Source organism: Micromonospora sp. NPDC051300 (assembly GCF_044455315.1).
Classification (GTDB): Bacteria; Actinomycetota; Actinomycetes; order Mycobacteriales; family Micromonosporaceae; genus Micromonospora; species Micromonospora robiginosa.
The window spans coordinates 127,894-185,234 of record NZ_JBITEP010000004.1; the positions used below are offsets into that span (position 1 = coordinate 127,894).

At 73.9% G+C, this 57,341-nt stretch carries 50 protein-coding genes, 1 pseudogene and 1 riboswitch (1 of these 52 running past the window's edge); of the genes and pseudogenes, 36 read left to right on the forward strand and 15 right to left on the reverse strand.

The window, feature by feature from the left end:
- Nucleotides 1-143: 143 nt before the first annotated feature.
- From ACIA5A_RS07025 to ACIA5A_RS07060, 8 genes are all read right to left on the reverse strand, one after another.
- A complete protein-coding gene (locus tag ACIA5A_RS07025; RefSeq protein WP_396757302.1) occupies nt 144-734 on the reverse strand; it encodes a PepSY domain-containing protein in 591 nt (196 codons plus the stop codon).
- A gap of 23 nt (nt 735-757) precedes the next feature.
- Nucleotides 758-2,920 (reverse strand): cytochrome c oxidase assembly protein, encoded by a 2,163-nt coding sequence (locus ACIA5A_RS07030; RefSeq protein ID WP_396757304.1) that lies wholly within the window; start codon nt 2,918-2,920, stop codon nt 758-760.
- Nucleotides 2,921-2,973: 53 nt separating this feature from the next.
- The gene (locus ACIA5A_RS07035) at nt 2,974-3,534 is read right to left on the reverse strand and encodes a copper resistance protein CopC (protein WP_396757307.1); all 561 of its coding nucleotides are present in this window, start codon (nt 3,532-3,534) and stop codon (nt 2,974-2,976) included.
- Nucleotides 3,535-3,561: 27 nt separating this feature from the next.
- Nucleotides 3,562-4,791, reverse strand: a complete 1,230-nt coding sequence (locus tag ACIA5A_RS07040; protein WP_396757310.1) for a Dyp-type peroxidase — start codon at nt 4,789-4,791, stop codon at nt 3,562-3,564.
- A complete protein-coding gene (locus tag ACIA5A_RS07045; protein WP_396757313.1) occupies nt 4,788-5,372 on the reverse strand; it encodes a copper chaperone PCu(A)C in 585 nt (194 codons plus the stop codon). The genes ACIA5A_RS07040 and ACIA5A_RS07045 overlap by 4 nt, the downstream gene beginning before the upstream one ends.
- Before the next feature lie 163 nt (nt 5,373-5,535).
- Entirely contained in the window at nt 5,536-5,928 is a 393-nt protein-coding gene (locus tag ACIA5A_RS07050) for an SCO5389 family protein (RefSeq protein ID WP_396757316.1), read from the reverse strand.
- A 149-nt stretch (nt 5,929-6,077) separates the two neighbouring features.
- Nucleotides 6,078-11,540: a carboxyl transferase domain-containing protein gene (locus ACIA5A_RS07055; RefSeq protein ID WP_396757319.1), complete on the reverse strand. Its 5,463-nt coding sequence runs from the start codon at nt 11,538-11,540 to the stop codon at nt 6,078-6,080.
- A gap of 222 nt (nt 11,541-11,762) precedes the next feature.
- Entirely contained in the window at nt 11,763-11,993 is a 231-nt protein-coding gene (locus ACIA5A_RS07060) for a DUF2188 domain-containing protein (RefSeq protein WP_269691311.1), read from the reverse strand.
- 423 nt (nt 11,994-12,416) lie between these two features.
- On the opposite strand from ACIA5A_RS07060, the gene ACIA5A_RS07065 reads away from it, so the two are divergent.
- Nucleotides 12,417-13,469: a S1 family peptidase gene (locus tag ACIA5A_RS07065; RefSeq protein WP_396757322.1), complete on the forward strand. Its 1,053-nt coding sequence runs from the start codon at nt 12,417-12,419 to the stop codon at nt 13,467-13,469.
- Between the two features lie 148 nt (nt 13,470-13,617).
- Nucleotides 13,618-14,277, forward strand: a complete 660-nt coding sequence (locus ACIA5A_RS07070) for a class I SAM-dependent methyltransferase (RefSeq protein WP_396757325.1) — start codon at nt 13,618-13,620, stop codon at nt 14,275-14,277.
- A gap of 8 nt (nt 14,278-14,285) precedes the next feature.
- On the opposite strand, the gene ACIA5A_RS07075 is transcribed toward ACIA5A_RS07070, so the two are convergent.
- Nucleotides 14,286-15,485, reverse strand: a complete 1,200-nt coding sequence (locus tag ACIA5A_RS07075) for a sugar efflux transporter (RefSeq protein ID WP_396757328.1) — start codon at nt 15,483-15,485, stop codon at nt 14,286-14,288.
- A gap of 113 nt (nt 15,486-15,598) precedes the next feature.
- Nucleotides 15,599-17,173 carry a glutamate synthase-related protein gene (locus ACIA5A_RS07080; RefSeq protein WP_396757331.1) on the reverse strand — a complete coding sequence of 525 codons (1,575 nt, stop codon included), beginning with the start codon at nt 17,171-17,173 and terminating at the stop codon, nt 15,599-15,601.
- A 200-nt stretch (nt 17,174-17,373) separates the two neighbouring features.
- Between ACIA5A_RS07080 and ACIA5A_RS07085 the strand changes: the two genes are divergently transcribed.
- From ACIA5A_RS07085 to ACIA5A_RS07100, 4 genes and pseudogenes are all read left to right on the forward strand, one after another.
- Entirely contained in the window at nt 17,374-17,823 is a 450-nt protein-coding gene (locus ACIA5A_RS07085) for an RNA polymerase sigma factor (protein ID WP_396757744.1), read from the forward strand.
- Nucleotides 17,816-18,529, forward strand: coding sequence for a hypothetical protein (locus tag ACIA5A_RS07090; RefSeq protein ID WP_396757334.1), 714 nt, complete (start codon nt 17,816-17,818; stop codon nt 18,527-18,529). The genes ACIA5A_RS07085 and ACIA5A_RS07090 overlap by 8 nt, the downstream gene beginning before the upstream one ends.
- Nucleotides 18,530-18,623: 94 nt before the next feature.
- Complete coding sequence (locus ACIA5A_RS07095; protein ID WP_396757337.1) at nt 18,624-19,136, forward strand: hypothetical protein; 513 nt, start codon at nt 18,624-18,626, stop codon at nt 19,134-19,136.
- A 39-nt stretch (nt 19,137-19,175) separates the two neighbouring features.
- A pseudogene (locus ACIA5A_RS07100) lies at nt 19,176-19,737 on the forward strand (DUF5872 domain-containing protein).
- Nucleotides 19,738-19,744: 7 nt separating this feature from the next.
- Here ACIA5A_RS07100 and ACIA5A_RS07105 read toward each other — a convergent pair.
- Nucleotides 19,745-20,938: an endo-1,4-beta-xylanase gene (locus tag ACIA5A_RS07105; protein ID WP_396757340.1), complete on the reverse strand. Its 1,194-nt coding sequence runs from the start codon at nt 20,936-20,938 to the stop codon at nt 19,745-19,747.
- A 174-nt stretch (nt 20,939-21,112) separates the two neighbouring features.
- On the opposite strand from ACIA5A_RS07105, the gene ACIA5A_RS07110 reads away from it, so the two are divergent.
- A complete protein-coding gene (locus ACIA5A_RS07110; protein WP_396757343.1) occupies nt 21,113-22,591 on the forward strand; it encodes an RICIN domain-containing protein in 1,479 nt (492 codons plus the stop codon).
- On the opposite strand, the gene ACIA5A_RS07115 is transcribed toward ACIA5A_RS07110, so the two are convergent.
- Complete coding sequence (locus tag ACIA5A_RS07115) at nt 22,588-23,592, reverse strand: LacI family DNA-binding transcriptional regulator (protein WP_396757346.1); 1,005 nt, start codon at nt 23,590-23,592, stop codon at nt 22,588-22,590. The two genes, ACIA5A_RS07110 and ACIA5A_RS07115, sit on opposite strands and share 4 nt — an antisense overlap.
- Before the next feature lie 135 nt (nt 23,593-23,727).
- Here ACIA5A_RS07115 and ACIA5A_RS07120 point away from each other — a divergent pair, with 135 nt between their 5' ends.
- The 24 genes from ACIA5A_RS07120 (at nt 23,728) to ACIA5A_RS07235 (ending at nt 50,808) form a co-directional block, all read left to right on the forward strand.
- Nucleotides 23,728-25,041, forward strand: a complete 1,314-nt coding sequence (locus tag ACIA5A_RS07120; RefSeq protein WP_396757349.1) for an ABC transporter substrate-binding protein — start codon at nt 23,728-23,730, stop codon at nt 25,039-25,041.
- Nucleotides 25,038-26,036: a carbohydrate ABC transporter permease gene (locus ACIA5A_RS07125; RefSeq protein ID WP_396757352.1), complete on the forward strand. Its 999-nt coding sequence runs from the start codon at nt 25,038-25,040 to the stop codon at nt 26,034-26,036. The genes ACIA5A_RS07120 and ACIA5A_RS07125 overlap by 4 nt, the downstream gene beginning before the upstream one ends.
- 2 nt (nt 26,037-26,038) lie before the next feature.
- Nucleotides 26,039-26,899 (forward strand): carbohydrate ABC transporter permease, encoded by an 861-nt coding sequence (locus ACIA5A_RS07130; RefSeq protein WP_396757355.1) that lies wholly within the window; start codon nt 26,039-26,041, stop codon nt 26,897-26,899.
- 39 nt (nt 26,900-26,938) lie between these two features.
- Nucleotides 26,939-29,263 carry a glycoside hydrolase family 3 N-terminal domain-containing protein gene (locus ACIA5A_RS07135; protein WP_396757358.1) on the forward strand — a complete coding sequence of 775 codons (2,325 nt, stop codon included), beginning with the start codon at nt 26,939-26,941 and terminating at the stop codon, nt 29,261-29,263.
- Nucleotides 29,264-29,424: 161 nt separating this feature from the next.
- A complete protein-coding gene (locus tag ACIA5A_RS07140; RefSeq protein WP_396757360.1) occupies nt 29,425-30,585 on the forward strand; it encodes a glycosyltransferase family 39 protein in 1,161 nt (386 codons plus the stop codon).
- A gap of 55 nt (nt 30,586-30,640) precedes the next feature.
- Nucleotides 30,641-32,500, forward strand: coding sequence for a glycosyltransferase family 2 protein (locus tag ACIA5A_RS07145; RefSeq protein ID WP_396757363.1), 1,860 nt, complete (start codon nt 30,641-30,643; stop codon nt 32,498-32,500).
- Nucleotides 32,494-33,630, forward strand: a complete 1,137-nt coding sequence (locus ACIA5A_RS07150; RefSeq protein ID WP_396757365.1) for a glycoside hydrolase family 26 protein — start codon at nt 32,494-32,496, stop codon at nt 33,628-33,630. The genes ACIA5A_RS07145 and ACIA5A_RS07150 overlap by 7 nt, the downstream gene beginning before the upstream one ends.
- A 166-nt stretch (nt 33,631-33,796) precedes the next feature.
- The gene (locus ACIA5A_RS07155; RefSeq protein WP_396757368.1) at nt 33,797-36,076 is read left to right on the forward strand and encodes an FAD-dependent oxidoreductase; all 2,280 of its coding nucleotides are present in this window, start codon (nt 33,797-33,799) and stop codon (nt 36,074-36,076) included.
- A 23-nt stretch (nt 36,077-36,099) separates the two neighbouring features.
- On the forward strand, nt 36,100-36,393 hold the full coding sequence (locus ACIA5A_RS07160) for a putative quinol monooxygenase (protein ID WP_246411568.1): 294 nt from the start codon (nt 36,100-36,102) through the stop codon (nt 36,391-36,393).
- The gene (locus ACIA5A_RS07165; RefSeq protein WP_396757372.1) at nt 36,390-37,616 is read left to right on the forward strand and encodes a cytochrome P450; all 1,227 of its coding nucleotides are present in this window, start codon (nt 36,390-36,392) and stop codon (nt 37,614-37,616) included. The genes ACIA5A_RS07160 and ACIA5A_RS07165 overlap by 4 nt, the downstream gene beginning before the upstream one ends.
- A gap of 26 nt (nt 37,617-37,642) precedes the next feature.
- The gene (locus ACIA5A_RS07170; RefSeq protein ID WP_396757375.1) at nt 37,643-38,308 is read left to right on the forward strand and encodes a TcmI family type II polyketide cyclase; all 666 of its coding nucleotides are present in this window, start codon (nt 37,643-37,645) and stop codon (nt 38,306-38,308) included.
- Between the two features lie 72 nt (nt 38,309-38,380).
- Nucleotides 38,381-38,746, forward strand: coding sequence for a DUF1622 domain-containing protein (locus ACIA5A_RS07175; RefSeq protein WP_396757377.1), 366 nt, complete (start codon nt 38,381-38,383; stop codon nt 38,744-38,746).
- A 53-nt stretch (nt 38,747-38,799) separates the two neighbouring features.
- A complete protein-coding gene (locus tag ACIA5A_RS07180; RefSeq protein WP_396757379.1) occupies nt 38,800-40,929 on the forward strand; it encodes a heavy metal translocating P-type ATPase in 2,130 nt (709 codons plus the stop codon).
- Between the two features lie 110 nt (nt 40,930-41,039).
- On the forward strand, nt 41,040-41,318 hold the full coding sequence (locus tag ACIA5A_RS07185; protein ID WP_396757382.1) for a hypothetical protein: 279 nt from the start codon (nt 41,040-41,042) through the stop codon (nt 41,316-41,318).
- A 93-nt stretch (nt 41,319-41,411) separates the two neighbouring features.
- A complete protein-coding gene (locus ACIA5A_RS07190; protein WP_396757385.1) occupies nt 41,412-42,389 on the forward strand; it encodes a dehydrogenase in 978 nt (325 codons plus the stop codon).
- 2 nt (nt 42,390-42,391) lie between these two features.
- Complete coding sequence (locus tag ACIA5A_RS07195) at nt 42,392-42,790, forward strand: 6-pyruvoyl trahydropterin synthase family protein (RefSeq protein WP_396757388.1); 399 nt, start codon at nt 42,392-42,394, stop codon at nt 42,788-42,790.
- Between the two features lie 4 nt (nt 42,791-42,794).
- Nucleotides 42,795-43,832 (forward strand): glycosyltransferase family 4 protein, encoded by a 1,038-nt coding sequence (locus ACIA5A_RS07200; protein WP_396757391.1) that lies wholly within the window; start codon nt 42,795-42,797, stop codon nt 43,830-43,832.
- Nucleotides 43,829-44,635 (forward strand): SAM-dependent methyltransferase, encoded by an 807-nt coding sequence (locus ACIA5A_RS07205; protein WP_396757393.1) that lies wholly within the window; start codon nt 43,829-43,831, stop codon nt 44,633-44,635. The genes ACIA5A_RS07200 and ACIA5A_RS07205 overlap by 4 nt, the downstream gene beginning before the upstream one ends.
- A gap of 165 nt (nt 44,636-44,800) precedes the next feature.
- Nucleotides 44,801-45,715 (forward strand): lysylphosphatidylglycerol synthase domain-containing protein, encoded by a 915-nt coding sequence (locus ACIA5A_RS07210; RefSeq protein ID WP_396757747.1) that lies wholly within the window; start codon nt 44,801-44,803, stop codon nt 45,713-45,715.
- A 68-nt stretch (nt 45,716-45,783) separates the two neighbouring features.
- Entirely contained in the window at nt 45,784-46,413 is a 630-nt protein-coding gene (ribA, locus tag ACIA5A_RS07215; protein ID WP_396757396.1) for a GTP cyclohydrolase II, read from the forward strand.
- Nucleotides 46,410-47,099: a RibD family protein gene (locus ACIA5A_RS07220; RefSeq protein WP_396757399.1), complete on the forward strand. Its 690-nt coding sequence runs from the start codon at nt 46,410-46,412 to the stop codon at nt 47,097-47,099. The genes ribA and ACIA5A_RS07220 overlap by 4 nt, the downstream gene beginning before the upstream one ends.
- Before the next feature lie 102 nt (nt 47,100-47,201).
- Nucleotides 47,202-48,881, forward strand: a complete 1,680-nt coding sequence (locus ACIA5A_RS07225; protein ID WP_396757402.1) for an extracellular solute-binding protein — start codon at nt 47,202-47,204, stop codon at nt 48,879-48,881.
- Entirely contained in the window at nt 48,878-49,891 is a 1,014-nt protein-coding gene (locus ACIA5A_RS07230) for an ABC transporter permease (RefSeq protein WP_396757405.1), read from the forward strand. The genes ACIA5A_RS07225 and ACIA5A_RS07230 overlap by 4 nt, the downstream gene beginning before the upstream one ends.
- A complete protein-coding gene (locus ACIA5A_RS07235) occupies nt 49,888-50,808 on the forward strand; it encodes a carbohydrate ABC transporter permease (protein WP_396757408.1) in 921 nt (306 codons plus the stop codon). Before ACIA5A_RS07230 ends, ACIA5A_RS07235 begins: the two co-directional genes overlap by 4 nt.
- 2 nt (nt 50,809-50,810) lie before the next feature.
- Here the strand turns inward: ACIA5A_RS07235 and ACIA5A_RS07240 are convergent, their stop codons facing one another.
- The 3 genes from ACIA5A_RS07240 to ACIA5A_RS07250 are packed head-to-tail and all read right to left on the reverse strand — an operon-like array spanning nt 50,811 to nt 53,215.
- A complete protein-coding gene (locus ACIA5A_RS07240; RefSeq protein ID WP_396757411.1) occupies nt 50,811-51,554 on the reverse strand; it encodes an amino acid ABC transporter ATP-binding protein in 744 nt (247 codons plus the stop codon).
- Complete coding sequence (locus ACIA5A_RS07245) at nt 51,551-52,327, reverse strand: amino acid ABC transporter permease (protein ID WP_396757414.1); 777 nt, start codon at nt 52,325-52,327, stop codon at nt 51,551-51,553. Before ACIA5A_RS07245 ends, ACIA5A_RS07240 begins: the two co-directional genes overlap by 4 nt.
- Nucleotides 52,328-52,360: 33 nt before the next feature.
- Nucleotides 52,361-53,215 carry an ABC transporter substrate-binding protein gene (locus ACIA5A_RS07250; RefSeq protein WP_396757417.1) on the reverse strand — a complete coding sequence of 285 codons (855 nt, stop codon included), beginning with the start codon at nt 53,213-53,215 and terminating at the stop codon, nt 52,361-52,363.
- A gap of 244 nt (nt 53,216-53,459) precedes the next feature.
- Nucleotides 53,460-53,570, reverse strand: a riboswitch (SAM riboswitch).
- A gap of 109 nt (nt 53,571-53,679) precedes the next feature.
- Between ACIA5A_RS07250 and ACIA5A_RS07255 the strand changes: the two genes are divergently transcribed.
- The 5 genes in view from ACIA5A_RS07255 to ACIA5A_RS07275 are tightly spaced (at most 50 nt apart) and all read left to right on the forward strand, a layout consistent with a single transcriptional unit that may run on beyond the window.
- On the forward strand, nt 53,680-54,120 hold the full coding sequence (locus tag ACIA5A_RS07255) for a hypothetical protein (protein ID WP_396757419.1): 441 nt from the start codon (nt 53,680-53,682) through the stop codon (nt 54,118-54,120).
- A 39-nt stretch (nt 54,121-54,159) separates the two neighbouring features.
- Nucleotides 54,160-54,729: a PadR family transcriptional regulator gene (locus tag ACIA5A_RS07260; protein WP_396757422.1), complete on the forward strand. Its 570-nt coding sequence runs from the start codon at nt 54,160-54,162 to the stop codon at nt 54,727-54,729.
- Nucleotides 54,726-56,447 carry an acyl-CoA dehydrogenase family protein gene (locus ACIA5A_RS07265; protein ID WP_396757425.1) on the forward strand — a complete coding sequence of 574 codons (1,722 nt, stop codon included), beginning with the start codon at nt 54,726-54,728 and terminating at the stop codon, nt 56,445-56,447. The genes ACIA5A_RS07260 and ACIA5A_RS07265 overlap by 4 nt, the downstream gene beginning before the upstream one ends.
- A gap of 50 nt (nt 56,448-56,497) precedes the next feature.
- Nucleotides 56,498-57,040 carry a GNAT family N-acetyltransferase gene (locus tag ACIA5A_RS07270; RefSeq protein ID WP_396757428.1) on the forward strand — a complete coding sequence of 181 codons (543 nt, stop codon included), beginning with the start codon at nt 56,498-56,500 and terminating at the stop codon, nt 57,038-57,040.
- A gap of 38 nt (nt 57,041-57,078) precedes the next feature.
- On the forward strand, nt 57,079-57,341 hold the 5' portion of the coding sequence (locus ACIA5A_RS07275) for a type II toxin-antitoxin system Phd/YefM family antitoxin (protein ID WP_396757431.1). It continues 148 nt past the right edge of the window; 263 of the gene's 411 nt are visible here — the first part of the coding sequence; the start codon lies at nt 57,079-57,081; its stop codon lies beyond the right edge, outside the window.

A 57,341-nucleotide genomic window follows, 5' to 3' on the forward strand; every position in this document is an offset into this window, starting at 1 on the left:
GGCGGGGCCTGGGGGGGGGGGGGGCGGGGGCGGCGGGCGGGGGGGGGGGGGGGCCCGGGGGGGGGGGGGGGCCCCCCCGGGGCCCCCCCCCCCCCCCCGGGGGGGGGGGGGGGGCCGGGGCGGGGCCCCCCCCCCCTGCCCGGTCAGCCGCCGGCCGGGGCGGATGCGACCGGGGTGGGCCCGCGCCGGCGCCGGTGCCGCAGCCCGACCAGGGCGTCGACCACCAGGAAGCCGAGCAGCGTGCCGCCGAACCAGGGCAGCGCCCAGCCGAACGCCACCACCACCGGCACCCCGACCAGCAGCGCCCACCAGCGCAGCCCGCGTGCCGCCCCACGGGCCGGCGGCGTGCCCAGCGGGGTTCGGCGGTCGGCGCGGGTGGGCCGGCGCTGCCACCACATGCGGTATCCCCAGACGACGACGCAGAGCAGGCCGAGCGCGAGCGCGGCGAGCAGGACCTGGTTGACCGGCCCGAAGAGCCGGCCCATGTGGGCCTGGATGCCGAGCTTGCTGAGTTTCGCCAGCACCGGCCAGTCGGCGAAGTCGCTACGCGCGGTCACCGTGCCGGCGGCCGGGTCGACGGCGACCCGGTCGTACCGGACCGGCCACCGGTCGTCGGCCTGCGCGACCGTCCACGCGGAGCCGTCCTCCGCCGGGGTGATCGTTACCGGTCCGGACAGGCCGGCGGCGCGGGCGCCGCCCAGCACCCGGTCGTAGGTCGCCGGGCCGGGCCGCACGGAAGTTCCCGTCGAAGTGCCGATCAGTTCCGGTCGCGCGAGGCGGCGGCCAGGAACGCGTTGTAGCGGGCCAGGTCGTCGTCCTCGCCGGTGGCCTCGGACCGGTCGGCGGCTCGGTCCAGACGGCGTTGCTCGCGCTGGTCGGCCCGGATCCACTGCCGGACCAGCAGGACCATCACGACGGCGGCGGGGATCTCGCCGAACGCCCAGGCGATGCCGGCGCCCAGCTTCTGGTCGTCGAGCAGCGACGACGCCCAGTCGGGATGGACGCCGAGATACCAGTCGGGGGCGATGACGGTGGTGGTCTGCATGAGCGCGAGGCCGAAGAAGCCGTGCGCCATCATCGCGGCCAGGTGGACGAGCACCAGGATCGGGTGGGGGAGCCGGGGCCGGCCGGGGTCGATGCCGATGAGCACCCAGAACAGCAGGTAGCCGGAGAGCACGAAGTGTCCCAGCATGGCCAGGTGCCCGAGGTGCGAGCGCATCAACGTGCCCAGCAGGTCGCTGAAGTAGAGGCCGAACAAACTGGCCGTGTAGATGCCGAGCGCCACCAGCGGGTGGGTGAGCAGCCGGGTGACGGGGCTGTGCAGGGCGCGCAGCAGCCACTCCCGGGGCCCGCGTACCTCCGGTTCGGTGGGGCGGCGCAGGGCCCGCAGCGCGAGCGTGACCGGCGCACCGCCGACCAGCAGGATCGGTACCAGCATGGACAGCACCATGTGCTGGGCCATGTGCGCGCTGAACAGCACGTAGGCGTAGCGGGCGAAGCCGAGGCCGGTGGCGGCGGCCAGCACCAGCAGACCGCCGATCCAGCTCGCGGTGCGGGCCACCGGCCAGCGGTGCCCACCCCGGCGCAGCCGGCGCACGCCAACCAGGTAGCCGCCGATGCCGACGACTGTCACGGCGAGGAAGAACAGGTCGGGCAGCGGCTGGCCGAGCAGGTGCGCGGCGGTGGGCGCGGCGGGCATCGGAAAACCGAGCACCTCGGTCACCGGGTCGGCGTCGGCCGGCTCGGCGACCGGCGTCGGGCTGCGCGACAGCGCCACCGCCAGGCCGATCGTGGCGGCGAAGACCACCACCTCCCCGGCGGCGAGCCGCGCGAACGCGCCGCGCCGCCCGGCCGCCAGGCCCGGCAGGGTACGGGTGCGGTGCGCGGCGCCGAGCGCGCCGAGCAGTACGAGCGCGGCCAGCTTGCCGAGCACCAGCACGCCGTACCCGGATCGCCAGAGCTGCTCGACGTCGCCGAGGCGAACCGCCGCGTTGGCCAGGCCGCTGACCGTGACCGTTCCGAAACAGGCCAGCGCGAGCCGGCTGTAGCGCGCGGCGGCCCCGGGCAGGTGCCGGCTGCGGCGGATGGTCAGCAGCGCGGCCAGACCGCCGGCCCAGAGCGCGGCGGCCAGCACGTGCAGGGCGAGGCTGGAGACGGCGATCTGGTGGTTGCCGGCCCCGGCCGCGTGGCCGGTCAACGCCGGCGGCAGCAGGCCAACGAGCGCCAGCCCGGCCGCGCCCGCCGCGGTGCCCCGGGACACGCCGACCCGGGCCGCCACCGCCACCACGGCAGCCAGCCCGGCCTGCGCCAGCAACGAGCGGCCCTGCGAGATGTCGACGCCGAAACTGACCACACTCGCCGCGCCGAGCCGGTCGAGTGGCGCGCCGAGCAGGTCGGAGACGGTGAGCGCCAGCAGCGCCAGGGACGCCACGGCCCAGCCGGCCGCGGCCAGGCCGGCACGACGCAGCACGAGCCAGCCGTGCGCGGAGACGCTCGTCCCGTCGCCCGGCAGCAGGAAGGCGGCGGTCACCGCGAACCCGACGGTGAGCGTGGCGAGAACGTCGGCGAGCAGCCGCACCGGTGGCAGCGCCCAGGTGGTGACCGGACCGGGATCGGGCAGGCCGGGGATGGCGGCGGCGAGCGCGCCGCCGGCCCGCAAGGCGAGCAGCAGTGCGGCCACCGCCGCGCCGACCGCCCCCAGCCCGACGAGCCAGCCGGCCGGTCCCGTCGCGCCCCCGGCGCCCGCCCCGGCCGCCGGCGACGGTCCGGTGGCGACCGACCCGCCCGTCCCCGGCACGCTCGCCCGCGCTCCGGCAGCGACCGGTCCGGCCGCGCCGGGCCGTTCCGCGGTGGACGGTTCGGACGGTTCCGGCTGCCGGTGGGCCGGGGACTGCGGCGACGGTGACGTGGGCTGGTGCACGGTGCGGAACCTGGTTTCGGATCGGGGCGCCGGGCCGGGCCCGGCCGCATGGGTCAGGAGGCGCGGCGGCGGAGCAGCCAGACGACCGCGCCCGCCACGGCCAGGGCGACGACCGCGCCGCCGGCCACCGGGGCCACCGGCGGTCCGTCGTCGGCGCCGGTGGCGGAGATCGGGGCTGAGGGCGCGTCGGCGCTGGTCACCGCCCCGGCCGACGCCGGCGGGGGCGATGCCGCGGGCGCGGCCGGGTCGGCCACGGTGAAGCGGTACGAGCCCTGCACCGGATGTCCGTCGGCGGATACCACCCGGTAGGCGACCGTGTAGGTGCCGTTGGTCAGCGGCTTGTCCACGGTCACGGTGCCGGTCGTGCCGTCCACGGCCGGCACGCCGGTCGGCACCCGCTGCCGGTCGGCGTCGCTGACCACGATGGTGGTGAACTCCGGGTTGAGCCGTTGCAGGAACCGCAGCGTCACGGAGGTCGGCGCCGCGGTGAGCCGGGCGTCCTGGGCCGGCGTCGCCGACCGCAACGCGTTGTGCGCCGCGGCGGGGGCGGCCGGGGCCAGCAGCAGCGCGGTGAGCGCCGCGGTGAGGATTCCGGCGGCGGCACGGGTACGCATCGGGCGAATGAACCTTTCTGGTGGTGGTCAGCCGAGGACCTGCTGGCCGATCCAGCCGCCGTCGGGGCAGCCGGGTGGTACGGCGAACACGGCGGAGCCGATCGGGGTGGTCCACTCGTTGAGCAGGTCCCGTTCGGCGAGCCGGCGCTGGATGGGCAGGTACTGGCGGGTGATGTCGGCCTGGTAGGCGGCGAAGACGAGTCCGCTGTCGGCGTGGCCCTCGGCGGTGGGCACGCCGTCGTAGTTGTAGGGCCGGCGGAGGATCTTCTGCCGGTCGTCGGTGACGTGGGCGCGGGTCAGGTGGGAGAAGTCGGGGATGACGGTGAGCCCGTCCGGCCCGAGCGCGGCGAAGTCCGGCTCGTCGTGCTCGGCGGTGCCGGTCAGCGGCGCGCCGGTGTCGAGGCGCCGCCCGACGGCGATTTCCCGGTCGGTGCGGCCGAGCAGGTCCCAGGTCTCCAGGTTCATGCTGATCCGGCGCACCACGAGGGTGGTGGAGTCGCGCAGCCAGTCCGGCCCCTCGGTCACCCACACGGCGGTGTCCAGCGGGGTGCCGGGTTTCGGGTTGGCGGTGCCGTCGAGTTGGCCGAACAGGTTGCGTTGGGTGCGTCCCGGTTCGGCGCCGGCGGCCCGGCGGAAGCCCTGCTGCACCCAGCGGACGGCGGCGAAGGGCCGGCTGTCCTTGACCAGGACGCGTTGGGCGTGGGCGACGGTGAGCGGGTCGTCGGCGCAGATCTGGAGCAGCAGGTCCCCACCGGACCAGCGCGGTTGCAGCCGGTCGACGCGGAACGCGGGCAGCTCGGCCACGGACGGCGGCCGGCGGTCGGCGCGCCCGGCGGCGGCGTAGAGACCGGGGCCGAAGCCGAACGTGACGGTGAGCCGGGCGGGCAGCAGGCCGAGTTCCGGCTCGGTGTCGGCCAGCGACGGCCGGCCCTGGGTGAGCCGGGCGGCGTCGTCGGAGAGCAGCCGCAGCATCCGCCCGATCGCGGCCCGGTCGACGCCGGGTCTCAGGGTGAGGGCGACGAACGCGGCGTGCGCCTGCGGTTCGGTGGTGACCCCGGACTGCCGGGCGCCGTGGAACGGCTCGACCGCGTCGCCGACCTGCGCGACCGGGACCGGCTCCGGGCGTACCCCGGGACGGGCGGGACGGGCGACGGCGGTCGCGCTGGCGCCGGCCAGCGCGCCGCCGACGGTGAGCGCGCCGCCGGTGAGCAGGCCACGCCTGCTCACCGCACGGCCCGTGGGAGAGCTGTCGGTCATGCCGTCGGGCTCATGCTCATCTCCGGCATCGGGGAGTCGCCGTGGCCGGGGGCGTAGGACTCCTGGGCGCCGGTGAACGGCTTCGCCACGGCGGTGAACGTCTGGGTGCGGCCGTCGGCGAAGGTGAGCGTGAAGCTCAACTCGTCGCCGGCCTTGACCGGCTTGGCGATGTTCATCAGCATCAGGTGGTCGCCGCCGGGCTCCAGCGTGGCGCGGGAGTGCGCCTTGACCACGATGCCGCCCTCCTTGGGCTGCATGACCATCTTCCCGTCTTTCATGGTCATCTCGTGCAGCTCCATCGGGGACACCTCGGTGGCCGCCTTGGTGATCGTCACGTCCGCGTCACCGTCGTTGACGAGCGTGCCGAACGCGGCGGTCATGCCCTTGTCGGCGGCCTTCACCCACGGGTCACGCACGCCCAGCACGCCGGCCGCCGCGCTCGCCGAGGCCGAGGCCGACGCCGTCGGCGCGGCGGTGGTCGAGCCGTCGGCGGAACCGCAGGCGGCGACGGACGCGGCCAGCAGGGCCGCGCCGATCAGGGCCGCCGGACGCCGGAACCGGCCGCTGGTGGTGCTGGGCATGACGTTGTCCCCTCGACGATCGGTGTTCGTACCGTTGGTCGGGACCGAGGGGCGGATAGTTCCGGCCGGTGCGATCGGTCACCCGCACGCGTCGGCTCCCTGCGTCTGGGTGCGTTTGTTGCCGCCTGGGCGACAACAAACGCACCCACCGCGGGCCCGGCGGTCAGCAGTTGCGCAACGTCGGGGACTGGTTGAGGAGCTGACCGCGGCTGGAGGTGAACCGGCGGTACGCCTCGGAGTCGGTGGCGGACGGCCGGAACGCGGCCACCCGGTGGCAGTTCTGGAACGCCAGCCGCACCCCGAAGTGGCGTTCCAGCCCGGCGCGGATCGCGTCGCTGGCCAGCGCGCGCAGCAGTTGGCCGCGCTCCGCGTCGCCGGGTGGCGGGACGACGTTGTCGGCGAAGTCGGCGTCGGTGACCGCCAGGTCGGCGGCGACCCGGCTGACGGTCTGGAAGGCGTACGGCAGGGAGTCGCGGACGCAGGCGACGAACGCCTCCTCCTCGATCTCCCCGGTCTCGGCGGCGCGCAGCAGGTCGGGTGGGACGGTGAGCGACATCTGTCTCCTCCAGTCTTCGGAAACGACAACCGTTTCCATTAATGTGACGAGGTGAGCAGACCACGGACCCGGGATCCGGTCAAGCACCGGCACACGCGAAGCGGCGGACGGCCCCCGAGGGGATCCGCCCGCCGCCTTGCCTCGACCGGTCAGTTCAGGTGCGCCTCGATCGCCTCGACGACGCGGGGACGCAGCTCGGCGGCGCGGATCACCGCGTCGACCGAGCCGACCTCGACCGCGCGCTGGATGCTGTGCACCCGGTCGAACTCGGTGGCCACCTCGCCGAGCTTCTCCGCCCGCACCGACGAGCGCAGCTCGTCCAGCTCCGCGGTGAGCGTCGCGCGGTCGGTGACGGGGGCCGCGGCGACCCGGCCCTCCAGCTCGCGTACCCGGGGATCGGCCGCGGTGCGCGCGGCGACCTCGCCGGCGAAGACCACGGCGGCGGCCGGCGCGCCGCCGAGCACCGAGGCGTACGAGCCCTCGATCGCCAGCACGGTCATGGCCGGGTTGAGCGCCTTGGAGAACACCACGAACGCGCCGCCGTGGTAGCGGGAGATCACGCAGAACACGATCGGGCCGCGGAAGTTGACGATCGCCCGGCCGATCTCGGCGCCGTACTCCAGTTGGAGCTTGCGCATCGACTCCGGCGAGCCGTCGAAGCCGGACAGGTTGGCCAGCACCACCAGCGGCCGGTTGCCGCTGGCGGCGTTGATCGCCCGCGCCGCCTTCTTCGACGAGCGGGGGAACAGCGTGCCGGCGGTGTAGGTGTCCGGGCCGTCGGTGGGCGGGAAGCCGTGCCGGGGCACCGACCGGGACTCGATGCCGAGCAGGCACACCGGGATGCCGCCGAGATGCACGTCCTGCACCACCGCGGTCTCCGCGTCGGCCATGCCGGCCCACCGCTCCAGCACCGGGTGGTCCTGGTCGGCGAGGGCGCGCATCACGGTACGGATGTCGAACGGCTTCTTCCGGTCCGGGTTCGCGGTGGCGGAGAAGATCTCGCCGACCGTGGTGAAGTCGCTGCCGGTCACCGTGTGCGGGAACGTGGTGACGTCCCGGTCCACCGGGTCGGTGGTGGCGGCCCGTCGCGGCGCGCCCTCGCCCGGCGCCACGTACGTGTGGTCGTAGTGCGCCATCAGCACGTCGCGCGCGGCCGGCAGGTCGGGGGCCCAGTACTGCGCCTGCCCGTTCGGGCCCATCACCCGGTCGTAGCCGCCGATGCCGAAGTTGTCCTCGGCGGACACGCCGCCGGAGAAGTCCAGCGACTGCTTGCCGGTGAGCACCATCGCCGAGTCGGGCGTCATGACCAGCACGCCCTTGGTGTGCATGAGCATCGTGGCCTCGGCGTTCCAGTAGGGCTGGGCGCCGACGGTGATGCCCGCCACCACGATGTTGATCTCACCGCCGGCCTGGGTGAACTCGACGATCCGCTTGAGCGCGGCGGCGACCCAGTCCATGTTCTCGGTGCCCGAGGTCATCGAGATGCGGGCGCCGGCGGAGAGCGCGTACCACTCCAACGGCACGCCCATCCGCTCGGCCAGGTCGAGCGCGGCGATCACCCGCCGGCACTCCGGCTCGGAGAGCGCGCCGAGCGACTTGGTCGGGTCGCCGAGCAGCACCACCCGGGTGACGCCCTGCGGGTGCCGCGGCGTCGGCGTGGTCACCACGCCGGCCACGATCGCCGCGCCGTTGCGGCCCTTCGGGCGGTCCACCGGCACCAGCCGGTGCTCGGCGTCCAGGTCGTGCTCGGTGAAGTCGCCGAGCAGTCCGGTCAGCTCGTAGGGGTAGACCGTGTTGCGGCTGGCCGCCCGCAGCACCTTGAGCCGGTAGTCGTCAAGCGGCTCGACCGGCTCGCTCGGCGGCTCGCCGACGGTGAGCCGGCCGTGCCCGGTGACGTCGAAGGCGATCCGCACGCCCACCTTGACCAGCTCGCCGGTGCGGCGGTCGCGCTGCCGCCCGATGAACAGGATCTCCTCCAGGTCGGCGCCGACGGTCGTCGGGCGCACCCGGGCGGCGATCAGCTCCATCTCCTCGCGGGTCAGCTCGCTCGGCGGCCAGACGTAGATCACGATCCGGTTGGTCGGGAACCGCACCTTCGACGGCCGCCGGGACTGGGCGCGGCGGATCGAGTCGATGCAGGCCGTGACCGTGTCCTCGGTGGTCGGCAGCGCGACCAGCCGGCCGTCCTGCTCCCGCAGCTCGGTCAGGTCACGGACCTGCGCGAACGCCACCAACCGCTGGTCCGACGGGTTCTCCCGGGCGGCCGCCTGGAAGAGGTAGACCTCCTCGTCCAGCGACGGCAGCCGGGTCAGGTCGAACCCGTGCAGCCGTTCCAGTTGCATCCGCTGCGCGATGTACGGGTGCAGGCCGCGGATCAGCCGCTCCTCGGCCATCGCGGCGCCGTCCGGGCGGAACGTGAAGTGGTGGTGCATCACCGCGCCGCCGCGCCCGGCGACAGTGGTGGTGAGCCGGCGGACCTGCTCCGGCAGCGGGTGCGCGTTGACCACGTCGAGCAGCGCGGCGACGGTGGCGTCCTGGTCCTCCGGCTGGCTCTCCCAGGCCAGGTAGATGTCGGCGTCCACCGCCTGCTCGTCCCGGGCCACCTCGGCCAGGCCGCGCAGCGCGTCGCCGAGCGCGTCGAACCGGACCGCGGCGGAGACCACGCTGGAGGAGGCCCGACCGGCCACCACGAACACGCAGCCGCCCGCGGCGCGGGTCCGCACGCCGGTGAGCGCCTTGTTGCCGTAGTAACGCCGGGTCAGCACCTCCAGCATGGTGGCGTTGTCCAGGTTGTCCCGGACCAGCCGCTGGCCGAGCAGCCGGACCAGCGGCTCGGTGCTGCGGACCATCTCGGCGACCCGCTCCGCGCGGTCCGGCGCGTCCGGCTGGGCGTCGAGGTGCCGCAGGTGCGCGCGGACCCGCGCGTACACCCGGGCCCGGTTGCGGCGCAGCAGCGGCTGGGCGAACCAGGCGAACACCACGCCCCGGGCCAGGTCCGCGACGACCGGGAAGCGGACCTGGGTGGCCGAGATCAGGCGCTCCAGCGCGAGACCGGCCGGCTCGCGCAGCGCCTCGTCCGGCGGCGGCTCCCGCAGCCACGAGCGCAGCAGCGCGGCGATCGCGGTGGCGTCGGTGGCGGCCCGCTGCTGGGCCAGGAAGATCCGGAAGACCGCGGCCTCGAGCGCGGGGGAGCGGTCCAGCTCGGTGACGCCGTAGTGGCCGAGCGCCTTCGCCAGGCGGGCCCGGAACGGCTCCGGCGACCCGGCCCGCTCCACGTCGAGGCTCTGCAGGTAGGTGTGGAAGTGCTCGCGGGCGCTGTGCAGGTGCCCGCCCGCGCCGTCCTCCCCGCTGGGTCGGTTGCGGCTCAGCTCGGCCAGGTCGGCGAAGACGTCGACCAGCTCCAGCTCCTCGGCCAGCGGCCGGTGCCCGGCGGCGGTGGCGGCCCGGCGCGCGTCGAGGTAGTCGTCGAGCACCCGGCGCTCGTCGTGCGGGTCGACGTCGAAGCCGAGCAGCAGGCCGCGTAGGTCCTCCAGGCCGCGCTCGGCCCGGCTGCGCGCCGGCGCGTCCCCGGGCGCGACGGGCAGGTCCAGTTCGACGGCCGGCTCGTCCGGCGCGGCGGCGGCCTCGTCCTCGGCGTCGGCGAGCGGCTCCAGGCGCAGCAGCGGCGCGCCGGCCTCCACCTGGGTGCCCACCGCGACGGCGGACTCCTTCAGGCGGGCCCGGAACGGCGCCCGCAGCATCGTCTCCATCTTCATGGCCTCCAGCACCAGCACCGGCGCGCCGGCCTCGACCTCCGCGCCGATCTCCACCGGGGTGGCGACGACGAGCGCCGGCATCGGGGAGCGCACCACGCCGCCCTCGTCCCGGCTGATCCGGTGCGTGACGCCGTCCACCTCGACCAGGTGGACCGGCCCGTGGGTGCCGGTGAGCAGCCGGTAGCGGACGCCGTTGACGACGATCTGCCCGGTGTGCCTGTCGAAACGGTCCAGCTCGACGTCCGCGGTCCGGGCGTCGGCGCCGGCCTCGACGCCGACCCGGAACCGGTGCGCGCCGACCCGGGCCACCCGCATCCGGTAGCTCACGCCGCGCAGCTTCAGGTCCAGCGGCCGGCCGCTGCGGTGCTGCACCTGCGGACGGCCACCGGCCGCGGTGGACAGCAGCCGCTGCCGCTCGGCGGTCTCGTCCTCCTCGTACGCCTCGATCGCGGCGGCGGCCAGCGCCACCGCGGAGTGTCGGTGCGCGACCAGCCGGCCCTCGCCACGGACCCGGTCGATCCAGCCGGTGTCCGCGCTGGCGTCGATCACCTCGGGCTGGTCGAGCAGGTCGAGCACGAAGCTCTTGTTGGTGGCGCCGCCCTCGATCACCACAGTGGTGTTCGCCATCGCCCGGCGCAGCCGGCCCAGCGCCTCGTCGCGGTCCCGCCCGTACGCGATGATCTTGGCGATCATCGAGTCGAAGTCCGCCGGGATGGTGTCGCCCTCGCTGACCCCGGTGTCGACCCGGATGCCCGGGCCGGCGGGCAGGTCCAGCCGGGTGATCCGGCCGGGGGAGGGCGCGAAGTCCCGGTCCGGGTCCTCGGCGTTCAGTCGCGCCTCGATGGCGTGCCCGCGCTCGGCCGGCGGCTCACCGGTCAGCCGCCCGCCGCCGGCGACGTGCAACTGTGCCTTGACCAGGTCGAACCCGGTGGTCGACTCGGTGATCGGGTGCTCCACCTGGAGCCGGGTGTTGACCTCCAGGAAGGCGAACAGCCGGTCGCCGGGATGGTAGAGGAACTCCACAGTGGCCGCGCCCCGGTAGCCGACCCGGACGGCCAGTCGCTCCGCCGACGACTTCAGCTCGGCGGCCTGCTCCGGGCCCAGCACCGGCGACGCCGACTCCTCGATCACCTTCTGGTTGCGCCGCTGCACCGAGCAGTCCCGGACGCCGAGCGCCCACGCGGTGCCCTGCCCGTCCGCGATCACCTGCACCTCGACGTGCCGGGCGCCGGTGACCAGGCGCTCCAGGAACACCACGCCGCTGCCGAACGCCCGCGCGGCCTCCTGGCTGGTGCGCTCGTACGCGTCGGTCAGCTCGGCGTCGCTGCGGACCACCCGGATGCCGCGGCCGCCGCCGCCCGCGGTCGCCTTCAGCATCAGCGGGTAGCCGATGTCGGCAGCCGCGGCCACCGCCGCCTCCAGGCTCTCCACCGCGCCGCGGCTCCACGGCGCGACCGGCACGCCGACCTCCTCGGCGATCAGCTTCGCGCCGATCTTGTCGCCGAGCTGGCGCATGGCGTCCGGGCTCGGCCCGACGAACGTGACGCCGATCTTCTCGCACAGCTCGGCGAAGGCCGGGTCCTCGGCCACGAAGCCCCAGCCCACCCAGGCGGCGTCCGCGCGGGTCTCCACCAGCGCGCGCTCCAGCACCTTCAGGTCGAGGTACGGGCGGGCGGAGGCGGGCCCCAGGTCGTAGGCGACGTCCGCCTCGCGGACGAAGGTGGCGGTGCGGTCGACGTCGGTGTACAGCGCGACGGTCTCGATCCGGCTGCCGGTCTCCGCGGCCAGTTCCCGGACCGCGTGGATGAGCCGCATGGCGGCCTCACCACGGTTGACGATGGCGACACGGGTGAACACGTGACCGTCCCCTTCGGTAGACCCACGGTGTAGCGCCGGTCGGCGGCGGTGCCCCCGGCTTGCCTCACCCTGCCGTCTGTCAGCGGGCGGCGCCATGTCGTAATCGCCGAACCCTGAGCGGCAGCCGTTGTAGGAACCACACAAAACTTTTTAGCGAAAACGCGGACGGCGCCGGGCCCCCGAGCGGGGTCCGGCGCCGTCCGGCGCTCGCTGAGCTGCGGTTCAGCCCGGGATCTCGCGGGGGTCACGGCTGCGGGGGTACGTGTTCTTCTCGCCGATCGTGCCGTCCTGCTTCTTGATCACGTGCTCGGTGCCGCGCTCGGCCGCCATGTCCCGGCCGGCCGCCTCCGCCTCCGCCTTGGTGTCGTGGCGGCTGCTCGCGCGCTCGTTGCCCTCGGGCCGGTTCTTCCACTGCCCGTCCTGCTGATAGGTGTCGATGTCACCCTTGGCCATGCCGCCAGCTCCCCTCGGATCCGTGGTCGATGACAAATGTCTGCCCCTGGGAGCCGCGGGTTAATCCTGTCGACGCGTCCCGGTCCGACACGGGCCGGTGGGCGCGTGCCGATTCTTCGATATCTCGTCGGGTCCCGCCATCTGGTCGGGGGGGTCGGTGAGGGGTCGGGTAGGGGTGACCCCGATCGTGTTACTGACCAGTAGGGACGTGCGTGAATGCCGTCAAACGGCCGAGTCGCCGCCGATCGGGCCTAGGGGATCCAACTACTGAGATCGGGCCCTCCGGTCGCAACCGGGACTCTTGCCATCGATGACAAACGTGTGACAACTTCGGCGAAGCCCGATCGGCCGAGCCTCACCGGCCGAAACGGCTGCCCGGGGCTGCCGAAAGGCCGCCCGTGCTCAGCTCCAGGAGGTATCCACATGCGACTCTCCGGGTCAACGCGGCGTTCCGCCACCGCCCTCACGGTGGCCGGCGCGCTCGTCGTCGGTTCACTGGCCGGCGCGCCGGCTCACGCCGCACCCGAGACGTCCGCCACCCCCGAGAAGGCCACCGCGCTCGCCGCCGCACTCGGCGACCGCTCGGCCGGCACGTACGCCGCCGCCGGCGGCGCCATGGTCGTCACGGTGACCGACGCCGCCGCCGCGCAGCAGGTCCGCGCGGCCGGCGCCACCCCCAAGCTCGTCACCCGCGGCGCGGACGACCTGGCCCGCGCCACCTCGGCGCTGGAGAAGTCCGCCCGCGTCCCCGGCACCGCGTGGTGGACCGACCCGGCGACCAACCAGGTCGTCGTCTCCGTCGACAGCACCGTCACCGGCGCGAAGCTGACCCGGGTCGAGACCGTCGCTAAGCAGCTCGGCGGCACCGTCCGGATCGAGCGCGAGGCCGGCACGCTCGGCACCCGCATCGCCGGCGGCGAGGCCATCTACGCCCAGGGCGGCGGACGCTGCTCGCTCGGCTTCAACGTGCGCAGCGGCAGCACCACCTACTTCCTCACCGCCGGGCACTGCACCGCCATCGCCGCCACCTGGTACGCCGACTCGGGGCAGAGCAGCCAGCTCGGCACCGGCGGCACCGGCAGCTTCCCCGGCAACGACTACGGCATCGTGCAGCACACCGACGGCGCCGCGGCCGAGGGCAGCGTCTCGCTCTACAACGGCGGCACGCAGGCCATCACCGGGGCGGCCGACGCGTACGTCGGGCAGTCGGTCCAGCGCTCCGGCAGCACCACCGGCCTGCACGGCGGCACGGTCGAGGCGCTCGACGCCACGGTGAACTACGCCGAGGGCAGCGTCTCCGGGCTGATCCGCACCAACGTGTGCGCCGAGCCGGGCGACAGCGGCGGCTCGCTGTTCAGCGGCAGCAGCGCGATCGGCCTGACCTCGGGCGGCAACGGTGACTGCTCCTCCGGCGGGACGACCTACTTCCAGCCGGTCACCGAGGCGCTCAGCGTCTACGGCGTGAGCATCCTCTGACCGGTCTCGCTCACCGAGAAGGAGGCCGCCGGGCGACCGGTGGCCTCCTTCTTTGCCGCTCCGGCAAGTTTCCTTGCCGGCTGCCTCGTCGCGTGGGCACCATGACGGTGCCGGGCCACCGACGCGCCCGGCGGCGAAGGAGGCAGGCATGACCGGGCACCACCACCAGCACCAGCAGAACCCGCCGGCGGACACCGACCCGGCCGAGTTCTGGGACGAGCGCTACGGGCAGTCCGACCGGATCTGGAGCGGCCGGGTCAACCCGGTGCTCGCCGAGGTGGCCGGCGCGCTGCCGCCCGGCGCCGCGCTGGACCTCGGCTGCGGCGAGGGCGGCGACGCGATCTGGCTGGCCCGGCAGGGCTGGCGGGTAACCGCAGTGGACGTCTCCGCCGTCGCGCTGGAGCGGCTCGCGGCCGAGGCCGCGCGGGCCGGCGTGGCCGACCGGATCACCGCCGTCCGCCGCGACGTGCTGGCCGAGGGCTTCCCGGCCGGCCGCTTCGACCTGGTGTCCGCGCAGTTCTTCCAGTCCCCGCTGGTCCTGCCCCGGGAGAAGGTGCTGCCCCCGGCGGCCGAGGCGGTCGCGCCCGGCGGCCGGCTGCTCGTCGTCGAGCACGGCGCGCCGCCGCCGTGGTCCGGGCTCGACGCCGACGACCCGCGCTTCGCCAGCCCGGAGGAGATCATGGCCGCGATCGCCCTCGACCCGGACGGCTGGGAGACCGAGCGGCAGGGCGAGTCCCGCCGCATCGCCACCCACGACGGCCACACCGGGGAACTGGTCGACCACGTCGTCCTGGTCCGCCGTCGCTGAACGGCCCGTCAGGCGGGCCCGGTCGGCCGGGGCCGGGTCAGCAGCAGGACCAGCAGGCCGGCCGCGCACAACGCCGCGCTCATGCCGTACGCCCAGCGGAAGCCGACCTGCGTGGCGAGCCCGAGCAGCGGGCCGGCGAGCATGGCGCCGATCGGGAACGTATTGGTGAACAGCGTGGTGGCCCGGCCGGGCTGGCCCGGCAGCAGGTCCTGCACGTAGGCGATGGCGATGCCGGAGACCGCGGCGATGAACAGCGCGTTGACCGGCTGCGCGAGCAACAGCACCCCGACGCCCGACGCCCCGGCGGCGGCCAGGTAGTAGACGACGCCGCAGCCGGCGCCGAACAGGATCAGCGCGCGCAGCCGGAACCGCGCGGTGAGCACGCCCAGCCCCAGCATCAGCGGGATCTCCAACGCCGCGCAGAGGCCCAGCACCAGGCCGGCGTCCGCCGGGTCACCGCCCAGGTCCCGGCCGATGAACAGCGGCAGCGCCTGCACGCCGAGCGTCATCGGGCACAACAGCATGGTGAACGCGACAACGGTCAGCGCCAGCCGCCACCGCGACGCGCCCGGCGGGTGCGCGCCAGGCTCGTCGGGGGCCGGCCGCGGCGGCAGCGGCAGCTCCTTCAGCCGGAGGACGACCACCAGCGCGGCCAGCGCGTACATCGCGGCGGCGGTGGCGAAGAGCAGCCGGAAGCCGCCGGCCGAGAGCAGCACCGCGGCCAGTGGCGGCCCGGCGACCCAGGCCAGCGAGAAGACGGTACGCATCGCGCTGACGCCCAGCGCGGCCCGACCGGGATCGTCCCGGTCGAGGAGCTGGCGGGCGTAGGCGAAGGACTGCGGGAACGCCACGTTGGCCAGCGCCATGGCGGTGACGGTCAGCGCCAGCAGGATCCAGTAGTCGCGCACGAATGCGATCAGGCCGGTGCCGACCACGCCGGCCAGCGCCGCCCCGACGAGCAGCCCGCGGCGGATCGGCCACCTGTCGGACAGGCGGCCGACGAGCGAGGCGACCACCACCCCGGCCAGCGGGGCGACGACCAGGAACACGGTGACCCGCACCGGATCGGCCCGGACCTCGCTGTCGAGGAACAGCGACAGGAACGGCATCACCACGGCCACGGACAGGCCGACGGTCAGGAACAGCAGGGCCAGCGGCAGCAGCCGGAAGGGGCCGGCGCGCACCGCCGGCCGGGTGTCCACAACCATGCGGCGCACGCTACGCGCTACCCCCGACCGCCCCGAAGCGGTTTACCGGCCCGGCTGTTAACCGGGGGCCCCGCCTATACCGGAGGCGTTAAGAAGGGGACCCTCCTTATCTCTCAGCCGACGGCGGTGGCCGACGGCGGCGCGCTTCCGCCGCGCGGGGCCTCCGGCGTCATCAGCCGGACGATCTCCGCCCGGTCGGCGGCGGACGGCAGGCCCCACTCCGGCCGGTAGCCGTACACCTGGTCCAGCGGGGTGGCGCTGGTCCGGCCGTCGACGATCTCGACGGAGTCGGTGCCGATCAGGCCGGGATGCTCGACGCCGCACGCCTCGGCGACCTTGACCAGGTCGCGGCGGAGCGTCCGGAGGTAGTTGGCCGCGCGCACCGACTTGCGGGCCGGCTCCAGGCCGCGGGCCAGCCACGCGTTCTGGGTGGCGACGCCGGTCGGGCAGGTGTCGGTGTGGCACTTCTGCGCCTGGATGCAGCCGATCGCCAGCATCGCCTCCCGGCCCACGTTCACCATGTCGGCGCCGAGCGCGAACGCGACCACCGCGTTGTCCGGCAGGCCGAGCTTGCCGGCGCCCACGAACACCACCTGCTCGTGCAGGTCGCGTTCGGCGAACGTCCGGTAGACCCGGGAGAAGCCCTGCTGGAACGGCAGCGACACCGAGTCGCTGAAGATCAGCGGAGCGGCGCCGGTGCCACCCTCGCCGCCGTCGACGGTCACGAAGTCCACGCCCCGGCCGGTGTTACGCATCAGCGTGGTCAGCTCCTCCCAGAAGCCCAGGTCGCCGACCGCGGACTTGATGCCGACCGGCAGGCCGGTCTCGGCGGCGAGCAGCTCCACCCAGTCCAGCAGGCTGTCGCAGTCGGAGAACTCGGCGTGCCGCGACGGGCTGACGCAGTCCTGCCCCGTCGGGATGCCCCGGGTGGCGGCGATCTCAGCGGACACCTTCGCCGCCGGCAGCAGGCCGCCCAGGCTCGGCTTGGCGCCCTGACTGAGCTTGATCTCCAACGCCCGCACCGGCGCGCCGGCCACCAGGTCCTTGAGCCGGTTCAGGCTGAACCGGCCCCGCTCGTCGCGACAGCCGAAATAGGCGGTGCCGAGCTGGAACACCAGCTCGCCGCCGTGCCGGTGGTACGGCGACAGCCCGCCCTCGCCGGTGTTGTGCAGGCAGCCGGCGAGCGCGGCGCCCCGGTTCAGCGCCTCGATCGCGTTGCCGGAGAGCGAGCCGAAGCTCATCCCGGAGATGTTGACCACCGACTCGGGCCGGAACGCCCGCGCCCGACCGCGTGCCGCCCCCAGCACCTTGGCGCAGGGCAGCGCCACGTCGTGCCCGGCGGCCGGGGCGGACGGCGGCACCGCCCGGCCGAACGTGCGGTGCTTGATGATCGGGTAGCCGCGGGTGTGCTCGATGTCGTTGTCGGTGCCGAACCCGAAGTAGTTGTTCTCCTGCTTCGCCGAGGCGTAGACCCAGCGGCGCTGGTCGCGGGTGAACGGGCGCTCCTCGTCGTTGCCGGCCACGACGTACTGGCGCAGCTCCGGGCCGATCGCCTCGATCAGGTAACGGGCGCGGCCCAGGACGGGGAAGTTGCGGCGCAACGCGTGGTCGCGTTGCAGCAGGTCCCGGGCCGCGAGGGCGGCGACGGCGGCGGCGGCGGCGGGTACGGCTCTTCTGGCCCAGCTCATCCCGCCACTCTTTCCGCCGGGGGCGACGGTCAAACTCCGGTGGAACCCGGACGGCGCGGGCGGCGTCATGGAAGTGGACCGAGCCGGAGGTCGCCCTGGACGACGACGAGATCGTCACCCGCGTACGCGCCGGTGACCGGGAGGCGTACGACCTCCTGGTCACCCGGCACACCGCGTCCGCGTACCGGACGGCGGTGCTGATGGGGGCCGGGCCGGACGCGGAGGACGTCATCCAGGAGGCGTTCGTGAAGGCCTACCGGAAGCTGTCCCGCTACCGGGGCGACGCGTCGTTCCGCTCCTGGCTGCTCGCGATCGTGGCCAACGAGAGCCGCAACCTGCACCGCTCGCGCGGGCGGCGGGACGGGCTGGTGCTGCGGGCCGCGGCGGCGGACCCGGCGACCGAGGTCACCGAGGCGGACGGGCTCGGCGCGGTCCTCGCCGCCGAACGCCGGGCCGCGCTGGTGGCGGCGCTGCGCCGGCTGCCCGTCCGGGACCGCGAGGTGCTCACCTGCCGATACCTGCTCGACCTCACCGAGGAGGAGACCGTGACCGTGCTGGGGCTGCCCCGGGGCACGGTGAAGTCGCGAGCCCACCGCGCGCTGGCGAAGCTGCGCGGCCTGCTCGACCGCGAGGTGGCGCACCGTGGATGAGCTGGAGCGGGAGCTGCGGGACCTCGGCGCCTGGCTGGAGCCGGCCGCGTCACCGGAGGTGGTCGACCGGGTCCGCGCCCGCCTCGCCGCGCCGCCGCGCCGGCGGTGGCGGTACTGGATGGCCGCGACGCTGGCCGCGACGCTGGTGGCGGTGCTGCCACCGGGCCGGGCCGCCGTCGCCGGGGCGGTGACCGGGCTGCTGCGGTTCGCCGGCGTCGTGGTCGACACGTCGGCCACCCCGGCGCCACCCACCGGCACGCCGTCGCCGCTGCCCGGGCAGCGTCCGGTCGCCCTGGTCGAGGCGCAGCGCCAGGTCCGCTTCCCGATCCGGGTGCCGACCCGGCTCGGCCCGCCGGAGCGGGTGCTGGTCGCCGACCCGGACGGCGCGGGCGCGTACCGGGTGGCCAGCCTGTTCTGGCGGGCCGGGGCGCTGCGTCTGGACGCGTTCGACGGCACGCTCGACATCGCGTTCCACAAGCAGGCCGCCGGCGCGGACGTGACGTTCACCCAGGTGCACGGCGACTTCGCGATCTGGGTCGGCGGCCCGCACGCGCTCGCCTACGTCGACCGCGGCGGCACGGTGCGGGTGGCCACCGCCCGACCGGCCGCGGCCACGCTGATCTGGCAGGACGCCGGGGTCAGCTACCGCCTGGAGGGCGACCTCACGCAGGGCGAGGCGCTCGACGTCGCCGGCTCGCTGGACTGAGTGCGGGAACCTCCCGGGCCCGGCCGGTGTCCTGCTGGTGAGTCTCGTCGACGATCGGGGGTGCCGGATGTCGCGTCCGGGCAGGATCATTGTGGTGCCGGTGCTGCTGCTGGCCGGCTGCACGAGCGCGGGGCCGCCGGCCCCGCCGTCGCCGGCCGCGGCGGGCACGGCCGCGTCGGCCGGGCCGATCACCGCCGCGCCCGCCGGGTCGGTGGGCTGCCACTCCCCGGTGGCGACCGGTCGGCTGCCGGACTGGGCGGACGCCGGCTTCAGCGGCGACACCCGGATGCCGCACGTGCTCGGCGCCCGGGGCGAGATCGTCGCGATCCTGTTCGGGCACCCGCTGACCGTCGGGCGCGGCGAGGGGCCGACCAACAAGATCCTGTGGGTGGGCCGCCCGATGTCCTCCTCGCCCGACCCGGCGGCGTCCACCACGCTGGTGATCACCGCGACGCGCGACGGCGCCGGCACCCCGGTCGTCCGGGAGGTCGCCGGCGGTCCCGGACCGTCCATCGTCGACCTGCCCGCCGCCGGATGCTGGCACCTGCGGCTGGCCTGGTCCGGTCGGGTCGACACGATGGACCTCACCTACCGGGCCGCCGGCTGAGCGGGGCATGGGCCCGCCCGGTCCGGGTAACGCCGGGTCATGGCCAAGTACACGAAGCCGGAACTCCGGGAACAGCTCAAGGAGGAGATCAAGAAATCCGACAAGGGGGGGCCGGCCGGGGCAGTGGTCGGCCCGCAAGTCGCAACTGCTGACCAACGAGTACAAGAAGCGCGGCGGGGGCTTCGAAGGCCCGAAGGACGCGCGGCAGCGCTCGTTGCAGCGCTGGGGCGGTGAGCGGTGGCAGACCCGGTCCGGTGACACCCGCGCGCGGCACGACGGCGAAACCCGTCGGTACCTGCAGAAACAGGCATGGGAGGAGCTGTCGGAGAAGGAACGGCGGGCGACCGACACCCGCAAGCGGCGCGCGTCACGCTCCGGCCGGCAGTACGTCCCGAACACCGGCCCGGCGAAGCGGGCACGCCGGGACGCGACCGCCGCCGAGCAGGTGAACGAGTTGCCGGTGGCCGAGGCCGTCAAGCTCGTGGGCGATCTCGACGAGCGCCAGCTCGACGCGGCGCTGCGCCGCGAACGCCGCGGCAAGGCCCGCAGCACGCTGATCCGGCGGCTGGAGTCGGCGCTCCGTCGCCGCCGGACCGCGTGAGCGGCGCCTACCGGCGCGGTTGCTGCGGCACCCGGGGCAGCACGAACGGCGGCCCGGAGTAGATCAGGTCGGCCTTCAGCTCCTGGTAGGCCCGCTTCGGCCGGTAGTTCTCGTCGTAGACGGTGGCCAGGCCCTCCGGCGGGTCCGAGAACGCGCCCGGCACCCAGGAGTGCTTGTCGGTGAAGCCCCAGAGCGTGAACGACAGGCAGTGCCGCTCGGCCAGGCAGGCCCGCAGCAGCGTGCTGAAGTTGGCCGCGGACGCCTGCAACCGCGGGTTGATCTCGGCGGAGTCGCCCGCCTGCACGCCCGCGGTCATCTGGCTGCGCACGTCCACCTCGGTGAACGCCGTCGCCAGCCCCAGCCCGGCGAACTTCCGCAGCGCGGCGACGACCTGGAGGGTGTCGTAGTTGCCGTACTGGGTGCCCAGGTGCCCCTGGCTGCCGACGCCGTCGATCGGCACGCCCCGGGCGCGCAGGTCGCGGGCCATCTCGTAGACGAACTGCGTCTTGTCGTCGGCCGGGTTGCCGGAGCCGAACGCCTCGATGTTGTAGTCGTTGTAGAACAGCAGCGCCTTCGGGTCGGCGGCGCGGGCCCAGCGGAACGCGTCGGCGATGTAGCCGGGGCCGAGGTGCTGCGCCCAGAAGCCCTTGTAGTGCAGCGTGGACGGGGTGTCCCAGGGATCGCTGACCGCCTCGTTCACCACGTCCCACTGCCAGATCCGGCCCTTGAAGTGGCGGACCACGGCGGTGATGTGGTCGCGCAGGATCTGCCGCAGCTCGGCGGTGTCGATCGAGCCGTCCGCGACCCCCTCGGTGAGCCAGGTCGGCAGTTGGTTGTGCCAGACCAGGACGTGGCCGCGGACCCGCTGGTGGTGCTGACGGGCGAAGGCGACCAGTTCGTCGGCCGGCCCCCAGTTGTAGGTGCCCCGGGTCGGCTCCAGGCTCTCCCACTTCATGACGTTCTCGGCGGTGACGGTGGAGAACTCGGAGCCGGCCAGCTCGCGGTAGCGCGGCTCGGCGGCGTTGTCGAGGGCGGCCATGTCGACCGCGGTGCCCACGTACAGGCCGTGGCGCGCGGCCAGGTCGCGCAGGCTCTGCGTGGTCGGGTCGTAGGGCCGCCCGGCGGTGGCGGGCACGACGTTGAGGGTGGCGGCGGTCGCGACGGCGACGAGGCCGGCGGCGATCCAGCGGCTCGGTTTCATGGTGGTCCTTCCGGCGAGCACGAAGTCCGAAACTTCCGGGAACATTTCCGAAACTCGGCCGGAACGTTACGGCGGTCGATGCGGGCTCGTCAATTGCCTGCGGCCTCGGTCGATGCCTTGACGTGCGGCAGTGTTAGCGTGAACATAGACATGCATCGCTAAAAGGGGGATCGGATGAGGCGTGGTCGATCGGTGCGTCGGGCGCTGGCCGGGCTGGTGGCGGCCGTGACCGCGACGATCGGCGTCGTCGTCGCGGCGTCGCCGGCCACCGCCGGCACCAGCGGGTTCCGGGGCATGAACTGGGCCGTGCTGGGCGACAACTTCAGCACCGGCCCGCTCGTGGTGCAGGGCCTGAACGCGTCCGACAGCAATGCGACGGTGCGGGCCAAGGCCAACGCCCTCTACGACGAGATGGCGGCCCGGATGGGGGTCAACACCGTCCGGCTGCCGATCAACACGCACACCGTGGGCACGGCGTGGTGGGCGGCCTACCGGGGCGCGATCGACGCCGCCACCGCCCGCGGTTTCAAGGTCATACTCGCCTACTGGGAGGACGGCGCCGCCTCCGGCGGCCGGATCACGAACCTCGCCGCGTGGAACGCGATGTGGTCCACGGTGACGGCCGCGTACGGCGCGAACCCCGACGTCTACTTCGAGCCGATGAACGAGCCGCACGGCTACACCTCGGCGCAGTGGCGCGACGTCGCGGCCGAATGGCTGCGGTACCACTACTCGGCGGTGCCCGCCCGGGTGCTCATCGGCGGCACCGGCTTCAGCCAGGACCTGCGCGACGTCTGCGCCGACCCGCGCTTCGCCGCCACGCTGTTCTCCTTCCACCACTACGCGTTCTTCTACGAGCCGATGAGCTACGACGCCTTCCGCAGCCACGTCCAGACCCGCCTCGGCGCCTGCGCCTCCCGCACCGTGGTCACCGAGTTCGGCGCGCCGATGAACGACGGCCGCGACTACGCCGACGCGAACAGCGCCGACAACTTCGTCCGGCACATCCGGGCCGTGGCCCAGGTGATGCGCGACAACGGGATGGGCGGCACCTACTGGCCCGCCCTCGGCGGCAAGTCCGGCACCATCGGGTACGACTGGTACTCGATGTTCGCCCTCGGTGGCAGCGGCACCGACCTGCGCCTGACCGTCCGCAACGCCTCCGGCGCGGACCGGATCCGCTACGGCTGGGGCGACACCGTCGGCGGCCCGACGACGCCTCCGCCGACGGGGGAGACGTTCTACCGGCTGCTCGTGCGGCACAGCGGCAAGGCGATGGACGTGCAGTCGCCGAACACCGAGAACGGCGCGCGCGTCGGCCAGTACACCTACGCCGGCAACCCGTGGCAGCAGTGGCGCTTCGCCGACGCCGGCGGCGGCTGGTGGCGCCTCGTCAGCCGGCACAGCGGCAGGTGCCTGGACGTGGCGGGGGCGTCCACCGCCGACGGCGCCGAGCTGATCCAGTACACCTGCGGCGGCGGCGCGAACCAGCAGTTCCAGATGGTCGCCGACGGTGACTGGTTCCAGCTCCGGGCCCGCCACAGCGGCAAGTGCGTGGACGTGCCGGCCCTGTCGACCGCGGACGGCGTGGTCCTCAAGCAGTATCCGTGCAACACCGGCGCGAACCAGCGGTGGTCGCGCGCGACGGTCTAGCCGAGCGGCCGGCAGGAGGCGCGAACCACCAGCTCGGTGGGAAGCCGGATGTGTGCGTCGCGCTCCACGCCGGCGATCAGGTCGATCAGCAGCCGCAGCGACTCGGCCCCCATCCGTTGCAGCGGTTGCCGGATCGTGGTCAGCGGCGGGTCGACGAGCGCCGACTCCGGGACGTTGTCGAAGCCGATCACCGACAGCTCGTCCGGCACCGCGATGTCCATGCTCCGGGCCACGTCGATCGTGGAGATCGCGGACAGGTCGTTGCCGGCGAAGATGGCGGTCGGCCGGTCGGGGAGCGCGAGCAGTTCCGCCGCGGTGCCGGCGGCGCCCTCGATCCGGAAGCCGCCGACCCGGACGAGCCGCTCGTCCACCGCCACGCCCGCGTCGGCCATGGCCTGCCGGAAGCCAGCCTCGCGCAGGCGCGCCGACTCCAGGTCGGGGCGACCGCTGATGTGCCCGATCCGACGGTGGCCGAGGGAGAGCAGGTAGTTGGTCGCGAGCACCGCGCCGGCGAAGTTGTCCGAGTCGACGGTGGGCAGGCCGGACGGTCCGGTGTGCGGGTCGACGGCCACCACGTGGAAGCCGTGCTTGGTCTCCACCACGGTCGGCGTCACGATCACCGCGCCGTCGATGAGCGTCCCGGAGAGGCGGGCCAGGGACCGTCGCTCCCAGCCGATGGCGGCGCCCTCGCCGTCGCCGCTGGAGTAGGCGAGCAGTTGGTAGCCGCTGCCGGCGACCTCGCGGGAGGCCCCCTTGAGCAGCTCGGTGGAGAACGGCTCGAACTCGGCGACCAGGATCCCCAGCACGTTCGTGCGGTGGCTGCGCAGGCTCTGCGCCCCCAGGTCGGCCTCGTAGCCGAGGTCGTGGATGACCTGCTGCACGCGCTCGACGGTGGCCTGGGCGACGCCGTACCGGCCATTGACAACCTTTGATACGGTCGCCACCGAGACGCCGGCGGTGCGGGCCACGTCGGACATCTTGACGCGCTGCGGGAAGGTCACGCGGACGATGATAGAGGGCTTGCGGGACCGCGTCGCGACGGTTTCGAAAACGTTATCGATACCGATTGACATCGAGTTACGTGGCTGTAACACTCCCCGACAGGTAACCCGACTGAGCGGTCGAGGAGACATCTAATGGCGATGAAGCGCCGCGCCGGTGCCGCCCTGGCACTGTTGATGACAAGCGCCCTCGTCGCCGCCGGATGTAGCGGCGGTGGCGACGACGAAGCAGCAGACACGGGAAGCGAGCTGTACAAGAACCCGGTGACGTTGACCTGGTGGCACAACGCCTCCCAGGACGGTCCCGGCAAGACGTACTGGGAGAAGGTCGCCAAGGACTTCTCCACCGCCCACCCGACCGTCAAGATCGAGATCGAGGCGATCGAGACCAACCAGCTCCAGCGCACCCGGCTCCCCGCCGCGCTGCTGAGCAACGACCCGCCGGACGTCTTCCAGGCGTGGGGCGGCGGCGAGATGCGCGAGCAGGTCGAGGCCGACTACCTCAAGGACATCACCGACCAGGTCAAGGGCGAGGTCGCCGACATCGGCAGCGCCGCGGAGATCTGGCAGGTCGAGGGCAAGCAGTACGGCCTGCCGTACCGGATGGGCATCGAGGGCGTCTGGTACAACAAGGACATGTTCGCCAAGGCGGGCATCTCCGCGCCGCCGACCACGTTCGACGAACTCAACGCGGCGGTCACCAAGCTCAAGGCGATAAACGTCGTTCCGATCGCCCTCGGCGCGGGGGACAAGTGGCCGGCCGCCCACTGGTGGTACAACTTCGCGCTGCGGGCCTGCTCGGTCGACACGCTGAAGAAGGCGGCCACCGACCGCACCTTCGACGACCCGTGCTTCGTGAAGGCCGGCCAGGACCTCAAGACGTTCATCGACACCAAGCCGTTCCAGAACAACTTCATCGCCACCCCGGGCCAGAACGACCCGACCAGCGCGAACGGCCTGCTGGCCAACGGCAGGGCCGCGATGGAGCTGATGGGCGACTGGAACCGGGGCACGCTGGACACGGTCGCCACCGACAAGGCGAAGCTGGCCAAGTTCCTCGGCTGGTTCCCGGTGCCGGCGATCTCCGGCTCGGCGGGTGACCCGAAGGCGGCCCTCGGCGGCGGCGACGGGTTCGCCTGCGCCAAGAAGGCCCCGGCGGAGTGCGTCGAGTTCCTCAAATACCTGGTGAGCCCCGAGGTGCAGAAGGGCTACGCGGCCACCGGCACCGGCCTCCCCGTCGCCAAGGGCGCCGCGGACGGCGTGACCGACCCGGCGCTGAAGTCGATCCTGACCGCCACCTCCGAGGCCACCTACGTGCAGCTCTGGCTGGACACCGCCTACGGCAGCACGGTCGGCAACGCGATGAACGACGCCATCGTCGCCATCTTCGCCGGCAACGGCTCGCCGGAGAAGGTCGTCGCGGCCATGAAGGCGGCCGCGAGCAAGTGACCTCCACCGACCAGACCCGGTTCCCCGCCGGCGGCGTCTCCGCGCCGCCGGCGGGCCTCCGGCCCGCCGCCCGCCCGTCCGCCCGTCGGGCGCAGACCCGTCGCAAGTGGTACGAGATCGTCGGGCTCACCACGCCGGCGCTCGTCGTCTACGTGACGTTCGTGCTGGTGCCGATGGGCTTCGCGTTCTACTACAGCCTGTTCCGGTGGCGCGGGGTGGGCCCGCCCACCGAGTACGTCGGCTTCAAGAACTACACCCTGGCCTTCCAGGACCCGATCTTCCTCGACGCGCTGCGCAACAACGCCATCGTCGTGTTCGGTTCACTGCTGATCCAGGGACCGATCGCGCTGGGCGTCGCGCTGCTGCTCAACCGCCGCTTCCGCGGTCGGTCCACGTTCCGGCTGCTGGCCTTCGTGCCGTACGTGCTCGCCGAGGTCACCGTCGGCATCATGTGGAAGCTGATCCTGACCGGCGACGGCACCGTCGACGTGCTCCTGCGCGCCGTCGGGCTGGGCGGCCTGGTGCAGGCGTGGCTCGCCGACCTCGACGTGGTCATCTGGACGCTGCTGTTCGTCCTCACCTGGAAGTACGTCGGCTTCGCCATCATCCTGCTGCTCGCCGGCCTGTCCAACGTGCCGGAGGAGCTGACCGAGGCCGCCGCCATCGACGGCGCGAGCTGGTGGCAGATCCAGCGCCACATCACCCTGCCGCTGCTCGGCCCGACGATCCGGATCTGGATGTTCCTCTCCATGATCGGCTCGCTGCAGGTCTTCGACGTGGTCTGGGTGACCTCGGTGCCCGCGGTGCGGTCGCTGGGCGCGTCGGCCACCATGGCGACGTACATGGTGGACAACGGGTTCTTCGCCCGGCTCTGGGGCTACGGCAACGCGGTTGCCGTGATCCTGTTCGTCATCTCCTTCGTCGCGGCGCTGCTGTTCCAGCGTTTCCTGCTCCGCCGGGACATCGAGGGCGCCATCACGAGAAGGGCGAACTGACCGTGACCGCGAACCCCGTCCTCACCCGGCCCGCGAGCCGCCGCCCGCTCTCCTGGGGCACGCCGCTGACCTACGCGCTCGCGCTCGCCGTCGCGGCCGTGTCGATCGCGCCGATCGTGTACGTGATCATCGGCGGCTTCCGCACCACCCCGCAGATCGTCGCGGACCCGGCCGGGCTGCCGGACCCGTGGGTCTGGGACAACTACGCCCGGGTGCTGACCCAGAGCGACTTCTGGCGGCAGGCGTTCAACAGCGCGGTGGTCGCGCTCGGCACCACGCTCGGCGTGGTGGTGCTCGGTCTCTGCGCCGCGTTCGTGATCGCCCGCTACACCTTCCGCGGCCGGGAGGCGCTCAACACCTTCTTCACGCTCGGCCTGCTCTTCCCGGCCGGCGCGGCCATCCTGCCGCTCTACCTGATGCTGCGGGACCTGAACCTGATCAACTCCTACTACGCGGTGATCCTGCCGCAGGTCGCCTTCTCGCTGCCGATCACGATCGTGATCCTGCGGCCGTTCCTGTCCGCCATCCCCCGGGAGTTGGAGGACGCCGCCGCGATCGACGGCGCGGACCGGCTCGGCTTCCTGTGGCGCATCGTGCTGCCGCTGTCGCGACCCGCGCTCGTCACCGTCGGGATCCTCGCGTTCGTGGCGAGCTGGAACGCGTTCCTGCTGCCGCTGCTGGTCCTCGGCGACGTCAACCTGCACACCCTGCCGCTGGGCGTGCAGAACTTCTCCAGCCAGTACACCACCGACACCGCGGGCGTTCTCGCCTTCACCTCGCTGGCGATGCTGCCGGCGTTGCTCTTCTTCACGCTCGCCGAGAAGCAGATCGTCGGCGGCCTGCAAGGCGCCGTCAAGGGCTGAGCGGCAGCGGCGCGAGCACAACCAAGGGAAAGGCACACCATGACAGAGGTCCACGCGGTGGTGGGCGGGCCGGCGCCGGCCCAGGCAGCTCCGGGCCACGACCGGCCCGACGGGCAGACCGGCGAGGCGCGGGTCCGGGAGCTGCTCGGCCGGATGACGCTCGAGGAGAAGATCGCACAGCTCGTCGGGTTCTGGGAGAAGGAGGACGGCGAGGCGGTCGCGCCGCTGCAGGGCGAGTTCACCGACGCCGTCCGCCTGGCCGACTTCGCCCGGCAGGGCCTGGGTCACCTCACCCGCGCGTACGGCACCCGACCGGTCGACGCCACGGAGCGCGCGGCCTGGCTGTGGGCGTTCCAGCGGGACCTGGTCACCGGCACCCGGCTGGGCATCCCGGCGATCGTGCACGAGGAGTGCCTCACCGGCCTGTCCGCGTGGAAGGCGGCCACCTTCCCCACGCCGCTGGCCTGGGGCGCCGCGTTCGACCCCGACCTGGTGACCGAGATGGCCGCGGCGATCGGGTCCTCGATGCGGGCGCTCGGCATCCACCAGGGGCTCTCGCCGGTGCTCGACGTGATCCGGGACCCGCGCTGGGGTCGGGTCGACGAGTGCGTCGCCGAGGACCCCTACCTGGTCGGCACCATCGGCACGTCGTACGTGCGCGGCCTTCAGTCGCAGGGGGTGCACGCGACGTTGAAGCACTTCGCGGGCTATTCCGCGTCGCGGGCCGGGCGCAACTTCGGCCCGGTGCACGCCGGCCCCCGGGAACTCGCCGACGTGTTGTTCGTGCCGTTCGAGATGGCCATCCTCGACGGCCACGCGCGCAGCGTCATGCACTCGTACGCCGAGATCGACGGCGTGCCGGTGGCCGCCGACCCGGCGATGCTGACCGGCGTGCTGCGGGACCGGTGGGGCTTCGACGGCACGGTGGTGGCCGACTACTACGGGGTCGCGTTCCTGCACCTGCTGCACCACGTCGCGGCCGACAACGCGGGCGCGGCCGCGCAGGCGCTCGCCGCGGGCCTCGACATCGAGCTGCCGACCGGCGACGCCTTCCTGACCCTGGCCGAGTCGGTGCGGGCCGGCGCGGTCGACGAGACGCTCGTCGACCGGGCGGTGCTGCGGGTGCTGCGCCAGAAGCAGGAACTGGGGCTGCTCGACGCCACGTTCGCCGAGGAGCCGCCCGGGGCGGTCGACCTGGACCCGCCGGAGCACCGGGCGATCGCCCGTCGCCTCGCCGAGGAGTCGGTCGTGCTGGTCGCCAACAAGGGTGTCCTGCCGCTGCGGGCGAGCCGGCGGGTGGCGGTGGTCGGCCCGAACGCGGACCGGCCGGGCGCGCTGTTCGGGTGCTACTCCTTCCTCAACCACGTGCTGGTCCAGCACCCGGGCGTGGAGACCGGGTTCGAGGTGCCGACCGTCCTGGACGCGATGCGTGCCGAGTTCGGCGGGGATCTCGTCACCTCGGCCGTCGGCTGCGACGTGGACAGCGACGACCGGTCCGGCTTCGACGAGGCCGTCGCCACCGCGTCCGCCGCCGACGTCGCCGTCCTGGTCGTCGGCGACCACGCCGGCCTCTTCGGGCGGGGCACGGTCGGTGAGGGGTGCGACCGGGACGACCTGGAGTTGCCGGGCGTCCAGCGGGAACTGGTCGAGGCGGTGCTGGCGACCGGCGTCCCGGTCGTGCTGGTGCTGCTCACCGGGCGCCCCTACGCGATCGACTGGGCGTTGACTCGGTGCGCGGCGGTGGTGCAGTCGTTCTTCCCCGGTGAGGAGGGCGCGGGCGCGATCGCGGGCGTGCTCTCCGGGCGGGTCAACCCGTCGGGCCGGCTGCCGGTCACCCTGCCCGGCTCGGCCGGCGCGCAACCGTACTCGTATCTGCACCCGACGCTCGGGGCGGGCAGCAACGGCACCAACCTGCCGGCGACGCCCGCGGCGCCGTTCGGCCACGGGCTGTCCTACACCACGTTCGCGTACGCCGACCTGACCGTGCCGGCGACCGTGCCGACCGACGGCGCGCTGTCGGTGACGGTGCGGGTCACCAACACCGGCGCGGTCGGCGGCGACGACGTGGTCCAGCTCTACGGGCACGACGTGGTGGCCCCGGTGACCCGGCCGGTGGCGCAGTTGCTCGGCTACCGGCGGGTGCGCCTCGCGCCGGGGGAGTCGGTGACCGTCGCGTTCACCGTGCCCACCACCCGGCTGGCGTTCTCCGACCGCACGCTCACCCGGGTCGTGGAGCCCGGCGACGTCGAGCTGTGGGTCGGCACGAGCGCGCGGCGGGACACCGAGGCGTCGACCACGCTTGCCGGCGACACCGTCGCGGTGACCAACGCGTCCGCCCGCTGGACGACCACCGCGCTGAGCTGAGGTCGGTCCGCCGGCCGCCCACGGGGGCGGCCGGCGGACCGCCGGACCCGTCGACCTGCCTCGACCCGCACGGGCCGGATCGGTTTAAGCGCATATGAGGCGTATGTCGGACTCACTCTCCGTAGGCTCCGGGATGTTCCAGCCCGTGCCGGCCGACAGGGATGCGTGAGTCGACGATGATGGACGCGGACACCATGGTCCTGCCCCGGCTGGGGCCGGCCGAGGCCGGCGTCGAGGACCCCTGGGGCGAGGACCACCCACCGGGCCGGAGCCGGGCCGCCGCGCGCGCCGGGGCCGGCCCGCACCGGTGGCGCACCGCCGCCTGGCTGCTGCCGGCGCTGCTGGCCGGCGCCCTCGGTGGCGCCGGGCTCGGTGCGCCGCGACTGCGCACCGGGGAGCTGGCGACCTGGCGCGCGGCCACCTCGCCCTGGCGCGACGCGCTGACCGGCGGCGATCTCGCCGCCGCGCCGTACCACCTGCTGGTGCGGGCGTCGGTGGCGCTGTTCGGCGCCTCCGACGCCGCCCTGCGCCTGCCCTCACTGCTCGCGGTGACCGCGGCGGTGGCGCTCGTCGGGGCGCTCGCCGCCCGACTGTTCGCGCCGGGCGCCGGCGTGCTGGCCGGCGCGCTCCTCGCGGTGCTGCCGACCACCGTCCGGTACGCCCAGGAGGCCCAGCCGTACGCGGTGGCGCTGCTCGCCGCCGTGCTCGCCACCCGGCTCCTGCTGCCGGTGCTCGACCGGCCGACAGTGCCCCGGCTCGCCGCGTACGCCGGCGCGCTCGTCCTGCTCGGCGCGGTCCAGCCCGGGGCGCTGCTGCTGCTCGCCGGCCACGGTTGGGTGGTGCTCGCCTTCCGGCGCCGGTCGGCCGGCCGCTGGTCGGCCGCCGCGCTGCCCGGCCTGCTGCTCGTGGCCGCGCTGCTGGTGGCCGGTGGGCCCGGCGGGTTCCTCCCGCGCGGCGTCCGGCCCGATCCGGCCGCGCTGGCGGCGGCGCCCCGGGAGCTGTTCGGCGTCGCCGCGCTCGGCCTGGTGCTGGCCGGCCTGGCCCTGTTCAGCCTGCCGCTGCGGTACGCGGCCGCGATCTGCACGGCGTGGGCGTTGGCGCCGGCGCTGGCCATGCTGCTGGCCGCGTGGGTGGTCCCGGTCTGGTCGCCGGCCGCCCTGTTCTTCACGGTGCCCGCCTGGGCGGTGCTCGGCGCGGTCGCGCTGTCCCGGCTGCGCGCCGGCTGGGCGGTCGCGGGGCTGGCGGCGATCGCCCTGGTCGGCGCGCCCGTCCAGTCGGCCGGGTCATCGGCAATCCGCCTTGTTCATGCCATTTTAGGTTGATTGTCGGCTTAGGATCGGTCGGGTCGGGTAGCCCGACGCAGACCATGGGGGAAACGTGGCAGTCGCCGCCGATACACGCCTGTCCCGCGCCGCCCGGCCGGGAACCCCGGGCGACCGCCCGCCGCCGGCCCCACCACCCGGAGGGCGGGCCGCCCCGGGACCCGACCGCCGGCAGCGCAACATCCGGGCCCGCCTCGCGTACGCCCGCTGCGGCGCCACCGCCGGACCGCTCCGCCCGCCCCGCCGCCCGGACGCGGCGGTCGAACTGCGCCCCGCCGCCTCGACGGCCGCGCGGCTGGTGCTGACCCTGCTGGTGCTGCTCAACAGCGCGGCCGGCCTGGTCTTCGTGGGCTGGCTGCTGCTGCCGCAGCACGTGCCCGGTCCGGGCGTGGTGGGGCTCGGCGGCTGGCAGACGGTGGCCGCCCGGCTGGCGTTCTGCGTGGTCGTCGGCGTCGAGCTGATCCGGCTGGCCCAGAACGCCGTGGTCTGGGTGTTCGCCTTCCACGCCAAGGACCCGGTGCCGGTCGACCCGCCGGTCGGCCTGCGGGTGGCCCTGCTCACCACGATCGTGCCGAGCAAGGAGCCGCTCGACGTCGCGGAGCGCACCCTGCGCCGGCTGCGGGAGATCGTCTACTGCGGGCAGGTCGACGTGTGGATCCTCGACGAGGGCGACGACCCGGCGGTCCGGGCGATGGCGGCGCGGCTGGGCGTGCGCCACTTCAGCCGCCGGGGACGGCCGGAGTACAACCAGCCCCGCGGCGAGTTCCGGGCCCGCACCAAGTCCGGCAACCACAACGCCTGGCGCGCCGAGCACGAGCACCGCTACGACGTGGTGGCCAACGTCGACCCGGACCACGTGCCGCTGCCGAACTTTTTGGAACGCACGCTCGGCTACTTCCGCGACCCGGACGTGGCGTTCGTGGTGACCCCGCAGGTCTACGGCAACATGCACCAGAATTTCGTCGCCCACGGCGCCTCCGTGCAGCAGTACCTCTACAACGGGCTGATCGCGCGCGGCGGCAACGGCCTGGACGCGCCGCTGCTCACCGGCACCGGCCACCTCTACCGGCCGGCGGCCTGGCGGACCATCGGCGGCTACCAGGACTCGATCATCGAGGACCACCTCACCAGCATCCGGATCCACGCCGCCGTCAACCCGGTCACCGGCCGGCGGTGGAAGGGCGTCTACACCCCGGACGTGGTGGCGCTGGGCGAGGGGCCGACCTCCTGGGCCGACTACTTCAACCAGCAGCGACGCTGGGCGGCCGGCATCTGCGAGATCCTGCTCCGGCGGGAGCTGCGCGCGCCTCGGGACCTGCCGTCGCGGCGCCGCTGGCAGTACCGCCTGCTCCAGTTCTACTACCCGAGCGTCGCGGTCAGCCTGCTGCTGGGCAACGCCGCCACCGCGCTCTACCTGCTCACCGGCGTCGCCGCCGGCCGGCTCGACCCGCAGATGTGGGCGACGCTGTGGGGCGCCACGATCGGCACCTGGTTCCTGCTGTGGCTCTGGCTGCGCCGGTTCAACATCGCCCCGCACGAGCGGGAGGAGGTCGGCATGGTCGGCATGGCGCTCGCGCTCTTCGCCGGCCCGGTCTACCTGGCCGCGGCGACCGGCGCGGTGCTGCGCCGCCGGCTCGGCTTCGTGGTCACCGCCAAGGGCACGCTGCGCACCGCCGAGTCGCCGCGCACCTTCCGGCTGCACCTGTGCTGGGCGGGGGCGGCGGCCGCGCTGCTCGCGGCGAGCTTCGTGCTGGACCACGACTACCCGCTGCTGCGGGTCTGGCCGGCGCTGACGCTGCTCACCGGGCTCGCGCCGCCGCTGATCGCCTGGGTGGAGAACGCCCGCGCCCGCCGGGGCGAGCCGGCGCCCGCGCCCGATCGGCCGACGCCGGTCCGCGAGGGAATGCCGTGCTGAGGCTGACCGTGCCCCGGGTCGGCCTGGCGCTGGCCGGCGCGCTGCTGCTGGCGTACGCCTTCGTGGTGGCGCCCGGCGCCTGGCGCGCGGGCGGGCCGGCGCGGCCGGCCCCGGTGGCGTCGGGGGCGCTCGCGACCGCGGACGCCCCGGCGACCGCCCTCGCCGTCGCGTTCCCGCCGGCCGGCCGGGCGTTCGTCGGGGTGATGACCGACACGGGCCCCTACGACCTCACCGCCGTGGACCGGTTCACCACCGCGGCCGGCCGGGCGCCGCAGGTGATGCTGTTCGGCGCCTCCTGGGCGACGGCCACCTTCGACCGTGCCCTGTTCGACCGGATCGCCGAGAGGGGCATGATGCCGATGCTGGGCTGGGAGCCCTGGGACCACGCCGTCGACGAGGCGGCCCGGGACACCGGCCTGCCGGCCCGCCAGGTCGACCGGCTCCGGTCCACCCAGCCGGAGTACCGGCTGGCCCGGATCACCGCCGGCGACTTCGACGACTATCTCCGCTCCTGGGCCGAGGGCGTCCGGTCGCTCGGCTACCCGGTCGCCATCCGGTTCGCGCACGAGATGAACGGCGACTGGTACCCGTGGTGCGAGCGGGCCAACGGCAACCACCCCGGTGACTACGTGCGCGCCTGGCGGCACGTGCACGACGTCTTCGCCGCGGCCGGCGCCACGAACGTCACCTGGGTGTGGAGCCCGAACGCCAGGTGGGACAAGACGACCGCCGGACTGACCGGGCTCTACCCCGGCGACGACTACGTCGACTGGGTCGGCGTCACCGGCTACTACGGCATGGGCGCCTTCACCAAGACCTACTCGTCCTTCGACCAGATCTTCGGGCCGACGATCGCGGAGATCCGCACCGTGACGCGCAGGCCGCTCGTGGTCACCGAGACCGCGGCCGCGGAGAGCAGCGGGCACAAGGCCCGGTGGATCCGGGAGACGTTCGACTCGCTGCCGCGCTACCCGAACCTGATCGGGTTGATCTGGTTCGAGGTGGACAAGGAGCAGGACTGGCGGATCGCCGATTCGCCGGACGCGGCGGCGGCGTTCGCCGAGGCGGTCGCCACCGACCGGTACGACGTGACCTGGTCGCCCGCGGCGCGGCCACGCGCCGGGCCCTAGCCCCGCCGCCTCGGTGAGGGTGAGCAGCAGCGGGTCGAGGTCGAGCACTGTGGCGTCGCCGGCACGTCACCGCTCGTCGACACCGCCCGCGCTGGCGGTGACGACCGGGTGACGCGGACTCCGGCAGGGTCGCGGCACGACCGACGGCACGGCGCGAGGGGGCGGCATGATCAGGACGATGCTCCGGCTGCGGGCACGTCCCGGATGCGAACCGGCGGTGGGACCGGCCTGGGAGATGATCGTCGGGCAGCTCCGCGCGCTCCCCGGCGGCCTCCGGCACGAGCTGCTGCGCGACGCGCTCGACCCGTACGGCTTCGTGGTGGTCACCGAGTGGGCCGACGACGAGGCGCTGCGTGCCTACCGGGACGGGCCGGTGGCCGCCCGCCTGGCCGACCTGCTCCGGCCGCTGACCGAGCCGGCCGACCCGCCCGACTACCCGCCGATGCGGGAGGACGGCGACGGCGACGGCCCGGTCTACGTGGACGTCGAGCTGACCGTGCCGCGGGACCGGCTCGCCGAGTTCCACCGGGGCTACCCCGAGGTGGTCCGGCGGATGGCGGCGATCCCCGGCTACCGGCGCGAGCGGCTGCTGCGCGAGCCCGGCTCCGACACGCACCACATCTTCGCCGAATGGGACGGCGCCGCGCCGTTCCTCGGCTGGATCGCCGACCCGGCGCACGCCTCGGCGCAGGCCGGGCCGATCGCGCCGTTCCTTCTCGACATCCGCCGCCGCCTGTTCCACGTCGCGCCCGACTCCGACGGCGGCCGGCTCCACACCACCGGCAAGGAGGCCGACGTGCAGAGGACAACTGACGTACTCGTCGTCGGGGCGGGGCCCACCGGCCTGACCGCCGCCGTCGAGCTGGCCCGGCGCGGCGTCGACTGCCTGGTGGTCGACAAGCGGGCGACCCCGGCCGGGCAGGCCGACAAGGCGATCGGCGTGCACTGCCGCACCATGGAGATCTGGGAGGAGCAGGGCGTCGTCCGGGAGGCGATGGACGCCGGTATCTGGCTCACCGGCAACATGGTCTTCGTCAACGGCGCGCAGACCCACCGGATGAGTTGGGAGCTGCCCGGCCTGCCCTACGCCCACCTCGGTCTGCCCCAGTACGAGACCGAACGCATCCTCACCGCCCGGCTGGCCACGCTCGGGGTGCGCCCGCGCCTCGGCGCCGAGCTTGTCGACTTCACCCAGGACGCGGACGGCGTCACCGCCACCGTGCGCACCGCCGACGGCGGCGCCGAGACCGTACGCGCGGCGTACCTGGTCGGCTGCGACGGCGCGCACAGCCGGGTGCGCGACCGCCTCGGCCTGACCTTCACCGGGGGGCTGGGCCGCTTCCCGCAGCTCTTCATGCTCGTCGACGTGGACGTGGACTGGGACATGCCGGACGGGCACCTGCTGCGGTTCCTGCACACCACCGACGGGCGGATGGACGGCATGCTGGTCTGCGTACCGCTGCGCGGCGCGCACCGCTACCGCATCGCCACCCTGGCCCCGCCCCGGTTCTTCGCCCGGACCGGCGGGCAGGACGCCCCGCCCGGGTTCAGCGAGGAACTCGGCGAGCCGACCCTCGACGACGTGCAGGCCGCCCTCGACCGGCTCGCCCCGCCCGGCACCCGGGCGACGAACCTGCGCTGGTCGTCGGTGTTCCGGATCAGCCACGGCATCGTCGACCGCTACCGTCACGGCCGGGTCTTCGTCGCCGGCGACGCCGCCCACCTGCACCCGCCGGCCGGCGGCCAGGGCATGAACACCGGCATCCAGGACGCCTGGAACCTGGCCTGGAAGCTGGCCCTGGCGGTACGCGGGCAGGCCGCCCCCGGCCTGCTGGACAGCTACGAGGCGGAGCGTCGCCCGGAGGGCGAGGAGATCGTCGGCCGCGCGGTCCGGATGGCCGGCACCGAGGAGCTGGACCGGGCCGACCTGGAACGGCAGTTCCTCCAGGAGATGTCGCTGCTGCTCAGCTACGCCGGCAGCCCGCTGGTCGGGGAGACCGTCTCCGACCCGGCCGCGCTCGGCGACGCGCCCCGCCCCGGCGACCGCGCGCCGGACGTCGAGGGGCTGCGCCGGCGCGGCGTCGGGCACCCGCTGCGACTGCGGGACCTGACCCGGGGCACCCGGCACACGCTGCTGCTCTACGCCGACGCCACGGCCGACCCGGGGGAGCTGGCCGGGTTCGCCGACCTCTGCGCCGACGCGCGGCGGCAGGCCGGCGGCGAGCTGGACGCGTACCTGCTGCTCGACCCGGACGTCGACGAGCCGCGCCTGGCCGACCCGCCGGTGCTGCGCGACGCGGACCGGCGGTTCCGCGCCGGGTACGGCCTGGCCGGCACCGGCCTCTACCTGATCCGCCCGGACGGGCACGTCGGGTTCCGCGGCGCCCCGGTCGACGCCGACGCGCTGCGCAAGCACCTGCACCTGGTCTTCGGCGGCGAGCGGTGACCCGGGTCCGCACGGTGCTGGCGATGCGCACCCGGCAGGGCTGCGAGGAGCGCTTCGAGGCGGAGTGGCGCGCCGCCGCCGAGGAGATCCGCACCCTGGACGGCTGCCTGCACCAGGACCTGATCCGCGACGCCGACGACCCGCGCGTCTACCTGGTCATCAGCGACTGGGCGGACCGGGAGCGGCTGGACGCCTTCGGCCGCAGCGCGCACCGCGACCGGCTGCTGCGGGTGATCCGGGAGCTGCGCGAGTCCGCCGAACGGCACACCTACCAGGTGTTGCACAGCGTGACAGGCGAACCGGGGGAGGCCCGATGACCGAGGACGTGGTGCCGGCGACCGAGCTGTACACGAACGCGTTCGCGGCCGATCCCTATCCCACCTTCGCCCGGCTGCGCGCGCACCGGCCGGTCTGCCCGGTCGGCTCGCCGCGGTTCGACTCGTGGCTGATCACCCGCTTCGACGACGCGCGCACCGCGCTGACCGACCCACGGCTGTCCAAGGACCTCTACGGCCCCGACCAGCACTACCTGCGGATCTTCGGCCCGAACTCGGAGGGCCTGAACCGCAACATGCTCAACTCGGACCCGCCCGAGCACACCCGCCTGCGCCGGGTCGTGTCGCAGGCGTTCGCGCCGCGGCGGATCGAGGCGCTGCGCCCCCGGGTGGCCGCGATCGTCGACCAGCTCATCTACAAGATGACGCCGCTGGGCGAGGCGGACCTGATGCGCGACTTCGCCATCCCGCTGCCGATGACCGTCATCTGCGAGCTGCTCGGCGTGCCGCCGGCGGACCACGACCGGGTGCTCGACTGGACCCAGGTCATCCGCACCTCCGGCTCGACCAGCCGGCCGCCGGCCGAGGAGCGGGCCGCGGTGCAGGAGGCCCAGCTCCGGCTGCACCACTACCTGGCCGACCTGGTCCGGGCCAAGCGCGCCGACCCGGCCGACGACATCATCGGCGCGCTGGTGGACGCGGTGGACCGGGACCGGACGCTGTCCGAGGCGGAACTGGTCACCACCACGTTCCTGCTGCTGTTCGCAGGGCACCAGACCACCGCCGACTTCCTCGGCAACGCGGTGCTGGCCCTGCTCACCCACCCGGAGCAGATGGAGCTGCTGCGCACCACGCCGCGCCTGCTGCCCACCGCGATCGAGGAGCTGCTGCGCTTCGACGGCCCGCTGCCGGTGGCCAGCCCGCGCGTCGCCACCGAGGACGTCGACTACCAGGGGGTACGCATCCCGCGCGGTGCGATCGTCGGGGTGGCGATCAACGCGGCCAACCACGACCCCGCGCACTTCACCGACCCGGACCGGCTCGACCTGCGCCGGGTCCGTGGCCCGCACCTCGGCTTCGGTCACGGCGTGCACTACTGCCTGGGCGTCTCGCTGGCCCGGATGGAGGCGTTGCTCGCGCTCTCCGCCCTGCTGCGCCGGCTGCCCGGGCTCCGGCTCGCCGTGCCGCTCGCCGAGGTGCGCCGGCTGCCCGCCGCCTCGCCCTTCCGCGGCCTGCTGGAACTGCCTGTCGCCTTCACCGTCTAGCCCGCCCACCAGCCAAGGAGCACGTCATGGTCTTCCGGAACGTGATCGTCTGCCACATGGTCCCCGGCAGCGACGAGATCGTCGGCAACGTCTTCGCCCACTACGACCAGGTCACCCGGCCCCAGGACCTCGGGGTCGTCGGCCGGTACCTGCTGTCGCACCACGACCTCTACCTGCACGTGATCGAGCGCGAGCAGGACCCGAGGATCTCCGGGCAGACCCGCGGGCTGCCCGCCTTCCAGAAGATCGCCGAGGAGATCGGCCCGTACGTGACGCCGTACCCGCGCTACTGGAAGAACCCGTCGGACTCGGTGGCCAAGGAGTTCTACCACTGGGCCCCGGACGGCGAGCCGCCCGCGGACACCACGCTCACCGTGATCGTGGGGCGGATCAAGCCGGGCGCCGAGCCGGACGTGGCCCGGGTGTTCGGCGAGTCCGACGCCGGGTCGCTCCCGAGGGACCTGGGCGTCACCGGGCGTTGGCTCTACTCGATCGACGACGTCTACGTGCACCTGCTGGAGCAGGAGGCGTCGGCGGCCGAGGCGACCCGGAACCAGCACGCCGAGAAGCCGGCCTTCGGCAAGGTGATGCAGGACCTGGGCCCGTTCGTGGAGCCGTACCGGCCGGAGGAGTGCCACGGCCCGCAGGACCAGGTGGCGACCGTCTTCTACCGCTGGCGTGCGCAGGACTGAGCCGACGGCAAACGCGCACCCGCCGCACCCCCCGTACGCCAGGCTGGGACCGAGGGCGTACGGGGGTGTCGGGTGCCGACCAAACAGATCATCCAGCATGTCGGGGCGTTGCTGGACCTGGCCGGGGTGCTGGTGATCGCGGTGGGCGTCGCGGTCGCCTCGGTGGTGTTCGCGGTGCGGTGCGCCCGCTCCCGGCAGGTGGTGCCGCACTACCGGGCGTTCCGGCAGGGGGTGGGACGGGCCATCCTGCTCGGCCTGGAGTTCCTGGTCGGCGGCGACATCATCCGCACCGTCGCGGTGTCGCCCACGTTCACCAGCGTCGGTGTGCTGGCGCTGATCGTGCTGGTCCGGACGTTCCTCAGCTTCTCGCTGGAGGTGGAGCTGGACGGCCGCTGGCCCTGGCAGGGCAAGCCGCCGGTCGCGCCGTCCGGCCGGTGACCTTATACCCTTAGGGGGTAAGGGTATAGGCTGGTGGCCGGAGGTGACGCCCGATGGACCACGGACACGACGCCGGACACCACGCCGGGCACGACCCGGAGCAGTTCCGCCGCCGGTTCTGGCTGAGCCTGGCGCTGACCGTGCCGATCGTGCTCACCAGCCACATGGTGATGGACTGGTTCGGCTACTCGCTGGATCTCCCGGGCGTGCGCTGGGTCGGCCCGGTGCTCGGCACGGTCGTCTTCGCCTACGGCGGCTGGCCGTTCCTGGCCGGCGGGCTCCGCGAGCTGCGCGAGCGCGCCCCCGGGATGATGCTGCTGATCTCGATGGCGATCGTGGTCGCCTACCTGGCCTCGGCCGCCACCAGCCTCGGCGCCTTCGACCTGGACTTCTGGTGGGAGCTGGCCGCGCTCGTCACCATCATGCTGCTGGGCCACTGGCAGGAGATGCGGGCGGTCGGCCAGGCGCGCGGGGCGCTCGGCGCGCTGGCCGCCCTGCTGCCCGACGACGCCGAACGCCTCGACGACGCCGGGCGACCCCGACCGGTGCCGGTGGCCGACCTGCGGGTCGGTGACCTGGTGCTGGTCCGCTCCGGCGGCCGGGTGCCGGCCGACGGGCGGATCGTCGAGGGCGCGGCCGAACTGGACGAGTCGATGATCACCGGGGAGTCCCGGCCGGTGCCCCGCGCCGCCGGGGACCGGGTGGTCGCCGGCACCGTGGCCACCGACTCCACCCTGCGGGTACGCGTCGAGGCGGTCGGCGCGGACACCGCGCTGGCCGGGATCGGCCGGCTGGTCGCCGAGGCGCAGTCCTCCGGCGGGCGCGCGCAGGTGCTCGCCGACCGGTTCGCGGCGCTGCTGTTCTACCTGGCCACGCTCGCCGGCCTGACCACGTTCGTGGTCTGGCTGCTGCTCGGCGACACCGACCAGGCCGTGGTGCGCACCGTGACCGTGCTGGTGATCGCCTGCCCGCACGCCCTCGGGCTGGCGATCCCGCTGGTGGTGGCGCTCTCCACGGCGCTCTCCGCCCGGGCCGGCATCCTGGTCAAGGACCGGCTCGCGCTGGAGCGGATGCGGACCGTCGACACGGTCCTGTTCGACAAGACCGGCACGCTCACCAGTGGGCGGCACGCGGTCACCGGCGTGGCCGCCACCGGCGGGCTGACCGACGACGCCGCGGTGCGCCTGGCCGGCGCCGTGGAGGCGGACAGCGAGCACCCGCTGGCCCGGGCGCTTGTCGCCGCCGCCGACGCGCGGCCGACCGAGGCCGACGCCGGCCCGTCGCGTGCCGCCGCCGACTCCGACCCGGCGCGTCCCGTCGACGCCGGCGCCGGTGCGTCGCGGTCCGACGGCCCCGGCGCGGGTCTGGGGCGGCCGACCGCGCGCGGTTTCCGGTCGCTGACCGGTCGGGGGGTACGGGCCACGGTGGACGGCGTCGACTGGGCGGTGGGCGGGCCGGCCCTGCTGCGTGAGTTGGACGCCGAGGTCCCGGCCGAGCTGGCCCGCGCCGCCACACACTGGTCCGGCCGGGGCGCGGCGGTGCTGCACCTGGTCCGACTGCCCGACACCGGTCGCGCCCGGGCCGTCGCCGCGTTCGCGCTGGAGGACCAGGTCCGTCCCGAGGCCCGCGCCGCCGTCGCCGAGCTGCGTGAGCTGGGCGTCCGCAAGATCGTGATGATCACCGGTGACGCCCGGCCGGTCGCCCAGGCGGTCGCCGCCGACCTCGGCTTCCGCTCCGGCGTCGACGAGGTGTTCGCCGAGGTGCTCCCGGCCGACAAGGACAAGGCGGTGGCCGAGTTGCAGTCGCGCGGGCTGACCGTCGCGATGGTCGGCGACGGCGTCAACGACGCCCCGGCGCTGGCCCGCGCCGACGTCGGGGTGGCCATCGGCGCCGGCACCGACGTGGCGATCGAGTCCGCCGGGGTGGTGCTGGCCGGCTCCGACCCGCGCGGCGTCGGCGGGGTGATCCGGTTGTCCCGGGCGTCGTACCGGAAGATGCGGCAGAACCTGGCCTGGGCGGCCGGCTACAACGTGGTGGCGATCCCGCTGGCCGCCGGCGTGCTCGCGTGGGCGGGCGTGGCGCTCAGCCCGGCGCTCGGCGCGGTGCTGATGTCCGCCTCCACCATCGTGGTGGCGCTCAACGCCCAGTTGCTGCGCCGGGTCCGGCTCGCGCCGGCCGGCTGACCCGCCGGACGTGACATGTATTGCTGGTCGACACGTGTCCGCAGGTGAGAGGTTTGATCTCGACTCACCGGGTCACTGATACCGGGAGTGACGACGGAAGGGGAACGCCGGTGCCCGAGACGAACCGGACCAGGTCCAGTCAGGACGCCGTGCTGCCTCGCGGCGTCACCGACCCGCTGCTGTGGCGCTCCGCCTACGACGTGGCCGAGGCGCACCGGCCGGACGACGCCGGCCGGTGCTCCAGCCTGCTCTGCGCCGGCCGGCCCGCGCCGTGCGGTCCGTTGGAGGCGGCACGCCGGGCGATGCGCCTGGCCGGGGACGCCGACCGCCGCGCCGAACGCGGCGAGCCGGACGCCCGGGTCGCCGGGCAGCGGCGGCGCGCGGCCTGATCGGTCCGGTGCCGGGCGGTTCGAACCATGGCCGCCCCGCCTCCGTGTTTATGATCGACAACTCGGTCGGAATGCGGGAGATGAGGAGGGTTCGTGACCGTCGACGCCCACGCCTTCTGGGTCCGCGCTCCCGGTGAGGGGGAGATCCGGCCGGTCCGCCTCGACCCGCCGGGCCCGGGCGAGGTGCTGGTCCGCACCCGGTTCTCCGGGGTCAGCCGGGGCACCGAGACGCTTGTCTTCACCGGCCGCGTCCCCACCGACCAGTACGCCGCCATGCGCGCGCCGCACCAGGAGGGCGACTTCCCGGCCCCGGTGAAGTACGGCTACCTCAACGTGGGCACGGTCGAGGCCGGCCCCGCGGAGCTGCGCGGTAGGACCGTGTTCTGCCTGTACCCGCACCAGAGCGCGTACGTGGTCCCGGCCGAGGCCGTGGTGGTCGTGCCGGACGGCGTGCCGGCGGAACGCGCGGTGCTGGCCGGCACCGTGGAGACCGCGGTGAACGCGCTCTGGGACGCCGCGCCGCTGGTCGGCGACCGGGTCACCGTGATCGGTGGCGGGATGGTCGGGTGCGGCGTGGCCGCCCTGCTGGCCCGCTTCCCCGGCGTCCGGGTCGAGCTGGTCGACGCCGACCCGGCCCGCGCCGGGGTGGCCGAGGCGCTCGGCGTCGACTTCGCCCGGCCCGCCGAGGCGGCCGGCGAGCGCGACCTGGTGGTGCACGCCAGCGCCAGCGCCGACGGGCTGCAACGCGGCTTGGAGCTGCTCCGCCCGGAGGGCACCGTGCTGGAGCTGAGCTGGTACGGCGACCGCCCGGTCACCCTCGCGCTCGGCGGCGCGTTCCACTCCCGACGGCTCGGCATCCGCAGCAGCCAGGTCGGCACCGTGTCGCCCCGACGTGCCGACCGCAGCTATGCCGACCGGCTCGCCCTCGCCCTGGACCTGCTGGTCGACCCGGCGTTCGACGCGCTGCTCACCGGCCGGTCCCGCTTCACCGACCTGCCCGACGTGCTGGACCGGCTCGCCTCGGGCCGGCTGCCGGCGCTGTGCCATCTCATCACCTACGGCGAGGAGTGATCGTGTTCAGCGTGACCGTCCGGGACCACATGATGGTCGCCCACAGTTTCCGCGGCGAGGTCTTCGGGCCGGCCCAGCGACTGCACGGAGCGACATTCGTCGTCGACGCCACCTTCCGCCGGACCGAGCTGGACGACGACGGGATCGTGGCCGACATCGGGCTGGCCACCGAGCAGCTCCGGGCCGTGCTCGGCGAGCTGACCTACCGCAACCTGGACGACGAGCCGGCCTTCGCCGGGGTGAACACCACCACCGAGGTGCTGGCCCGCACCGTCGCCGACCGGCTCGCCGACGCGGTGCACGCCGGCCGGCTGGGGGAGGGGGCCCGGGGCCTGGCCGGCATCACCGTCACCCTGCACGAGTCGCACGTCGCGTGGGCGAGCTACGAGCGGTCGCTGTGACCGGATGACCACGGTCCACGTGGTGCTGCCCGGGGACATCGACGACCCGGCGAACCCCAGCGGCGGCAACGCCTACGACAGGCAGGTCTGCCGCGGGTTGGCGGCGCTCGGCTGGACCGTGCGCGAGCACCAGGTGCCGGGCTCCTGGCCGCACCCGGGCGAGGCGGAGCGGGCGGCGCTGGGTGCGTTGCTCGGCGGGCTGCCCGACGGCGCGACGGTGCTGCTCGACGGCCTGGTCGCGTCCACCGTGCCGGACGTGCTCGCCCCGCACGCCGGGCGGCTGCGTCTGGTGGTGCTGGTGCACCTGCCGATCGAGGACGACGCCGAGCGGCACGCCCTCGCCGCGGCGACCGCGGTGGTCGCCACCAGCGAGTGGACCCGGCGCCGGCTGCTGGCGCGCTGTCCGCTCGCCCCCGACCGGGTGACCGTCGCGCCGCCCGGCGTCGACCCGGCGCCGGTCGCCGCCGGCACCCCCGGCGGCGGGCGGCTGCTCTGCGTCGCGGCGGTCACCCCGATCAAGGGCCACGACGTGCTGGCCGCGGCGCTCGCCGAGGTCGCCGACCTCGGTTGGACCTGCGACTGGATCGGCCCGCTCGACCGGGACCCGGCGTTCGTCGACCGGCTGCGCCGTCGGCTCGATGGCGCCGGGCTGGCCGACCGGGTCCGGCTGGCCGGCCCGCGCACCGCGGCGGAGCTGGCCGGCGCGTACGCCGCCGCCGATCTGCTGGTCCAGCCGTCCCGGCGGGAGACGTACGGCATGGTGGTGATCGAGGCGCTGGCCCGGGGTGTACCGGTGCTGGCCGGCGACACCGGCGGCCTGCCGGCCACGCTCGGGCACGCCCCCGGCGGCGAACGGCCGGGCCTGCTGGTGCCGCCGGACGACCCGGGCGCGACCGCCGCCGCGCTGCGCCGCTGGCTCACCGATCCCGGCCTGCGGGACCGGCTGCGCCGCGCCGCCCGGCAGCGGCGGGACACCCTCATCGGCTGGCCGGTCACGGTGGACCGGTTGGCGACGGCGTTGAAGGAGGCGACCGCGGCATGACCACCTCACTCCCACCCGGCTTCGCGGACTGGCTGCGGCTGCGCGAGCCGGCCGACGCGGCCGCCCGCTCGGTCGAGCTGGCCGACGCGGCCCGCGACCGGCTGCCCGCCGCCCGCCCGCTCGTCGTGCACGACCTGGGCAGCGGCACCGGCTCGATGGCCCGCTGGCTCGCTCCCCGGCTGCCCGGTCCGCAGCACTGGGTGCTCCACGAGCGCGACCGGGCGCTGCTGGCGCTGGCCGGCGGCGGGCTCACCGCCGCCGACGGCGCGCCGGTCACGGTGAGCACCCGGGACTCGGACATTACCCGGCTGACCGCCGACGACCTGGCCGACGCCCACCTGGTCACCGCGTCGGCGCTGCTGGACATGCTCACCGCCGACGAGATCGACCGGATGGTGGCCGCGTGCGCCGGCCACCCGACGCTGTTCGCGCTCACCGTGTCCGGCCGGGCCGAGTTCACCCCGGCCGACCCACTCGACGGTGAGCTTGCCGACGCGTTCAACGCCCACCAGCGGCGGACCGTGGGCGGCCGGGCCCTGCTCGGGCCGGACGCGGTGGCCGCGACCGTGGCCGCGTTCGGCCGGCACGGCGTCGAGGTGGCGGTGCGGCCCACCCCGTGGCGGCTCGGCCCGGCGCAGGCCGCGCTGACCGCCGAGTGGCTGAGCGGGTGGGTCGAGGCGGCCGTCGAGGAACGCCCGCATCTGGGCGAGGCCGCCCGGACGTATACCCAGTGGCGGCTCTCCGAGGCCGCCGCCGGCCGGGTCGAGGTGGTGCTGCACCACGCCGACCTGCTCGCCGGCTGAACCGTACGGCCCGTCGGCACGTGACAACCGGTGGGAACGAGGGAGGACCGCTTGTCACACGTCGCCGTCGCCGTACCCGTGCCGCCCAGGCCGGCGCCCGTCACCGTGGCGCCGGTCGTGCCGGCCGGACCGGTGCCGGTCCGGCCCCGACCGGTCCGGCGCGGCATGGCGTGGGCCCGCCCGGTCGCCGGGCTGGCCGTCCTCGCGGCGCTCGTCGCCACCGTGGGCACCGGCCCGTTCCTGACCGGGCTGCGGCTGATCGACGCGCCCGCGCTCGCCGCCGCGCTGGGCATCGGGGTGGTCACCACCGTCTGCTGCGCCTGGCGCTGGTCGCTCGTCGCCCGCGGGCTGGGGGTACGGCTGCCGATGCGGGCCGCGGTGGCGCACTGCTACCGGGCGGTCTTCCTCAACTCCACCCTGCCCGGTGGGGTGCTCGGCGACGTGCACCGCGCGGTGCGGCACGGCCGGGACGCCGGGGACCTGGCCCGGGGCGTACGCGCCGTGGTGTGGGAGCGCACCGCCGGACAGGTGGTGCAGGTGGTCATCGCGGTGGCGGTGCTTGCCGCGTTCCCGTCGCCGGTCCGCCCGTACCTCCCGGCGGTGGCCGTGGTCGGCGCGGTGGCCGCGGTGACGCTGGTGCTGGCCGCGCGCGCGGTGCCGCGCTCCGGAGCGTCCCGGCTGGCGCGGGCGGCCCGCACCGCGGTCGCCGACGTCCGCTCCGGGCTGCTGGCCCGCCGGACCTGGGCCGGCGTGGTGATCGCGTCGACGGTGGTGTTCGCCGGTCACCTGGCCACGTTCATGGTGGCGGCGCGCACCGCGGGGACCGACGCCCCGCTGTCCCGACTGCTGCCGCTCACCCTGCTCGCCCTGCTGGCCATGGCGCTGCCGCTCAACGTGGGCGGGTTCGGACCGCGCGAGGGGGTGGCCGCCTGGGCGTTCGCCGCGGCCGGCCTGACCGCCGCGCAGGGCGTGGCCACCGGCACGGTCTACGGCGCGCTGGTCCTGGTGGCCAGCCTGCCCGGCGCGGTGGTGCTGCTGGCCCGCCGGCTGCCCCGGCGGGAGCCCGGCAACTGTCGGTGATCCCGCATACGGTGAGGGTGCGAGGTGTGCGTCGCCGGGTCAGCCCGGCGACCGGACGGAGGAGAACCATGGACGAAACCCTGCCCACCGCGACAGTCCGGACCCGGGTCTCGGTCCCGCTCCGGTTCCCGGACGGCTACGTCACCACCGCTCTGGTGCACACCTTCCACGGCCTGGTGGACGGCCGCGAGCACCTGGCGTTCGGGCTGGGGGAGCACGGCAGGGCCGACCCGCCGCTGGTGCGCCCGCACAGCGAGTGCCTGACCGGTGACGTGTTCGGCAGCCAGCGCTGCGACTGCGGCCCGCAGTTGCGCGAGGCGGTCGAGCGGATCGCCGACGCCGGCGGCTACCTGCTCTACCTGCGCCAGGAGGGACGGGGCATCGGCCTCTACGCCAAGCTCGACGCGTACGCGCTGCAGGACGGCGGCCTCGACACCTACGAGGCGAACCTGGCGCTGGGCCGGGGCGCGGACGAGCGGGACTACACCGTCGCCGCGCAGATGCTCGCCGCGCTGGGGGTGGAGCGGGTGGCGCTGCTCAGCAACAACCCGGACAAGGCGGCCCAGCTCGAACGCCTCGGCGTCACGGTGGCCGACCGGGTGGTCACCGGCGTGCACCTGTCCCCGGCGAACGCCGACTACCTGGCGGCCAAGGTCAGTCGCGCCGACCACGCCCTCGACCTGCCGTTCGTGCCGTGAGCTCCCGCCCGTATGTGCTGCTGAGCTGCGCGATGTCGATCGACGGCTACATCGACGACGCGACCACCGAGCGACTGCTGCTCTCCAACGACGACGACCTGGACCGGGTCGACGCGACCCGGGCCGGGTGCGACGCGATCATGGTGGGCGCGGCCACGGTCCGCCGCGACGACCCCCGGCTGCTGGTGCGCAGCGAGCGGCGACGGGCCGAGCGGGTGGCCCGAGGACTGCCCCCGTCGCCGGTGAAGGTGACGGTCACCGGCAGCGGCGATCTCGACCCGTCGGCCCGGTTCTTCACCGTCGGCGAGGGGCCCAAGCTGGTCTACTGCCCGAGCGGGGTGGTGGAGAAGGCCCGGGAGCAGGTCGGCGCGGTGGCCACCGTGGTCGACGCCGGCGAGTCGGTCACGCCGGAGGCGGTCGTGGTCGACCTGGCCGGGCGGGGCGTCGGCCAGTTGATGGTGGAGGGTGGCGGCACGATGCACCGTCAGTTCCTCACCGCCGGTCTCGCTGACGAGCTGCACCTGGTGGTGGCCCCGTTCTTCGTGGGGGACGGGCGGGCGCCCCGGTTCGTGGGGGAGGGCCGCTTCCCCTGGCATCCGGGCCGCCGCGCGCGCGTGGTCGAGGTGCGCCAGATCGGTGACGTGGTGCTGACCCGGTACGCGCTCTCCGACCGCTGTCAGGCCTGACCGACGCTCTCCGGTTCGCTCTTGTGCAAGCTCACGGTCGAGATTAGTTTGTTGACCATCCATACGAACACTCCACCGTGCATCCCTCCGAAAGGGGGACCGATGAGCGTGCACCACCCCGAGCCGGGCTCCTCCCGCCGCCATTTTCTCGGCCTGGTGGGCCTCGGCGTGGCCGCCACCACCGCCGGCCCGCTGCTCGCCGGCTGTTCCGAGAAGCCGGCCGGCTCCGGCGCCGCCCAGCAGCTCGACGCCGTCTCCGGCCTGCTGCCCACGCACCAGGACCTGCCCGGCGCGGTCAAGCCCGACATCGTCGGCACCCGCCCGGTGCCCGACGGCTACACCCGCTACCCGGCCACCCTGGTCGACGCGATCACCGACAAGCCCGGCACCAGTGGCAAGCAGATCACCGCGATGACGCCCGCCTGGGGCCCGGCACCGCCCGGCGTCGCGCAGAGCGCCTACCTCCAGGCGGTCAACGCCGAGCTGGGCACGCCCGTCACCTTCACCATCCAGGACGGCGCCACCTACGCCGACAAGCTCAACGCGATGCTCGGCGCGCGCGACGTGCCGGAGTTGCTCTGCGTGCCGAGTTGGGAGGTGGAGAAGATCCCGCGCTTCGCCGAGGCGATCAAGGTGCTCTTCGAGGACCTCACCGGCCACCTCAGGGGCGACGCCGTGAACGCGTACCCGATGCTGGCGAGTTTCCCGACCGGGGCCTGGCGCCAGGCGGTGTGGAACGAGCGGCTGGTGTCCGTGCCCAACCCCACCGACGGACCCTTTCCCTGGGCGCTGTTCGCCCGCAAGGACCTGCTCGACGCGCGCGGCCTGGCGCTGCCGGCCAACCTGGACGACCTGCTCTCCGCCGCCAAGCAGGTCACCGACCCGGCCCGCAAGGTGTGGGCGTTCGACGACGTCTTCGCCATGATCCAGATGTTCCACCGGGTGCCCGGCGCCAACCAGGGGTGGCGGCTGCGCTCCGACGGCACGCCCGAGTTCAAGTACGAGACGCCGGAGTTCCGCCAGGCGCTCGAGGTGATGGCCAAGATCTACTCCGACGGCCTGGTCCACCCGGACATCGTGGCCAGCAAGGGCGCGGACGCGAAGCAACTGTTCGCCAAGAACGGCGCGATCGTGTTCAAGCAGGACGGCGTCGGCTTCTGGCAGGGCGCCCAGGCCGAGCACCAGAAGACCAACCCGGCGTTGAACATCCAACCGGTGCCGGTCTTCTCCGCCACCGGCGGCGACCCGCTGGTGTGGGGCGAGGACAAGCCGATCTCGTTCACCTTCGTCCGCAAGGGCCTCGGCAAGGACCGCGTCCAGGAGTTGCTGCGCGTCATCAACTGGTGCTCGGCGCCGCTGGGCAGCCAGGAGGCCCAGCTCCGCGACTTCGGCGTGGAGGGCAGGCACCACACGAAGTCGCCGAACGGGCCGGTCAAGACCGACCTGGCGTTCAAGGAGATCGCCAACCAGTACTTCTTCATCAGCGGTCGCAACCCCACCATCGGGCCGTACCCGGACACCCCCCGCTACGTGCCGGACGTGCTGAACTACTCCAACCAGATGGTCAAGTTCCTGGAGAAGAACCCCTGGGCCGGGGTGAAGCTGGAGATGCCGGCCGCCTACAAGGCCAACCAGGTGCCGACCGAGGACAAGTTCACCGACGTGCTGCGCGGTCGGCGTCCACTGAGCGACGCGGACGCCATCGTCGCCGAGTGGAAGGCCAACGGCGGGGAGGAAGCCCGCAAGCTGCTCGCCGACTCGCTGCCCAAGGGGAGCAGGTGAGCGAGCCGGCCGTCGTGGTCGGGCCCGAGCGGGCCCGACCCGACGCCCCGGCCCCACCGGGCCGCCCGCCCCGCCGTCGACGGGTTCCGCTGCGGGCCCGGCTGCGCCGCGACTGGCAACTGCTCGCCATGGTGGCGCCCGGTTTCCTCGTCCTGCTGGTCTTCAGCTACCTGCCCATCGCCGGCAATGTGATCGCGTTCCAGGACTACAACCCCTACCTGGGCGACAACCCGTGGGCGGCGTTCGCGCACAGCAACTGGATCGGCTTCGGTCAGTTCCAGTTGCTCTTCGACGACCCGGCGTTCTGGGACGCGTTCCGCAACACGCTTGCCATCACCGCGTTCCAACTCGTGTTCTTCTTCCCGCTGCCGATCCTGCTCGCGGTCATGCTGCACAACCTGCTCTCCAGCCGGCTGCGCGGGCTCGTGCAGACCGTCGTCTACCTGCCGCACTTCTTCAGCTGGGTGCTGGTGGTCAGCTTCTTCGTCGCGATGTTCGGCGGCGCGGGGCTGCTGGCCCAGACCATGCGCGACGCCGGCATGCAGCCGTGGAACGTGATGACCAACCCGGACACGTTCATCGTCCTGGTCACCGCCGAGGCGGTCTGGAAGGACGTGGGCTGGGGCACCATCGTGTTCCTCGCCGCGCTGTCCACGATCGACCAGAACCTCTACGAGGCGGCCGCCGCGGACGGCGCCGGACGGTGGCGGCGACTGTGGCACATCACCCTGCCCGGCCTGCGTCCGGTGATCGTGCTGCTGCTCATCCTGCGCCTCGGTGACGCGCTCTCGGTCGGCTTCGAGCAGTTCCTGCTGCAACGCGACGCGGTCGGCCGGCAGGCCGCCGAGGTGCTCGACACGTTCGTCTACCACTTCTCCATCGCCACCGGGAACTACGGCTACGGCGCGGCGGCCGGCCTGTTCAAGGCCGTCGTCGGCCTCGTGCTGATCCTGGCCGCGAACCGGGTCGCGCACCTGCTCGGCGAACGAGGGATCTACTCGAAGTCATGACCACGACCATCCGCCGGCCGTCCGGCGCGCGAAACCGCCGGCCGGCCTGGGAGGAGCCACCGACAGCGGTCGGTCAGGGGCTGAAGGCCGTCCTGCTCACCCTGCTGGTGCTCGGCGTGCTCTTCCCGCTCTGGGTGGTGCTGGTGACCAGCCTCTCCTCCCGGCAGACCATCAGCGACGCCGGCGGCCTGGTGGTCGTGCCGAGGGGCATCGACGCCTCGGCCTACCAGACCATCCTGGCCGGCGGCGCGGTCACCCGGGCACTGTGGATCAGCACGCTGGTCACGGTCTGCGGCACCGCGATCGCGCTGACCGTGACCGTGCTGGCCGCGTACGGGCTGTCCCGGCCGGGTTCGGTGGGCCACCGCTGGCTGCTGGCGTACTTCCTGCTCCCGTTCCTGGTCTACCCGCCGCTGGTGCCCCGCTATCTGGTGGTCACCGGGTTGGGGCTGAAGGACACCATCTGGGCGCTGGTCCTGCCGCCGGCGATCAGCGTGTTCAACCTCGTCGTGGTGCGCGGCTTCTTCCAGGGCATCCCGCAGGAGCTGCTGGACAGCGCCCGCATCGACGGGGCCGGCGACTTCCGCACGCTGGGTCGGATCGTGCTCCCGCTGTCGCGCGCGGTCATCGCCGTGGTCGGCCTCTTCTACGCGGTCAGCTACTGGAACGTCTGGTTCGACGCGCTGCTGTTCATCGACCGCAACGACATGTACCCGATCCAGCGCGTGCTGCAGAGCTACCTGCTGGCCGGGCAGGCGCCGCACACATCCGGCGGCACCACCGGGGTGACCATGCCGCCGACCGAGGCGATCAAGATGGCGGTGGTGGTGCTGACCGTCGCGCCGATCGTCGCGGTCTACCCGTTCGTGCAGCGGCACTTCATCAAGGGGGTGCTGATCGGCGCGGTGAAGGGCTGACCTCAGAGCACCTGGGACAGGAACCGGCGCAGCCGGGGATGCTCCGGCGCCTCGAACACGGCGGCCGGCGGCCCGGCCTCCAGCACCACGCCCGCGTCCATGAACGCGACCGTGTCCGCGACCGTGCGGGCGAAGCCCATCTCGTGCGTGACCACCACCATGGTCATGCCGCCGGCGGCGAGGTCCGCCATCACCGCCAGCACGCCCTTGACCAGCTCCGGGTCCAGCGCCGAGGTGGCCTCGTCGAAGAGCATCACCTGCGGGCGCAACGCCAGCGCGCGGGCGATGGCGACGCGCTGCTGCTGGCCGCCGGAGAGCTGCGCCGGCCGGGCGTCCGCCTTCGCGCCCAGCCCGACCAGGTCGAGTTGGGCGCGGGCCAGCGCCACCGCCTCGTCCTCGTCGAGCTTCTTCAGCTTCCGCAGCGCGAGCGTGACGTTGCGCAGCACACTCAGGTGCGGGAAGAGGTTGAACTGCTGGAACACCATGCCGATCCGCTGCCGCAGGGCGTCCGGGTCGTCGCGCAGCACGCTGCGCCCGTCCAGCAGCACGTCACCCCGGTCCGGCTCGATCAACCGGTTGATCGTGCGCAGCAGGGTGGACTTGCCGGAGCCGGACGGCCCGATCACACAGGCCGTGCCGCCCCGGGCCACGTCCAGGTCGGCACCGCGCAGCACCCGGTGCGCGCCGAAGGCCAGGTGCACGTCGCGGACGGCGAGGCTGACCGAGCCGGCGGTGGTCGTGGTCATCGCGGGTTCCCTCCGGTCGGGGCGACGCCGGCCGGCGTCGGCTCGGGTTCGGGTTCGGGCGGGGTGGTCGGGCGGCCCTGGCGCAGCCGGCGGTCCAGCCAGTTGACCGCGTGCGTCAGCGGCACGGTCAGCAGCAGGTAGAAGAGGCCGGCCAGCAGCAGCGCCGACTGGTTGCCGGTGTTCGCCGCGTAGTCCTGGCCGATCCGGAACAGCTCCCGCTGGCTGGCCAGCAGGCCGAGGAAGTAGACCAGGCTGGAGTCCTTGATCAGCGCGATGAGCTGGTTGACCCAGGCGGGCAGCACCCGGCGCACGCCCTGCGGGATGATCACCAGGCGCATCGCCGCGCCCCAGGAGAAGCCGAGCGCCCGCGCGCCCTCCAACTGGGCGGCCTCCACGCTGAGGATGCCGGCGCGGAAGATCTCGCCCAGGTAGGCGGCGGCGATCAGCGACAGCGCCAGCACGCCCAGCGGATAGGGGTTGGGCCCCCACACCTCCATCCCCAGTGGCGCCAGGCCGACGCCGATGAGCAGGATCGTGGCCGCGGCCGGCAGGCCGCGGAACACGTCGGTGTAGACCCGGGCCGGCCACCGCAACCATCGGGTACGCGAGATGCCCGCGACCGCCAGCAGCATGCCCAGCACCGAGCCGAGCAGGGCGGCGGAGGTGGCCAGGATCAGCGTGTTGGGCAGCCCGACGGTCAGCATCTCGGGCAGCGCCTCGCGCATCGAGTCACCGTCGAAGAAGGTCTCCCAGAGGGTGCTCAGGGGATCCATCGTTCCTCCGTCCGCTCTGCTCGGGTCACCGGCTCAGGAGGCGGCCGACGGCGAGGGCACCGGGACGCTGCCGCTGCCGGGCGTGAAGTCGGCCGGGATCGGCCGGCCCGGGTAGTACTGCGCCTGCAGGCGGCTCCAGGTGCCGTTCGCGATCACCTGGTCGAGGCCCTTGTCCAGCGCCTCGCGCAGCTTGTCGTTGCCCTTGGCCACCGCGTACGCGGTCGGGGCCGGGCTGAGCTGCTTCGCCGCCACCGTGATCTTGCCGTTGCTGTCGGCGGCGGACTTGTCGCCGATCTCGGCCGGGGCGATCCAGGCGTCCGCGGTGCCGGCCTTGAGCTGGTTGACCGCACCGTTGTAGTCGGGCACGCGTACCGGGTTCAGCTTCTCCCGGGTGGCGAAGTCGTCCTGCACGGTGCCCTGGACGACCACCACCCGCTTGCCGGCGAGCTGGTCGAAGCCGGTGATCGGGGAACCGGCCGGCACGTCCAGGCCGAAGTAGCCGAAGTCGTAGCCGTTGCCGAAGTCGACAGTCTTCTTCCGGGCCTCGGTGACCGTGATCGACGAGCTGCCGACGTCGAACTTGCGGTTGGCGACCTGGGAGAGCAGGGCGGAGAAGTCGGTGCCGACGAACTCCACCTTGAGGCCAGCCTTCTCGGCGACGGCGGTGAGCAGGTCGTTGTCGAAGCCGGTGAACTTCCCGTCCTTCAGGTAGACGTTCGGCGGGGCGTCGGTGAGCGTGCCGGCCCGGATCACCCCGGGCTGGAGCAGGCCGTACGGGTTGTCGGCGGCGTCGTCGGCGCCACCGCCGCAGGCGGTCAGCGCGGTGGCGGCGAGCACGGCCGCGGCGCCGAGCGTGGCGACGCGGGTCAGGGCGGTACGGATACGCACGATTTTTCTCCATAGTGGACGAACACGCGGGGCGCGTGCCGGTGCCGGCGCCGCCGGGGCACGGCGGAGCCGGGAGGGTGGATCGGAAAAGGGGGTGGAACGCTCGCTCAGCGCGCGACGCGACAGCGGTCGCTGCACACCCGCATCAGGTCGACGTGGCGACGCCTGATCAGCGCGGGGCGGAACGGGAAGGGCTGGGGCGCGAACATGGGTCTCCCTGGTCGTCGGTGCTGACCTGGGTGCCAGGCCACGCTTGCGCCGACGGCTGTCGGCGCCTGGTCCTCACCCGGAGCACCCCACCGTGGTGGAGGGTTGCCGGCCAGCGAGCCGGGGCTTGACGCTGGCGCTCATGACCTGCCGAGAAGGCTAGCAGCCCCGGGGCGCGGGCCGTCCAGCCGTTATGACCACCCTCACGCGCCGTGCCTTACCGGGCGGTTCCGGCGACCGGGTCTCAGAATGGCCTGATGGACTCCCGGCGGGTGACCCTGGACGACCTCGGCGCCTGGCTGATCAAGGGAAACGCGGAGCGGGCGGACCTGGCCGGCCGCTTCGCCGCCGACCCGACCGTGACCGGCTGGTGCGTGCGCCAGGGCTACCGGGTGCGCCTGATGCGCGCCGGTCAGCCGGTGGTGTTCTGGGCCAGCGGCAGCCGGGGCCGGCTGCCGTACGGCGTGTGGGGCGTGGGCCGGGTGGCCGGGGCGCCGCGCCCGGGGGAGCCGGACGGACCGTGGACGCTCCCACTTGACCTCACCGTCCTCGCCGAGCCGCTGCGGGTGCGCCGGGAGCTGCTGCGCGCCGACCCGCGCTGGGCCGACGCCGAGGTGCTCCGGCAGCCGCAGGCGGCGAACCCCTCGTACCTGACCGTGGCCCAGTTCGACGCGTTGCGTGAGTACCTGCCGCACTAGGTCTTGCTATGCAACAAAGTGCATAGCAAGATGGCCGGCATGTCGCTGGAGCACGCCATCCTCGTCTCGCTCCTGGAGCAGCCCGCCTCCGGCTACGAGCTGGCCCGGCGCTTCGACCGCTCGATCGGCCGCTTCTGGACGGCCACCCACCAGCAGATCTACCGCGTGCTGCGGCAGATGGCCCGGAATGACCGGATCACCGGCGTCGAGGTCGGCCAGGACGGCCTGCCGGACAAGACGATCTGGTCGGTCACCCCGGCCGGCCGGGCCGCGCTCGTCGACTGGCTGCACGCCCCGGTGCGCCCGGAGGCGGTCCGGCACGAACTCGCCGTCAAGATCCGCGGCGCCGCGTTCGACGACCCCGCCGGCCGCGGCACCCTGGTCGCCGAGGTCGAGCGCTACCGCGCCGACCACGAGACCGTCCTCGCCGGCTACCTGGCCGGCGAGCGCCGCGACTTCGGCTCCGTCGCACCCGACGCCCGGGCGGCGTTGCAGCACGTCGTGCTGCGCGGCGGCATCGCGTACGAACGGATGGTGCTGGCCTGGCTGGACGACGTCCTGGCCACCCTCCGCGACCTCGACCCCGACCCGGAAAGGCCCGCTGCGTGAGCGACCCGCTGCTGTTCCACCCGCACCACTACGACCCCGCCGACCTCGACGAGACCTCGCGGCGGCTGCTGCGCGCCACGATCGACTGGTTCGAGACCCGCGGCAAGCGCGCCCTGGTCGACAGCTACCACGCGCGCGAGTGGTACGCCGACTTCCTCGACTTCGCCGCCCGGGAACGCCTCTTCGCCACCTTCCTCACCCCGGCAGCCGACGGCGCGGACGACAAGGACAAGCGCTGGGACACCGCCCGCAACGCGGCGCTCAGCGAGATCCTCGGCTTCTACGGCCTCGGCTACTGGTACACCTGGCAGGTCACCGTGCTCGGCCTCGGCCCGGTCTGGCAGAGCGGCAACGCCGCCGCCCGCGCCCGCGCCGCCGAGCTGCTCGACCAGGGGCACGTGATGGCGTTCGGCCTCTCCGAACGGGCGCACGGCGCCGACATCTACGCCACCGACATGCTGCTCACCCCGGACGGCGAGGGCGGCTTCCGGGCCACCGGCGGCAAGTACTACATCGGCAACGGCAACGTCGCCGGGCTGGTCTCCGTCTTCGGCCGGCGCGCCGACGTCGAAGGCCCCGAGGGCTACGTGTTCTTCGCCGCCGACAGCCGCCACCCCGCCTACCGGCTGGTCCGCAACGTGGTCAACGCGCAGATGTACGTCTCCGAGTTCCGGCTGGCGGACTACCCGGTGCGCGCCGAGGACGTGCTGCACACCGGCCCGGCCGCCTTCGACGCCGCGCTGAACACCGTCAACGTCGGCAAGTTCAACCTCTGCACCGCGTCCATCGGCATCTGCGAGCACGCCATGTACGAGGCGGTCACCCACGCCCACGGCCGGGTGCTCTACGGCCGACGGGTCACCGACTTCCCGCACGTGCGCCGCGAGCTGACCGACGCGTACGCCCGCCTGGTGGCGATGAAGCTGTTCAGCGACCGGGCGGTCGACTACTTCCGCTCGGCCGGCCCGGACGACCGCCGCTACCTGCTGTTCAACCCGATGACCAAGATGAAGGTCACCACCGAGGGCGAGAAGGTGGTGGACCTGCTCTGGGACGTCATCGCCGCCAAGGGCTTCGAGGCCGACACCTACTTCGACAAGGCCGCCAAGGACATCCGCGGGCTGCCGAAGCTGGAGGGCACGGTGCACGTCAACCTGGCCCTGATCCTCAAGTTCATGCCGAACTACCTGTTCCGGCCGCAGCCGTACTCCCCGGTGCCGGCCCGCCGCGACCCGGCCGACGACGAGTTCCTGTTCCGGCAGGGCCCGGCCCGCGGCCTCGGCGCGATCCGCTTCCACGACTGGCGCGAGGTCTACGACGCGCACGCCCACCTGCCCAACGTGGCCCGGTTCCGGGAGCAGGCCGACGGCCTGGTCGCACTGCTCGCCGCGCACGCCCCGGACGAGACGCAGCAGCGCGACCTGGACTTCCTGCTCACCATCGGCCAGCTCTTCGCGCTCGTCGTCTACGGCCAGCTCGTCCTGGAGCAGGCGCGGTCGACTGGCCTCGACCCGGACCTGCTGGACGAGATCTTCGACCTGCTGGTGCGCGACTTCTCCGGCTACGCCACCGAGCTGCACGGCAAGCCGGCCAGCACCGACGAGCAGGCCGCCTGGGCGCTCGCCCACGTCCGGCGGCCGGTGGCCGACGCCGACCGCACGGCCCGGGTGTGGCAGCGGGTGGCCGACCTCGCCGGGACGTACGAGATGCGCCCCTGACCGGCGGAATCGGCGGGCGCGCCGGCACCCCGGGCCGGTAGGTTGCACGGATGTTCGCGATCGCCCTGACCGACGACGCCGAGCTGCGGCCGTTGCAGCCCTGGCACGCCGACGAGTTCCTCGCCAACCTCGACCGCTGCCGGGAGCACATCGCGCCCTGGGTCGGCGCGTCCTTCGTGGCCACCGACGCCGAGTCGGCCCGCCGGGTCCTCCAGGCGTACGCCGACCGGTGGGCCCGCGACGACGGCGGCATCTGGGGCATCTGGCGACGCGGCACGCTCGTCGGGGGAGTGCTGCTGGTGTCGCTGAGCACCGCCCGCGGCGTCTGCGAGGCCGGCTGCTGGCTGGAGGCGGACGCGCAGGGCCAGGGCCTGGTCACCCGGGCCGCCCGGATCGTCGTCGACTGGGCGGTCCGGGAGCGCGGCATCCACCGCGTCGAGTGGGTCACCCGGTCCGGCAACGAGCGCAGCATCGCCGTCGCCCGCCGGCTCGGCATGCGCCGCGACGGGGTGCTCCGGGGCGCCGCGCCGGTGCCCGAGGGCCGCGCCGACATGGAGGTCTGGTCGGTGCTGGCGCCGGAATGGACAGCCTGAGCGACTTTCGTGTCGTACCCGGACGTCAACATGTGTCCATGGCTGTCCCCGCACTGGCCGACCGGTCCCCCCAGCCGCGCGCCCTGCCGCTGCGCGAGGTCCGCACCCGGCTCACCCAACTCGTCTCCCTCGCCGAGCTGACCGACACCGTCACCGTCGTCACCCGCGACGGCGATCCGCGCCCGATCGCCGCGATCGTGCCCGCCCCGGCCGCCCGCACCGGCGCCCAGGCCCGGGCCGACGCGGAGCGGATCGCCGCGATCAGCGCCGGCTGGGCCCGCCGCCTGGAGGAGCTGCACCG

Excerpts from the sequence above, each read along its gene's own strand:
- ACIA5A_RS07035 (WP_396757307.1), bottom strand. The coding sequence starts at position 3,534 with ATGCGTACCCGTGCCGCCGCCGGAATCCTCACCGCGGCGCTCACCGCG.
- ACIA5A_RS07040 (WP_396757310.1), bottom strand. The coding sequence starts at position 4,791 with ATGACCGACAGCTCTCCCACGGGCCGTGCGGTGAGCAGGCGTGGCCTG.
- ACIA5A_RS07045 (WP_396757313.1), bottom strand. The coding sequence starts at position 5,372 with ATGCCCAGCACCACCAGCGGCCGGTTCCGGCGTCCGGCGGCCCTGATC.
- ACIA5A_RS07050 (WP_396757316.1), bottom strand. The coding sequence starts at position 5,928 with ATGTCGCTCACCGTCCCACCCGACCTGCTGCGCGCCGCCGAGACCGGG.
- ACIA5A_RS07060 (WP_269691311.1), bottom strand. The coding sequence starts at position 11,993 with ATGGCCAAGGGTGACATCGACACCTATCAGCAGGACGGGCAGTGGAAG.
- ACIA5A_RS07065 (WP_396757322.1), top strand. The coding sequence starts at position 12,417 with ATGCGACTCTCCGGGTCAACGCGGCGTTCCGCCACCGCCCTCACGGTG.
- ACIA5A_RS07070 (WP_396757325.1), top strand. The coding sequence starts at position 13,618 with ATGACCGGGCACCACCACCAGCACCAGCAGAACCCGCCGGCGGACACC.
- ACIA5A_RS07075 (WP_396757328.1), bottom strand. The coding sequence starts at position 15,485 with ATGGTTGTGGACACCCGGCCGGCGGTGCGCGCCGGCCCCTTCCGGCTG.
- ACIA5A_RS07080 (WP_396757331.1), bottom strand. The coding sequence starts at position 17,173 with ATGAGCTGGGCCAGAAGAGCCGTACCCGCCGCCGCCGCCGCCGTCGCC.
- ACIA5A_RS07085 (WP_396757744.1), top strand. The coding sequence starts at position 17,374 with ATGGGGGCCGGGCCGGACGCGGAGGACGTCATCCAGGAGGCGTTCGTG.
- ACIA5A_RS07105 (WP_396757340.1), bottom strand. The coding sequence starts at position 20,938 with ATGAAACCGAGCCGCTGGATCGCCGCCGGCCTCGTCGCCGTCGCGACC.
- ACIA5A_RS07110 (WP_396757343.1), top strand. The coding sequence starts at position 21,113 with ATGAGGCGTGGTCGATCGGTGCGTCGGGCGCTGGCCGGGCTGGTGGCG.
- ACIA5A_RS07120 (WP_396757349.1), top strand. The coding sequence starts at position 23,728 with ATGGCGATGAAGCGCCGCGCCGGTGCCGCCCTGGCACTGTTGATGACA.
- ACIA5A_RS07135 (WP_396757358.1), top strand. The coding sequence starts at position 26,939 with ATGACAGAGGTCCACGCGGTGGTGGGCGGGCCGGCGCCGGCCCAGGCA.
- ACIA5A_RS07140 (WP_396757360.1), top strand. The coding sequence starts at position 29,425 with ATGCGTGAGTCGACGATGATGGACGCGGACACCATGGTCCTGCCCCGG.
- ACIA5A_RS07155 (WP_396757368.1), top strand. The coding sequence starts at position 33,797 with ATGATCAGGACGATGCTCCGGCTGCGGGCACGTCCCGGATGCGAACCG.
- ACIA5A_RS07160 (WP_246411568.1), top strand. The coding sequence starts at position 36,100 with ATGCGCACCCGGCAGGGCTGCGAGGAGCGCTTCGAGGCGGAGTGGCGC.
- ACIA5A_RS07165 (WP_396757372.1), top strand. The coding sequence starts at position 36,390 with ATGACCGAGGACGTGGTGCCGGCGACCGAGCTGTACACGAACGCGTTC.
- ACIA5A_RS07170 (WP_396757375.1), top strand. The coding sequence starts at position 37,643 with ATGGTCTTCCGGAACGTGATCGTCTGCCACATGGTCCCCGGCAGCGAC.
- ACIA5A_RS07180 (WP_396757379.1), top strand. The coding sequence starts at position 38,800 with ATGGACCACGGACACGACGCCGGACACCACGCCGGGCACGACCCGGAG.
- ACIA5A_RS07200 (WP_396757391.1), top strand. The coding sequence starts at position 42,795 with ATGACCACGGTCCACGTGGTGCTGCCCGGGGACATCGACGACCCGGCG.
- ACIA5A_RS07205 (WP_396757393.1), top strand. The coding sequence starts at position 43,829 with ATGACCACCTCACTCCCACCCGGCTTCGCGGACTGGCTGCGGCTGCGC.
- ACIA5A_RS07210 (WP_396757747.1), top strand. The coding sequence starts at position 44,801 with ATGGCGTGGGCCCGCCCGGTCGCCGGGCTGGCCGTCCTCGCGGCGCTC.
- ribA (WP_396757396.1), top strand. The coding sequence starts at position 45,784 with ATGGACGAAACCCTGCCCACCGCGACAGTCCGGACCCGGGTCTCGGTC.
- ACIA5A_RS07225 (WP_396757402.1), top strand. The coding sequence starts at position 47,202 with ATGAGCGTGCACCACCCCGAGCCGGGCTCCTCCCGCCGCCATTTTCTC.
- ACIA5A_RS07235 (WP_396757408.1), top strand. The coding sequence starts at position 49,888 with ATGACCACGACCATCCGCCGGCCGTCCGGCGCGCGAAACCGCCGGCCG.
- ACIA5A_RS07240 (WP_396757411.1), bottom strand. The coding sequence starts at position 51,554 with ATGACCACGACCACCGCCGGCTCGGTCAGCCTCGCCGTCCGCGACGTG.
- ACIA5A_RS07245 (WP_396757414.1), bottom strand. The coding sequence starts at position 52,327 with ATGGATCCCCTGAGCACCCTCTGGGAGACCTTCTTCGACGGTGACTCG.
- ACIA5A_RS07255 (WP_396757419.1), top strand. The coding sequence starts at position 53,680 with ATGGACTCCCGGCGGGTGACCCTGGACGACCTCGGCGCCTGGCTGATC.
- ACIA5A_RS07260 (WP_396757422.1), top strand. The coding sequence starts at position 54,160 with ATGTCGCTGGAGCACGCCATCCTCGTCTCGCTCCTGGAGCAGCCCGCC.
- ACIA5A_RS07270 (WP_396757428.1), top strand. The coding sequence starts at position 56,498 with ATGTTCGCGATCGCCCTGACCGACGACGCCGAGCTGCGGCCGTTGCAG.